The sequence below is a fragment of the Kitasatospora sp. NPDC058190 genome (assembly GCF_042883685.1).
Classification (GTDB): domain Bacteria; phylum Actinomycetota; class Actinomycetes; order Streptomycetales; family Streptomycetaceae; genus Kitasatospora.
Genome location: NZ_JBHVVI010000012.1, coordinates 45520 through 102661, shown reverse-complemented (window position 1 = coordinate 102661; position 57142 = coordinate 45520). Strand labels below are relative to the sequence as shown.

Genomic DNA, 57142 nt, shown 5'->3' with positions numbered 1-57142 from the left:
CGCCGGAGCGGCTGATCTCGCCGCCCACGCCCTTGAAGTCGAAACGGGTGGCGATCTCACGGGAGGTCTGGTTGATCGCGTTGTCGACCTCCTGCCACTCGACCTTCGAGACGATGTCGAAACTGGAGTCGGCCATGGGTGTTGGTCTCCTTGATGCTCTGGCTTCACTGGCACGGCCCGCCCCACTGGGCGTCCGCCGCCCCAGCCTATCCAGCGCCACCCCGGCCCCGCCCGTGACAGCGGCGCGACGCTTCTTGATCGTCGCGTGATCTATCGAGTGGCGGAGCACCCCCCGGGATCAGGTATGGTTTACCAAGTCGAACGGGGCGTGGCCCCGGGAGGCGAAAATCCTGGCTGGTTGCCCGAGCGGCCAAAGGGAGCAGACTGTAAATCTGTCGCGCAAGCTACGCAGGTTCGAACCCTGCACCAGCCACAGGATAGAAAACAGCCCCTGATCTGCGGAAACGCAGATCAGGGGCTGTTTCGTTTGTCCGGGCGCCGGGCGGCAGCAGTTATTGCACATTGCTTGCAATTACGGTTGTCAGGCAGCAGAGTGGGGGGCCGGGGGTGGGAGTCCTTCGACTGAGCTGATCGTCTTCCCAGCCGGCGCCCGCCGGGACAACGGCTCGCCCACCCCCGTCAACCGCCTCTCCCGCCGCGACGGCAGCCGCGTCAAGAGCGCGTCAAAGGCGCTCGTGGCGGCGTCAGGAACGCGTAGGGGCCGGGGGAGCGCCGGGCGCGCGGACCGCAGGATTCGGAGCAACTACCGACTGCGGAGGTCCCGTCCGATGTCCAGCGCCATCTCCACCCCGGCCGTGACGGCCGACGAACCGCCCGATACCGGCGCCGGCGACGAGCGCCACCGGCTCAGCGCGCTCGGCGGACTGGCGGCACTCTCGCTGGATGCCATGGCCTCGGTCGCGTACGGCCCCGAAGCGATCGTGCTGGTGCTGGCCGCCGCCGGTTCGTACGGGCTGGGCTTCACCCTGCCGGTCACGGTGGCGATCGCCGTGCTGCTCGCGGTGCTGGTCGCCTCCTACCGGCAGGTGATCGCGGCCTTCCCGGACGGCGGCGGCTCCTACGCGGTGGCCAAGGCGCACCTGGGCCGCCGGACGGCGCTGACCGCGGCCGCCTCGCTGGTGATCGACTACATCCTGAACGTCGCGGTCTCGGTGACCGCCGGCGTCGCCGCGCTCACCTCCGCCGTCCCCGGCCTGTACGACGACCGGGTCTGGCTCTGCCTGGGCGTGCTCGCCCTGGTCACCGCCGTGAACCTGCGCGGCATCGCCGAGTCGGCGCGCTGGTTCATGGTCCCGACCGCCGTCTTCGTCCTCGCCATCCTGGCGATCATCGTGGCCGGCCTGTTCCGGGACGCCCCGGCCAGCACCGAGGCCGCCGCCGGCCACGCCTCCGTGCTCGCCGAGAACGCCACCACGGTCGGCGCGCTGCTGCTGCTCAAGGCCTTCGCGGCCGGCTGCTCCGCGCTGACCGGCGTCGAGGCGGTGGCGAACGCCGTCCCCTCCTTCCGCACCCCGCGGGTGAAGCGGGCGCAGCACACCGAGGTCGCGCTCGGCGCCCTGCTCGGCGTGATGCTGATCGGCCTGGCCGTGCTGATCGGCCGCTTCCACCTCCAGCCGGTCGAGGGCGTCACCGTGCTCGCCCAGCTCGCCGACGCCTCGCTCGGCCACGGCGCCGGCTTCTACGTCGTCCAGTTCGCCACCGTGGTCCTGCTCGGCCTGGCCGCCAACACCTCCTTCGGCGGCCTGCCGGTGCTGATGGACCTGCTGGCCCGGGACAACCACCTCCCGCACGTGTTCGCGCTGCGCGCCGACCGCCAGGTGTACCGGTACGGCGTGCTGTTCCTGGCCGCGGTGTCGGCCGCGCTGCTGGTCGGCTCCGGGGGTGACGTCAACAGCCTGGTGCCGCTGTTCTCGATCGGCGTCTTCGTCGGCTTCACCATCTGCCAGGTCGGCATGGTCCGGCACTGGCTCCTGAACCGCCCGGCCGGGTGGCGGTGGAAGGCTGCGCTGAACGGCTTCGGCGCGCTGCTGACGGGCGTCGCCACCCTCGTGGTGACCGGCACCAAGTTCACCGAGGGCGCCTGGGGCATCGTGGTGGCCCTGCCGCTGCTGGTGGTGCTCTTCGAGGCGATCCACCGCAGCTACGAGCGGATCGGCGAGCGCCTGGAGCTCGGCCGGGTGCCGGACGCGGTGACCCGCCAGCGCAGCCTGGTGGTGGTCCCGGTGACGGCGATCACCCGGCTCACCCGGGACGGCCTGTCGGCGGCGCTGTCGCTGGGCGACGAGGTGTTCGCGGTCACCGTGGTGCACGAGCCGGCCGACGCCGAGGCGCTGCGCCGGGACTGGGAGCTGTGGCAGCCGGGCGTGCCCCTGCTGGAGATACCGGAGGACCACCGCCGCCTCGGCCTGCCGATCGCCGAGTTCGTCAACAGGCTCGGCGAGGAGCACGCCTACGACCGGCTCACCGTGCTGATCCCCGAGGTCGAGCCCGCCCACTGGTGGCAGCGGGCGCTGCAGAACCGGCGCGGCGCCGTGATCGACCGCGCCCTGCGCCGGCACACCGACGCGGTGGTCTGCCGGCTGCGGATGCGGATGTGACCCGCCTGCCCAGGTAGGTGCAATGAACGGGCCCCGGTGCGACTGCGTTTCGCGCCGGGGCCCGACGCGTGTCCGGTCCCGGTCGGATCACGACGGTCTCGGCCCGATCACGACGGTCTCGGCCCGATTACGACGGTCTCGGACCGGTGAAGCGAGCATCAAGGTCGCGTCAACGACCAGCTTTCACCCGTATGGAGGGCGTCAGGGCCCTCTAACGCGCCCTAGACGGCTGGTTTGCTGCATCTGCCGGTCGTCCGCCGGTGCCGTGCGAGGCCTCCGGCCCGCTTGCGGCATCTCCCGAACCACGCTGGTGGAGCCCATGTCCGATCTCATCTACGTCGGTGTCACGGTCGCCGTGTTCGCCGTCATCGCCCTGATCGCGCGGGGGGTGGAGAAGCTGTGAACGAGCGCAGCGAGCGAACCATCAACAGGGGCGTGTTGCGCGAAGCGCCCGCCGAGCGTAGCGAGGTGGGCGCATGAGCGCCGAGAACATCGCTGGTCTGGTCGTGGCCGTCGCGCTCGTCGGCTACCTCGTCGTGGCGCTGATCTTCCCGGAGAAGTTCTGACATGGGATCCACTCTCGCGGGCTGGATGCAGGCCCTCGCCCTCGTCGGCGCGCTGGCCCTGTGCTACCGCCCCCTTGGCGACTACATCGCCAAGCTCCTCACCACCGCCAAGCACCTCAGAGTCGAGCGCGGCATCTACAAGCTGATCGGCGTCGACGGTGACGCCGATCAGCGTTGGCCGGTGTACCTGCGCTCGGTGCTGGCCTTCTCGGCCGTCTCGGTGCTCTTCCTGTACGGCCTGATCCGCCTCCAGAACTTCCTGCCGCTGAACCTGGGCGTTCCGCAGATGACGGGCCACCAGGCCTGGAACACCGCGATCTCGTTCGTCACCAACACCAACTGGCAGTCCTACAGCGGCGAGTCCGCGATGGGCCACCTGGTGCAGATGGCGGGCCTGGCGGTGCAGAACTTCGTCTCCGCGGCCGTCGGCATCGCCGTCGTCGCCGCGCTGATCCGGGGCTTCAACCGGAACAGGACCGACCGGGTCGGCAACTTCTGGGTGGACCTGGTCCGGATCAACCTGCGCCTGCTGCTGCCGCTCGCGTTCGTGTTCGCGCTGGTCCTGGCCGCCAACGGCGTGATCCAGAACTTCCACGGCTTCCACGAGGTCGCCAACCTGGCCGGCGACGTGCAGAAGATCCCGGGCGGCCCGGTGGCCTCCCAGGAGGTCATCAAGGAACTGGGCACCAACGGCGGCGGCTTCTTCAACGCCAACTCGGCGCACCCCTTCGAGAACCCGACCGGCTTCACCAACTGGCTGGAGATCTTCCTGCTGCTGGTGATCCCGTTCGCGCTGCCGCGCACCTTCGGCAAGATGGTCGGCGACAACCGCCAGGGCTACGCGATCGTCGCCGTGATGGGCCTGTTCTGGGTCGCCTCGGTCGCCCTGCTGACCTTCGCCGAGTCGCAGCACCACGGCACCGCCCTGCAGGCGGCCGGCGCCGCGATGGAGGGCAAGGAGCAGCGCTTCGGCGTCGCCGCCAGCTCGCTGTTCGCCGCTTCGACGACGCTGACCTCGACCGGTGCGGTGAACTCCTTCCACGACTCGTTCACGCCGTTCGGCGGCGGGCTGACGATCTTCAACATGATGCTGGGCGAGATCGCGCCCGGCGGTACCGGCTCCGGTCTGTACGGCATGCTGATCCTGGCGATCGTCGCGGTGTTCGTCGCGGGCCTGATGGTCGGCCGCACCCCCGAGTACCTGGGCAAGAAGCTCGGCGGCCGCGAGATGAAGTTCGCCTCGCTGTACATCCTCACCACCCCGACCATCGTGCTGGTCGGCACCGGTGTGGCGATGGCCCTGCCGGGTGAGCGGGCCGGGATGCTCAACTCGGGCGCCCACGGCTTCTCCGAGGTGCTGTACGCCTTCACCTCGGCGGCCAACAACAACGGTTCGGCGTTCGCCGGCATCACCGTCAACACCGACTGGTACGACACGGCGCTCGGCCTGTGCATGGTGTTCGGTCGCTTCCTGCCGATCGTCTTCGTCCTGGCGCTGGCGGGTTCGCTCGCCCAGCAGCAGCCGGTTCCGGCCACTCCGGGCACCCTGCCCACCCACAAGCCGCTGTTCGTGGGCCTGCTGTCGGGCGTCGTCCTGATCGTCGTCGGCCTCACCTACTTCCCGGCCCTGGCCCTCGGGCCGCTCGCGGAAGGTCTCTCCTGATGTCCACCCCCATGCTCAACCCGGCACCGGCCGACAAGGCCGAGCCCGCCGCGCCGCACAGAGTGGCGAGCGGCCTCCTCGACCCGAAGCTGATCGTCGCGTCCCTGCCGGACGCGGTGAAGAAGCTCGACCCCCGGGTGATGGTCAAGAACCCGGTGATGTTCGTGGTCGAGGTGGGCTCGGTGGTCACCACCGTCTCCGCGATCGCCAGCCCGTCCGTGTTCGCCTGGGCCATCACCGTGTGGCTCTGGCTGACCACGATCTTCGCCAACCTGGCGGAGGCCGTCGCCGAGGGCCGCGGCAAGGCCCAGGCCGACACCCTGCGCAAGACCAAGACCGAGAGCGTCGCCCGCCGGCTCACCGACTGGCCCGCCACCCAGGACGAGGAGGAGGTCCCCGGGACCGCCCTCCGGCTGGGCGACCACGTGGTGGTCGAGGCCGGGCAGATCATCCCCGGTGACGGCGACGTCGTCGAGGGTGTCGCGAGCGTCGACGAGTCGGCGATCACCGGTGAGTCCGCGCCGGTGATCCGTGAGTCCGGCGGTGACCGCAGCGCCGTCACCGGCGGCACCAAGGTGCTGTCCGACCGGATCGTGGTGAAGATCGCCTCGGAGCCCGGCAAGTCGTTCATCGACCGGATGATCGCCCTGGTCGAGGGCGCCGCCCGGCAGAAGACGCCGAACGAGATCGCGCTCAACATCCTGCTCGCCTCGCTGACCATCGTCTTCCTGGTCGCGGTCGTCACGCTCCAGCCGATGGCCACCTACGCGGGCGCCCCGCAGTCGATGATCGTCCTGGTCGCCCTGATCGTGGCGCTCATCCCGACCACCATCGGCGCGCTGCTCTCCGCGATCGGCATCGCGGGTATGGACCGCCTGGTCCAGCGCAACGTGCTGGCGATGTCCGGCCGCGCCGTCGAGGCCGCCGGCGACGTCAACACCCTGCTGCTCGACAAGACCGGCACCATCACCCTGGGCAACCGCCAGGCCGCCGAGTTCCTGCCCGCCCCGGGCGTGGGCACCGACGAACTGGCCAGCGCCGCCCAGCTCTCCTCCCTCGCGGACGAGACGCCGGAGGGCCGCTCGATCGTGGTCCTGGCGAAGACCGAGTACGGTCTGCGGGCCCGCGCCCAGGGCGAGCTGACCCACGCCACCTGGGTTCCGTTCACCGCCCAGACCCGTATGTCGGGTGTGGACCTGGACGAGTCCGACGGTGTCCACCAGGTCCGCAAGGGCGCCGCCGGCGCCGTCACCAACTGGGTGACCGAGAACGGCGGTTCGGTCGGCGGCGAGGTCTCCACCCTGGTCGACGGCATCTCCGCCGCCGGTGGTACGCCGCTGGTGGTGGCGACGAAGATCGGCCCGGCTCCGGCCAGGGTCCTCGGCGTCATCCACCTCAAGGACGTGGTCAAGGAGGGCATGCGGGAGCGCTTCGACGAGCTCCGCCGGATGGGCATCAAGACCATCATGATCACGGGCGACAACCCGCTGACCGCCAAGGCGATCGCGGAGGAGGCCGGCGTGGACGACTTCCTCGCCGAGGCCACGCCCGAGGACAAGATGGCCCTGATCAAGAAGGAGCAGGAGGGCGGCAAGCTGGTCGCGATGACCGGCGACGGCACCAACGACGCCCCCGCGCTCGCCCAGGCCGACGTCGGCGTCGCGATGAACACCGGGACCATGGCGGCCAAGGAGGCCGGCAACATGGTCGACCTGGACTCCAACCCCACCAAGCTGATCGAGATCGTGGAGATCGGCAAGCAGCTGCTGATCACCCGCGGTGCGCTGACCACCTTCTCGATCGCCAACGACGTGGCCAAGTACTTCGCGATCATCCCCGCGATGTTCGCCGGGGTCTACCCGGGCCTGCGCCACCTCAACATCATGGGCCTGCACAGCCCCCAGTCCGCGATCACCTCGGCGATCATCTTCAACGCCCTGGTCATCATCGGCCTCATCCCGCTCGCCCTGCGCGGCGTCCGCTACCGTCCCGCCGACGCCAGCAGCCTGCTGGCCCGGAACATCGGGGTCTACGGCATCGGCGGCCTGATCGTGCCGTTCATCGGCATCAAGCTGATCGACCTGATCGTCCAGTTCATCCCCGGCCTCAACTGACGCGGGGAAGGAGAGAACACCATGTCCAAGCCCCTGCCGACGACCGTCCGCACCCACTTCACCGCGCTGCGCGTGCTGCTGGTGCTCACGGTGATCCTCGGAATCGCCTACCCGCTGCTGGTCACCGGGATCAGCCAGGTCGCGTTCGGCGACAAAGCCAACGGCTCCATCGTGAAGTCCGACGGCAAGGAGATCGGTTCCAGCCTGATCGGCCAGAACTTCAACCTGCCGAAGAAGAACCCGGACGACCCGAAGGAGGAGCCGGTGCCGGACCCGAAGTGGTTCCAGCCCCGGCCCTCCGCCAACAACTACGCCGGTGACAACTCCGGTGCCAGCAACCTCGGCCCGAACAGCGACGACCTGCTCAAGGCCGTCAACGACCGCCGCGCCGCCGTCGCCGCCTTCGACGGCGTCGACCCGGCGAGCGTGCCGGCCGACGCGCTGACCGCCTCGGGCTCCGGCCTCGACCCGCACATCTCGGCGGCCTACGCCAAGGAGCAGGTCAACCGGGTCGCCAAGGAGCGCAACCTGCCGGTCGAGACGGTGGCCAAGCTGGTCGACACGTACACCGAGGGCCGGTCCGCCGGCTTCCTCGGCGACGAGGGCGTCAACGTCGTCCTCCTCAACAAGGCGATCAGCGAGCAGAAGTGACCTCGAAGTGACGTCACGTCAGGTCTGTGGATGACCGGGCCGGCCCGGGCGAGGGAGGATGCCTCCAGCGCCCGGGCCGGCCGCCCCCGTATCCGCACGCGCACGCACCACCCGCCTGTCACCTCCCGATGATGGAAAGAGCAGTGCCCATGGCCCGCGACCTCACCCCCGGCTCCGGCATCCGCGGCGGCCGGCTGAGGGTGTACCTCGGCTCCGCCCCGGGGGTCGGCAAGACCTACCGGATGCTGGACGAGGCCCGGCGCAGACAGGAGCGCGGGGCCGATGTCGTGGTCGGGTACATCGAGTGCCACGGCCGCCGCCACACCGAGGCCATGACCGACGGCCTGGAGGTCCTGCCCCGCGTCCACCGCTCCTACCGCGACGCCGAGTTCGAGGAGATGGACCTCGACCGGGTGCTCGCCCGCCGCCCGGCCGTCGTCCTGGTGGACGAGCTGGCGCACACCAACATCCCCGGCGGCCGCAACGCCAAGCGCTGGCAGGACGTCGAGGAACTGCTCGCCGCCGGGATCGACGTCATCACCACCGTCAACATCCAGCACCTGGAGTCGCTGAACGACGTCGTCCAGAAGATCACCGGCATCCCCCAGCGCGAGACCGTCCCGGACGAGGTGGTCCGTCGGGCCGACCAGCTCGAACTCGTCGACATGGCGCCGCAGGCGCTGCGCCGGCGCATGGCCCATGGCAACGTCTACAAGGCGGAGAAGGTGGACGCCGCGCTCTCCAACTACTTCCGGGTCGGCAATCTCACCGCCCTGCGGGAACTCGCCCTGCTCTGGGTGGCCGGGCGGGTGGACGAGGGCCTGCGCGACTACCGGGCCAGCCACAAGATCGACCGGGTCTGGGAGACCCGCGAGCGCGTCGTGGTCGCCCTCACCGGCGGCCCCGAGGGCGAGACCCTGATCAGACGGGCCGCCCGGATCGCCGTCGCCGCCGGCGGCGAGCTGCTGGCCGTCCACGTCTCCCGCAGCGACGGCCTGGCCGGCGCCTCCTCCGGCGCGCTCGCCCAGCAGCGGCAGCTGGTCGAGTCCCTCGGCGGCAGCTACCACGTGGTGGTCGGCGACGACATCCCCACCGCGCTGCTGGCCTTCGCCCGCGCCCACGACGCCACCCAGCTGGTGCTCGGCACCAGCCGCCGCGGCCGGATCAACCGCTTCCTCACCGGCCCCGGCACCGGGCAGACCACCGTGGACGCCTCCGAGGACATCGACGTCCACATGGTCACCCACGAGTTCACCGGCCGCGGCCGGCTGCCCTCGCTCGGCCGCCGCCACTCCCGGCGCCGCACCGTCGCCGGCTACCTGGCCGGCCTCGTGCTGCCCTGGCTGCTCACCGCCGTGCTCTCCCAGGCGCACGACACCATCAACCTCACCACCGACGCCCTGATCTTCCAGCTCGGCGTGGTCATCGTCGCCCTGCTCGGCGGCGCCATGTCCGCCCTGCTGGCCGCCTTCATCGCCTCGGTGCTGCTGAACTACTACTTCATCCCGCCGGTGCACAGCCTCACCATCGGCGAGACCAACAACATCGTCGCCCTGGTGGTCTTCGCCGCCATCGCGCTCGCCGTCTCCACCGTGGTCGACCACGCGGGCCGACTCACCACCCGGGCCGCCCGCGCCACCGCCGAGGCCGAGACCCTCTCCACCCTGGCGGGCAGCGTGCTGCGCGGCGCCGACGCGCTGCCCGCCCTGCTGGAGAAGTCCCGTACGGCCTTCGGCATGCAGGCCGTCGCGCTGCTCTCCCGCACCGGCGGCGAGGTGCTCGCCCACAGCGAGGCCGAGCACCCGGACGACGGCGACGGGCAGCACGAGACCACCGAGGTCCCGGTCGGCGTCGACGCCCTGCTGGTCCTCACCGGCCGCCGGCTGCCCGCCGCCGACCAGCGGGTGCTCACCGCCTTCGCCGCGCACGTCGCCGCCGCGCTGGAGCGCGACCGGCTGGCCGTGGTCGCCGCCGAGGTCGAGCCGATCAAGGCCGCCGACCGGATGCGCACCGCCCTGCTCGCCGCCGTCAGTCACGACCTGCGCACCCCGCTCGCCGCCGCCCGCGCCTCGGTCGGCTCGCTGCGCAGCCCCGACGTCGAGTTCTCGCCCGAGGACCAGGCCGAACTCCTCGCCACCGCCGACGAGTCACTGGTCAAGCTCACCCGCCTGGTCGACAACCTGCTCGACATGAGCCGCCTCCAAGCCGGCGCGCTCACCCTGCACCTCACCGAGACCCACCTGGACGAGATCCTGCCCAGGGCGCTCGACAGCCTCCCCGACCCGTACGCGCCGATCCAGCCGCTCGACCTGGACAGCGCCCCGCCGGTGCTCGCCGACCCGCCGCTGCTGGAACGCGTCCTCGCCAACGTGATCACCAACGCGTTGCGCCACAACGCCCCCGGCGCGCCCGTCCTGGTCACCGCCAGCCACCACGCCGACCAGGTCGAGATCCGGGTGATCGACCGCGGCCCCGGCATCGCCCCCGAGGACCGCGACCGGGTCTTCCTGCCCTTCCAGCGGCTCGGTGACACCGACAACACCACCGGCGTCGGCCTCGGCCTTGCTCTCTCCCGCGGCCTCGCCGAGGCGATGGGCGGCAGCCTGGAGGTCGAGGACACCCCCGGCGGCGGCACCACCATGCTGCTCACCCTGCCCGCCGCCACCGAGTCAGCCGCCACCGAGCCAGCCGTCCCCGGGGAGGAACCACCGCATGAGTGAGCGAAGTGAACGAATCACCGACAGGTGCGAGGTCCTGATCGTCGACGACGAACCGGCCCTGCTGCGCACCCTGCGGATCAACCTCAGCGCCCGCCAGTACGCCGTGCGCACCGCCGCCAGCGGCGGCGAGGCGCTCGACCGGGCCGCACACTCCGTCCCGGACGCCGTCCTGCTCGACCTCGGCCTGCCCGACGTCGACGGCATGGACGTGCTGCGCGGACTGCGCACCCGCAGCTCGGTGCCGATCATCGTGCTCTCCGGCCGGACCGACGCCGCCGACAAGATCGGCGCCCTGGACGCGGGCGCCGACGACTACCTCACCAAGCCGTTCCTGATGGACGAACTGCTGGCCCGGTTGCGCGCGGTGCTGCGCCGGCCGTTAGGCGGGGTCCCGCTGGGACGGCCGGTGATCGGCGACCACACCGTCGACCTCGCGGCCACCACGGTGACCGGCCCGGGCGGCCCGGTGCGGCTCACCCCGACCGAGTGGCGGATCCTCAGCCTGCTGCTCGCCAACCCCGGCCGGCTGGTGCCCGGGCGGCAGATCCTGCGCGAGGTGTGGGGCCCGGCCCAGGAGGCGCGCGGCAACTACCTGCGGGTCTACCTCGCCGGGCTGCGCCGCAAGTTGGAGCGGGACCCGGCCCGCCCGCGCCATCTGGTCACCGAACCGGGGATCGGGTACCGCTACGTGCCCTGAGAGGGCGTTCGATACCGATTTAGGCTGCCGCAAGCGGTTTCGGGCGGAGGTATTGTCCGGTTCTGTCCGGGCTGGCGGTCAGCCGGGTGGTCATCGAGTTGACCATGGTCCAATGGATCATCGAGCGTGACCGGTCCGGCAGTTCCTCGTAGTCGCGATGGAGCCGCCGGTACCGGGACATGATCCCGAAGGTCTGCTCCACGCGCCAGCGGATCGGCTGGACGACGAAGCCCTTCTGCTCCTTGTCCCGGGCCACGACCTCGACGTCGATGTCGAGTGCGGCGCCGTGCTTGACGACGGCGTTGTTGTAGCCGGCGTCCACCCACGCTTTGGTCACCGTGGGCCACTGGGCGGCGAGGGTGTCCAGGACCTGCTTGCCGCCCGCCGAGTCCTGGACACCGGCAGCGGTGACGATCAGGACCAGGAGCAGGCCGAGGGTGTCGGTGGCGATGTGGCGCTTGCGGCCCTTGACCCGCTTGCCGCCGTCGTAGCCCTGACTGTCGGCCGGGGCGTTCGGCGAGGCCTTCACCGACTGGGCGTCGATGATCGCGGCGCTCGGCAGGATCCGGCGGCCCTTCTTCGCCCGCAGCTGGTCACGGAGTGTGTCGTGGATCCGCTCGGTGGTGCCGTCGCGTTCCCACTCCTTGAAGTAGCCGTAGACGGTGGTGTGGGGCGGGAAGTCGTGCGGCAGGTAGCGCCACGCGATGCCGGTCCGCGCGACGTAGAGGATCGCGTTGACCACCTCGCGCAGCCCGGTCGTGGGCTCACGTCCTTCGGCGCGGGTGCGTCGCCACTCCAGCAGCATGGGCTCGATGAGCTCCCACTGATCGTCCTTCAGGTCCGAGGGGTACCGGCGTCGTTCCGTCACAGTTGATCAATATCGCGGACACGGACCCGGCCGCCACGAGATCCTGGAACCGAGTCCGTGCCGGGTGATCGAAAGCCGGACAGTTGGGGGGAATCCCCTATCGAACGCCCTCTGAGGGCGTCAACGAGCCGTCAAGGGCGGCTCGGCGGGCGACAGGAGAGTGTCAAGGCCGGTCGGCGGCGGTGTTCCGTGGGCGTAGCGTCAGTGCTGGAACGAGCGGGCCCTGCTCCGTGTGGGGGAAGCCCGGGGCCGCTCTCCAGCCGCCGCCAAGGCGGCCAGCAGGTGGGGGAGGGGCGCGCGACGCACGTCGCGCGCCCCTTTGATTTCGCCGCTACGCGACGTCCGGGGGTGCGTGCTCTCCCCGGGTACGGGCCTCAGTCGTCCGCGCCGTCGGACTGCCGGGGCAGCGCCAGCGCCACGGTGTCCGCGAACTCCCGCACCGCGCTGGTCCGGCTGACCACGCGGCCGCTGTGCACCACCAGCCGGCTGTGCCCGCCCGCGAGCGCCCCGGCCAGGCTGTCCCCGCGCACCGCCAGCAGCTCCGCCGGGAAGCCCGCGTCCACCCGGACCGGCGGCAGCCCGAGCGCCGCCCGGGCCTGGTTCGCCACCGCGTCGTACGCCGTGTCCGGGTCCAACTCCCCGCCCGCGGCGAGCAGATAGGCCGACTCCAGTGGATCGGCCCGGCCGACCGGGTTGGACGGGTCCCGCAGTGCGCCGCTGCCCGCCGCCAGCGGCACCCCGGCCGAGGCCAACTCCCGTACCAGGCCCGGCCGCAGTCCGGTCACCCGGCCCTCCAGCCCGGTGCACCCGCCGTTCTGCGGCAGGCAGACCACCCGCACCCCGCTGGTCGCCAGCACGGTGGAGGCGCCCCGGGCCAGCGCCCCGCACGGCCCGAGCGACACCCGCGGCCGAAGTGGGGCCAACGCGCCGGCCAGGCGGGCCAGTTGGGCCGCGTCGGCGGCGGTGGTGTGCAGGTCCACCGGGCAGTCCGCCTCCCGGGCGGCCTCCAGCAGCAGTTGCACGTACCCGGCCGGGTCCGGGTCCAGCTCCGGGCAGCCGCCGGCCGCGGTGGCGCCGAGCTTGAGCGCCTCGCGCAGCTGTGCCCGCCCGTCCGCGCCGGTCCGGCCGGTGAGCAGTCGGGGCATCGCCACCGCCTGGAGCTCGGCGAGGCCCCGCAGCGCCTGCCGGGCGGTGAGCACCGCCTCCAGCCGGCGCAGCCCGTGCACGTCGCCGATCCGGACGTGGGTGCGCTGGGCGGTTGCGCCGTAGCCGAGCGAGGTGAGCGCGGCCTCGGTGATCCGGCGGGTGAGGTCGGTGGGGGTCTCCGGCGGCGGGGCGGGCAGGGCGGCGGAGAAGGCGGCGTCGTAGTGGGCGTGCGCCTCGGCGGGGGCGGGGAGCAGCAGGTAGCCCTTGAGGTCGATCCGGGCGCCGGTGGTGACGATGGGCGCGCCGGGCAGGGCGGGCAGCGGGCCGAGGCTGCCGGCGGTGCCGACGGCCTGGATCCGGTCGCCGCTGATCCGGACGTCCACCATCCGTCCGTCGGCCAGTCGGGCGTTGGCGAGCAGCAGGACCGGGCCGTGCCCGAGCGGGTTGGCCGCCGGGCCGGGCCCGGAGTGCGGCCCGTCGGCGGCTGCGCTGTCCATCGCCGGCTCCTTCTCGCGCTGCCCAGTGGGGACCAGTGGGACCGGTGGGACCGGTGGGACCGGTGGGGCCGGTCGGGATCGGCTCCGTGGGGATCGGCCGGTGTCCCGGTCAATGAGGGTCGAGCCTATGGCGCGCGGGGGCGGGGCGCCGGGAGGCGGGCAATAGTCGTATCGGGTCGGGGCGCACGGCTCGCGGGCCCGTCGAACGCCCTGCCTTGGATCGGTCGCCCGTCCACCTCGCCGACCTGCGGTCTTCGCCTCGGGATACGGATTTCACCTCTGGGCGCGGAACGTGTAATCTCTTCCTCGTTCGCCCCTATAGCTCAGTCGGTAGAGCGTCTCCATGGTAAGGAGAAGGTCTGCGGTTCGATTCCGCATGGGGGCTCTGGTGAGAAGCAGTCAGCTCCGGCTGTTCTGCGGATCACTGTGGCGGTGTAGCTCAGTTGGTAGAGCAAGCGGCTCATAATCGCTGTGTCACCGGTTCAAGTCCGGTCACCGCTACCCCGCGTAGTCGGTCGGGAGATCGCACTCCCGGTCGGCTACTCTTGTTGTGTTCTTATTCGCTGTCCAAGGAAGGCACTCCCGTGGCTGCCACCGACGTCCGCCCGAAGATCACGCTGGCCTGCGTGGAGTGCAAGGAGCGGAACTACATCACCAAGAAGAACCGGCGTAACGACCCGGACCGTCTTGAGATGAAGAAGCACTGCCCCCGCTGCAACTCGCACACCGCGCACCGCGAGACCCGCTGACCCTGTCACAGGGCGTCGGGCCTGTGTGAATTCAGGTCTTCTGCTCCGGGCCGCATCCCTCAACGGGGGTGCGGCCCGGAGTTTTTTCGTATCCACCCGCGTTTCGAGGAGCTGCCATGGCGCTCGACCCCTCCTTCATCGGACGTAGCTACCCGCCCACCGAGCCGTACGAGGTCGGCCGGGAGAAGATCCGCGAGTTCGCGATCGCGATCGGGGACGCCAACCCCGCGTACACCGACGCGGAGGCGGCGAAGGCCTTCGGCCACCGGGACGTGATCGCCCCGCCGACCTTCCCGTTCGTGATCACCTACCGCGCGGCCGGCCAGGTGGTCGAGGACCCGGACCTGGGCCTGGACTACAGCCGGGTGGTGCACGGCGACCAGAAGTTCGTCTACACCCGCCCGGTGCAGGCCGGCGACCGGCTGACGGTCGCGATCACCATCGACAACATCAAGTCGCTGGCGGGCAACGACGTGCTCACCGTGCGCGGCGAGGTGGCGGACGAGAGCGGCGAGCACGTGGTGACGTCGATCATGACGCTGGTGGCCCGGGCCGCCGACGAGGCGGGGGAGTGAGTGGCATGACGGTCAACTACGACGAGGTCGAGGTCGGCACCGAGCTCCCGGCGCAGTCCTTCCCGGTGACCCGCGCCACGCTGGTGCAGTACGCGGGTGCCTCCGGCGACTTCAACCCGATCCACTGGAACGAGAAGTTCGCGCTGGAGGTCGGCCTGCCGGACGTCATCGCGCACGGCATGTTCACCATGGCCGAGGCGATCCGGGTGGTCACCGACTGGGCCGGCGACCCGGCCGCGGTGGTCGAGTACGGCGTCCGCTTCGTCCGTCCGGTGCCGGTGCCGAACGACGGGGTCGGCGCGGTGGTCGAGGTCTCCGCCAAGGTCGCCAAGAAGCTGGACGACCGCAAGGTGCAGGTCGACCTGCTGGCCACCACCGGCGGGCAGAAGGTGCTCGGGATGTCCAAGGCGGTCGTCCGGCTCGCCTGAGCCGCGGCCCCTTCGCTGACCGGGGCTGCCGCTGATCGGCCGCCCCGGAGGCCCGCTCGACGGGCCTCCGGGGCGGTTTTCGTCCTTCCGGAGGCCGCCGAGCCCGCCAGGGCCCGGGGGCTCCGGCCACGGGGGCGGCGGGCCGGCCGCCCCCGCACCCGTACGCTGGTGGGCGTGCTGGTAGAAAACGACGCCCCCCTCGCCCCGCTGACCACGCTCCGGCTCGGCGGCCCGGCCCGCCGCCTGGTGACCGCCCGCACCGACGACGAGGTGATCGCCGCCGTCCGCGAGGCCGACGCGGCCGGCGAGCCGCTGCTGGTCCTGGGCGGCGGCTCCAACCTGGTGATCGGCGACGCCGGCTTTCCCGGCACGGTGCTGCGGATCGCCACCACCGGTTTCGCCCTGGACGGCGCGGTGCTGGAGCTGGCGGCCGGCGAGGTGTGGTCGGAGGCGGTCACCCGTGCGGTGCGCGAGCACGGCCTGGCCGGCGTCGAGTTCCTGGCCGGCATCCCCGGTTCGGCCGGCGCGACCCCGGTGCAGAACGTCGGCGCGTACGGCCAGGAGGTCGCCCAGACGATCACCGAGGTGGTCGCGTACGACCGCGTCGACGACCGGGTGGCCACCCTGACGAACGCCGAGTGCGCGTTCTCCTACCGCCACAGCCGCTTCAAGGCGGAGCCGGACCGCTACGTGGTGCTGCGGGTGCGGTTCGCCCTGACGGACCACGCGGGCCTCTCCAGCCCGGTCAAGTACGCCGAGGTGGCCAAGCACTTCGGCGTCGAGCAGGGCGAGCGGGTGCCGCTGGGGCAGGCGTACGAGGCGGTGCTGAAGCTGCGCTCCGGCAAGGGCATGGTGCTGGACCCGGCGGACCACGACACCTGGTCGGCCGGCTCCTTCTTCACCAACCCGGTGCTCACGGCCGCGCAGTACGAGTCCTTCCGCACCCGCCCGGGCGCCGAGAACGCCCCCGCCTACCCGGCCCCGGAGGGCTGCACCAAGACCTCGGCGGCCTGGCTGATCGACAAGGCGGGCTTCGGCAAGGGCTACGGCAGTGGCCCGGCGACCCTCTCCACCAAGCACACCCTGGCGCTCACCAACCGCGGCTCGGCCACCGCCGAGGACCTGCTGGCGCTGGCCCGGGAGATCCGGGACGGGGTCAGGGAGGTCTTCGGGGTGGAGCTCGTGAACGAGCCGGTGATGGTGGGCGTCGAGCTCTAAGCGGCGCCGCGCCCGTCCACCAGCCAGGCGTCGATGTCCGCCAGCAGTTCCTTGCGGACGGCCTCCGGCGCGCACGAGCCGCGCACCGACTGCCGCGCCAGCTCGGCGAGCTCGGCGTCGCTGAAGCCCAGCACGTCGCGGACCAGGTCGTACTGGGCGGCGAGCCGGCTGCCGAACAGCAGCGGGTCGTCCGCGCCGAGCGCCAGCGGCACCCCGGCGTCGAACAGCTTGCGCAGCGGGACGTCCTCGGGGCGCTCGTAGACGCCGAGCGAGACGTTGGAGGACGGGCAGACCTCGCAGGTGACCTGGCGGTCCGCGAGCCGGGCCATCAGCCGCGGGTCCTCGGCGGCCCGCACGCCGTGGCCGATCCGGCCTGCGCCCAGGTCGTCCAGGCAGTCCCGCACGGACTCCGGCCCGGCCAGCTCACCGCCGTGCGGGGCGGCCAGCAGCCCGCCCTTGCGGGCGATCGCGAAGGCCCGGTCGAAGTCCCGGGCCAGGCCGCGGCGCTCGTCGTTGGAGAGGCCGAAGCCGACCACGCCGTGGTCGGCGTACCGGACGGCGAGCCGGGCCAGCGTCCGGGCGTCCATCGGGGACTTCATCCGGTTGGCCGCGACCAGCACCCGGATGCCCACCCCGGTGGCCCCGGCGGCGTGCTCCACCGCGTCCAGGATCAGCTCCAGCGCGGGGATCAGCCCGCCCAGCCGGGGCGCGTAGGAGGTCGGGTCGACCTGGATCTCCAGCCAGCGGGAGCCGTCCCGCTTCTCGTCCTCGGCCGTCTCCAGGACCAGCCGGCGGATGTCCGATTCGTCCCGGAGCACCGAGCGGGCGGTGTCGTAGAGGCGCTGGAAGCGGAACCAGCCGCGTTCGTCGGTGGCCCGCAGTCGGGGCGGTTCGCCGGAGCTGAGCGCCTCCGGCAGCCGGACGCCGTGCTTGTCGGCCAGCTCGAGCAGGGTGGCGGGCCGCATCGAGCCGGTGAAGTGCAGGTGCAGGTGGGCCTTCGGGAGGCCCCTGACGTCTCGCGGGTTCAACAGGCGTTCCATTCGCCGATACTGCCGTATGCGGCCCCCAAACGGGAACCGCCCCCTTTCCGTCCCCCGAAGGGGTGAAAGAGGGCGGTGTGCCGGGTGAATCCCGAACGTCCAGTTGACGTGGGACGTCAGTCGCGGGCCTCGCCGAGCAGCTTCTGGATCCGGCTGATGCCCTCGACCAGGTCCTCGTCGCCGAGCGCGTAGGAGAACCGCAGGTAGCCGGGAGTGCCGAAGGCCTCACCCGGGACGGCGGCGACCTCGACCTCGTCCAGGATCAGGCTCGCCAGCTCGCCGGAGGTCTGCGGGCGCCGGCCGCGGATCTCCTTGCCCAGCAGGCCCTTGACCGACGGGTAGGCGTAGAAGGCGCCCTCGGGCTCGGGGCAGACGACGCCCTCGATCTCGTTGAGCATCCGCACGATGGTCTTGCGGCGGCGGTCGAAGGCGGTGCGCATCTCGTGCACCGCGGACAGGTCGCCGGAGACGGCGGCGATCGCGGCGCGCTGGGCGACGTTGGAGACGTTCGAGGTGGCGTGCGACTGCAGGTTGGTCGCGGCCTTGATCACGTCCTGGGGGCCGATCACCCAGCCCACCCGCCAGCCGGTCATCGCGTAGGTCTTGGCGACACCGTTGACCACGATGCACTTGTCGGCCAGCTCGGGCAGCATGGCCGGCAGCGAGGTGAACTCCGCGTCGCCGTAGACCAGGTGCTCGTAGATCTCGTCGGTGAGCACCCACAGGCCGTGCTCCAGCGCCCAGCGGCCGATCGCCTCGGCCTCGGCCCGGGTGTACACCGCGCCGGTCGGGTTGGACGGCGAGACGAAGAGCACCACCTTGGTGTTCTCGGTGCGGGCGGCCTCCAGCTGCTCGACCGAGACCTTGTAGCCGGTGGTCTCGTCGGCGACGACCTCCACCGGGACACCGCCGGCCAGCTGGATCGACTCCGGGTAGGTGGTCCAGTACGGGGCCGGGACGATGACCTCGTCGCCCGGGTCCAGGATCGCCGCGAAGGCCTCGTAGATCGCCTGCTTGCCGCCGTTGGTGACCAGCACCTGGGACGCGTCCACCCGGTAGCCGGAGTCGCGCAGCGTCTTCGCGGCGACCGCGGCCTTCAGCTCGGGCAGGCCACCCGCCGGGGTGTAACGGTGGTTCTTCGGGTCGCGGCAGGCCTCGACGGCCGCCTCGACGATGTAGTCCGGCGTGGGGAAGTCGGGCTCGCCGGCACCGAAGCCGATCACCGGGCGGCCGGCGGCCTTGAGGGCCTTGGCCTTGGCGTCCACGGCGAGGGTCGCGGACTCGGCGATCGCGCCGATCCGGGCGGAGACCCGGCGGTCGGCGGGGCGGATGGACTGGTCGGGCTGCGGGGTGGAAGCGCTCATGCCTGCATCGTCGCAGAACCGGGACGGACCGGGCATCGCGGTTTCAGTATCCGTACGGCTCCGTCCGCATCACGGCTCCCGCCGATCCGCCGGTGATCGCCGCGCCGGGCCGGACATCTGCCGGGCGGCCGGTGGCCCCGGAAGAAGAGGTTCGACCAAACACCCCTCGACCACGTACACTCGCTCCTCGACGGCCACCGAAAAAGACCGGAGCTTTCACCGCCTGTGCAGACAGCGGGGGGAGATACGGTAGGTTGGTCGCCATCAGGAGCCGCGAGGCTCTGTAGGGCAATAGCTCAATTGGTAGAGCACCGGTCTCCAAAACCGGCGGTTGGGGGTTCGAGTCCCTCTTGCCCTGCTGCTTGATCCGTTATCAGCCCGTTCGCTCCACAGAGCGAGCGGGCTTGATGCGGAGAGGGCACCGATCAGCACCGCTTAAGCCGACCGCTCGTGCCTCAAACGGGTACGCAGGTGATGTTCGGCCGGACCCGGATTCAGGTGAGGACGAGTGACGGAGACCACGGGCTCCACCGCAACGCCTGAGAGCGGCAACCCCGAGGGGGCCGACGGCGCTGCCGAGACCACGTCTGCCGAGGGCGACAAGAAGTCCGGCAAGAAGAAGTCCGGCAAGCGGGCCAAGAAGGGCCTGTTCGCGCGGATGGGCCTGTTCTACCGGCAGATCATCGCCGAGCTGCGCAAGGTCGTCTGGCCCTCCCGGAACGAGCTGACCAACTACACCACTGTCGTGGTGACCTTCGTCGTGGTCGTGATGGGCTTCGTCGCCGGCCTGGACTACGGCCTCTCCAAGCTGAGCCTTCTGGTCTTCGGCTGACCGGCCGCCCCACCTTCGAAACGACCTCCCGACCCGGGCCGAATTTCTCGGCCCGGGTCGAGCTGTCGGCGGCGGACGTACGCGCGCGTACCGTGGACTCGGTACTGTTGAAGTCTCCGAGACCTCTCCTGGCGCCCGCGCGAGCGGCCGCGCGCCGGTCCGGTTTCGGAGCGCGCCACCTTCACCATCTCCAGGAAAGAAGCAGCCACCGTGTCTGAGTCCCCCCTGTACGACGCCGACGAGACCGTCCGCGAGGCGGATGTCGCCGCCGAGCTGGACGCGGCCGAGCTGGCTGACGACGCCGAGACCGCCGAGCAGATCGTGGACGCCTCGGACAGCGACGAGGACGAGGTCGAGGCCTACGACGAGGCCGAGGCCGGCGAGCCCGCCGAGGAGGCCGCGCTGCACGTGGAGGTCGCCGCGGCGGAGGACGGCACCGAGGAGCTCGCCGCCGACGAGGACGTCGTCGAGGAGTCCGTCGAGGACGCCGCCGAGGTCGACCCGGTCGCCAAGTTCCGCGAGGACCTGCGCTTCATGCCGGGTGAGTGGTACGTGATCCACACCTACGCCGGCTACGAGAACCGGGTGAAGCAGAACCTGGAGCAGCGCGCCGTCTCGCTGAACGTCGAGGAGTACATCTTCCAGGCCGAGGTGCCGCAGGAGGAGGTCGTCCAGATCAAGAACGGCGACCGCAAGACCATCCGCCAGAACAAGCTCCCCGGCTACGTCCTGGTGCGCATGGACCTCACCCCCGAGTCCTGGGGCGTCGTGCGCAACACCCCCGGTGTCACCGGCTTCGTCGGCAACGCCTACGACCCGTACCCGCTGACCCTGGACGAGGTCGTCAAGATGCTCGCCCCGGACGTCGAGCGCCAGGCCGCCAAGGAGGCCGGCAAGCCCTCGCCGGTCAAGCCGACCGAGATCCAGGTGCTGGACTTCGAGGTCGGCGACTCGGTCACCGTCACCGACGGCCCGTTCGCGACCCTGCAGGCGACCATCAACGAGATCAACCCCGACTCGAAGAAGGTCAAGGGCCTGGTCGAGATCTTCGGCCGGGAGACCCCGGTCGAGCTCTCCTTCGACCAGATCCAGAAGAACTAGTCATACGGTCTTCGGATTCGGGGCAGGGCCGAGGGCCCTGCCCCGAATCCGTTTTGGTCCAGCGGCGCGGACGCGTTAGCCTGGTCCGATGTGTGTGCTGGCGGCCGGGTGTCGCCCCGGTTCCGCACGCACCAGCAATCACCTCTCGGAAGGACCCGGAGAGACATGCCTCCCAAGAAGAAGAAGATCACGGGGCTTATCAAGCTCCAGATCAACGCCGGTGCGGCCAACCCGGCGCCGCCGGTCGGCCCCGCGCTGGGCCAGCACGGCGTCAACATCATGGAGTTCTGCAAGGCCTACAACGCTGCGACCGAGTCGCAGCGCGGCATGATCGTGCCGGTGGAGATCACGGTCTACGAGGACCGTTCCTTCACCTTCATCACGAAGACGCCGCCGGCCGCGCGCCTCATCCTGAAGGCCGCCGGTATCGAGAAGGGCTCCAGCGAGCCGCACAAGACCAAGGTCGCCAAGCTCACCAGCGCCCAGGTCCGCGAGATCGCCACCACCAAGATGCCCGACCTGAACGCCAACGACCTGGACGCGGCGGAGAAGATCATCGCCGGCACCGCCCGGTCGATGGGCATCACGGTCGAGGGCTGATTCCTCTTCTCGTCCCCCTGTGGTAGGGCCTGCGCAGGCCCGTTGACTACCACAACTCCAATCACCATTCAGGAGCAGCAGTGAAGCGCAGCAAGGCTCTGAAGGCCGCGGACGCTCAGGTCGACCGCGAGCGCCTTTACGCCCCCCTCGAGGCCGTCCGCCTCGCCAAGGCGACCAGCACCACCAAGTTCGACGGCACCGTCGAGGTCGCCATGCGTCTGGGCGTCGACCCGCGCAAGGCCGACCAGATGGTCCGCAGCACCGTGATCCTCCCGCACGGCACCGGTAAGACCGCTCGGGTCCTGGTCTTCGCGACCGGCGAGCGTGCCGAGGCCGCGCGTGCTGCGGGTGCCGACATCGTCGGCTCCGACGAGCTCATCGACGAGGTCGCCAAGGGCCGCCTCGACTTCGACGCCGTCGTCGCCACCCCGGACCTCATGGGCAAGGTCGGTCGCCTGGGCCGCGTGCTCGGCCCCCGTGGTCTGATGCCGAACCCGAAGACCGGCACCGTGACCCCGGACACCGCCAAGGCTGTGAACGAGATCAAGGGCGGCAAGATCGAGTTCCGCGTCGACAAGCACTCGAACCTGCACTTCATCATCGGTAAGGCCTCCTTCACCGACGAGCAGCTGGTCGAGAACTACGCCGCCGCGCTGGACGAGGTGCTCCGCGCCAAGCCGTCCGCCGCCAAGGGCCGCTACATCAAGAAGACCGCGTTCTCGACCACCATGGGCCCCGGCATCCAGGTGGACCCGAACCGCACCCGCAACCTCCTCGTCGAGGAGGACCCGGCCGCGGTCTGAGCCCCAGTGCTCTAGAGCAGTCCGCACGGCGGGCCCGTACCCCCTTCACCGGGGGGTGCGGGCCCGCCGTCGTTCGTCGGTGCGGAAGGTGCCGCCGAAGGGCCCCGGGAAGGGCCGCCGAAACGGTTGCCGGATCGGGACACGGGCGGATGGGAACGTATGCCCGAAGCGTCGTACGCTCTGCCGGTCAGATCATGTGGAGAACCTGTGACCGCAGGAGTGTGCCGTGCCGCCCGCCCTTCGCCCCGCCGCGCTCGCGGCGGCCCTGCTGCTGCTCGGCGCCGTCACCGGTTGCAGCGTCCTGGCCGCCCCCGGCACCCGCGTCCCCGGTGGGCCGGCGCCGGTGCCGCCCAAGCAGGTGGTGCTCACGGCCGCCCAGGCGCTGGACGACACCGGCGGCGCCCGGATCGACGTGGTGCGGGAGAGCGCGTCCGGCAAGCGCACCGCGAGCGGCACGCTGGCCTGGGGCGACCGGGACGAGGCCGCGCTGACCGTCACCGACGAACTGGGCACCGGTCAGCTGACCCTCCGGGACGGCGCGATCGACCTCGCCTACCAGGGCGGCGTGGCCAAGCACGCGGACCGCGCCACCGCCGAGTCGCTCGACCCGAAGGCCGGGGCCGCCCCGGCCGACTACGCGGGCGGCTGGACCACCGACCTGGTCACCAACCCGGGCAGCCGGGCGTACGCGATGGCCCAGACCGACCGGCTCGGCTCGCTCGGCGGCGAGCAGCTCGCCGGACTGACCGTCGCGCACTACCAGGGCTCCGCGCCGGTGGCCGACTACTTCGGCGCGGACCGGGAGTTGAGCCCGCAGCAGCTCGCCGTGGTGGTCGACTGGTACCGCCGGCAAGGGGTGGCGGAGATCGGCTACGACGTCTGGGTCGGCCCCGGCCAGCGGTTGTTGAGGTTGCGTGAGACGGCTCGGGGGAGCGCCGGAACCACCGTGACCACGACGGACGTCTCAGCCTCCGGCACGGGGGACACGACGGCCGCCGCAACCGGGTGACGGGAGAGGGGATATCCGGTGCGGAAGGGATCCGGCGATCCGTTAGAGTCCGCGTGAGAAGAAGCTGAGGATCGGCTCTTCCGAAGAACCTACGGGGGTACCTCCATGCGCGCTGTGCGCCTCGCCTCGACCGTCGCCACCGCCGCCGTCCTGCTGGCCGCTCTCACCGCCTGCGGCAGCAAGGGCGGCAGCGACGCCAAGAGCACCGACGCCAAGAGTGCCTCCGCGCAGGACCCGGGCTCGCTCGCGGGCGCGCTGACCGGAGACCCGAAGGCCGCGCTGGCCGCCTCCGCCCTGGTGATGCAGAAGGCCGGCAACGGCAAGGTCGCCATGACCTCCCTGGACACCTCCAACCTCGGTGGCGGCGGCACCGCCGACTGGAAGGACCCGGCCAAGGTTTCCGTGGACCTGGCCGCCGACATGGAGGGCAAGAAGCTCAAGGTCCGGGTGGTCGGGACGGACGCGTACGTCGGCGGCGACGACGCCGGCGCCCCGGCCCTGGGCGGCAAGCACTGGGTCAAGGTGCCCGCCTCGGAGAAGATCGGCGGTGCCTTCCTGGTGATGGGCCAGATGATGAACCCGGTCGCCCAGCTCACCGTCGCCGCCCAGAGCGGCAAGCTGAGCAAGGTCGGCCAGGAGACCGTGGACGGCGTCCAGACCACCCACCTGCGGTCGGTCGAGGACACCTCGGTCCTGGTGGCCGGGATGACCGCGCTCTCGCCGGAGCAGCGCCAGTCCGTCCAGAAGCTGCTGGAGGAGGACGGCAAGACCCTCACCATCGACTTCTGGCTGAACGGCAAGCAGGAGCTCGTGAAGTACCAGGAGTTCGGCGACACGAACGGCGAGTCGAAGGCCGTCACCGTCAAGTACTCCGACCTGGGCAAGGGCGACAAGATCGAGGCGCCCGCCGCCGGCGACCTCGGCCCCGAGGCCGACCTGCTCAAGCTGTTCGGCTGAGCCGGTCCCGCACCCGCTCGATCCGCACCGACCACCGGCTACCGCCCCGGGCGCACCGCGCGCCCGGGGGTTCTCAAGGGGGGAACCAATGGCTGGAACCCGCAAGGCCGCCGTCGCCGTCGTCCTCGCCGCCCTGGCGCTGACCGCGACCGCGTGCAACAACAACGACGACAGCAAGAACGCCGCCCCGGCGGCCCCGGCCGCGCCGAGCTCGGCCGCCGCCGCGGCCACCTCGTCCGCCGCCGCCACCCCGGCCAAGGTGAGCCCGGCGGTCTACCTGGAGCAGGTCACCCAGAAGACCAGCGCCGCCAAGTCGGCCAAGGTCACCGAGACGATCACGATCGGCCAGGTCACCATGAAGGGTCAGGGGGCGATGGGCTGGTCCGACGGCCTGGAGGCCGACCTGACCATGGACCTGACGGGCTCCCCGATGGCCAAGGTCCTGGAGCCGATGACCGGTGGGCCGAAGGTGCACTACCTGTACACCAAGGACGCGATGTACATGGGCCTGGGCGGCCAGATGGTCCAGAGCGGCGGCGGCCCGCGCTGGTTGCGCTACAGCAAGGAGGAGATGTCCAAGGCCTCCGGCGGCTCGACCGACCAGCTGCAGAGCGCGGACCCGGTCCAGGGCGTCCGGACGCTGATCGCCAGCGGCAAGGTCACCGAGGTCGGCCAGGAGACGGTGGACGGCAAGGCCGCCACCCACTACTCCGGCGAGCTCGCCGCCGCCGACCTGATCAAGGCGAGCGGCCTGGGCGTGACCCAGGAGCAGGTCGACCGGATCAAGCAGAACCTGGACAAGGCCGGTGTCACCAGCGAGCAGGTCGACGTCTGGGTCGACGCCGACCAGCTGGTGGTCAAGCGGACGGAGCAGGCCGACACCAAGGCCGGACAGATGAACGTCTCCGTGAGCTACTCGGACTACGGCACGCCGGTCATCGCCTCCACCCCGGCTGATTTCCTCACCCTCGCCGACCTGGCGAAGCTCAGCGAAGGCGGCTCCGGCAGCTGATCCCGGTCCCCGTTCCGGCGCTCGACTCGTCCGACCGGTGGACGGGTCGGGGCCGGAGGAGCCGGGCCCGGGGGGCGGCTCCGGCCCGGCCCGGTCCGGATGGCAAGGTGGCCCGGGTGAGAGAGGAACGGACGATGGCGGGACGGCAGCGGTTGGCGGCGCTGGCCGCGGTCGCCGTGCTCGCGAGCGGGCTGACCGGCTGCGGCGGGGGCGACGACGCCGCCGGCACGCCGTCCGGCAGTCCGACGTCCACCAGTGCCCCGTCGACCAGCGCGACCCCGACCGGTCCGGCCAAGCCGACCGACCGGTCGCCGCACGGCGTGCTGCTCTCCGCCGAGCTGGCCGCGCAGACCGCCCGCCGGGCCAAGGCCAGCTACCGGCTGGGCGCCGACGCCGGCTCCGGCTCGTTGTTCTGGGCGCCCAAGACGGCGCTGCAGATCAAGCGCTCCACCCCGGCCGAGGCCGAGCAGCTGATCGTCGTGGACACCGTCGCCTACCAGGGCGGCGACGCCGCGACCGCGGCCCGCAACGGCGGCAAGCACTGGGAGCGCTTCACCGTCCCGCCCGGACCGGACGGTCACAAGGAGGTCCCGTACGCGGGGCTGATCGACCAGCTGAATCCGGTCGAGGCGCTGGCCGCGGCCACCGCCGACGGGGTGGACCCGATCTTCGTCGGCGAGGAGAAGTACGAGGACTCGACCGTCGAGCACTACCGGGTGACCACCACCGCCGAGAAGTACGCCGCCGCCCAGACCCAGCTGAGCCAGGCCCGCCGGGACGGCCTGCGGGCGGCCCTGGCGCCCGGCGGCTCGCTCTCGCTCACCGTGGACCTCTGGCTCAACGACAAGGACCAGCTGGTCCGGCTGCAGCGCACCGGCACCGGGGACAGCGGCCGGGCGGACGACTCGGTGCTCTACTCGGACTTCGCCGGGCCGCTGCTCTCGGCCCAGGCCCCGGCCGAGACGGACACCGTGGACACCGGGGTCCGGACGGTCTCCCCGCTGGCCCGCTGAGCCGGCCCCGGGCCTTCACCCGCCCGGGGGCTCCGGGGGCGATTTGCACCGTACGAACGGTCCGGTTATTGTTGCCGAAGCCAAAGACCGCTGGTTGTCGCCGAGCGCCCGTGAGGGAGTCGGTGGCCGAAGGATCTGCGCCTAGCGCAGGCAGCCCGCGCAGGTGTGTCTGGAGCTTCGATTTCCGGGTCCGCGTTCGCGTGGGTCGCCCGTCGAGGTCGTTTCGAGCCCCGTGCGCCTGCGCACCGGGGCTCATTGCGTTTCCGCAGGAGCTTTCCTTCCGTCCGGTCGGTTCGAGGTGTGAATGGTCGACTTCACGGTCGGCCGGACTTCGACATCACGGAAGGAGGCGTAAGCCTATGGCCAGGCCCGACAAGGCTGCTGCCGTCGCCGAGATCACGGACAAGTTCCGTGGCTCCTCCGCGGCGCTGCTGACCGAGTACCGCGGTCTCTCGGTGAAGCAGGTCAAGACCCTGCGTCGCTCGCTCGGCGACAACGCCGAGTACGCCGTGGTGAAGAACACGCTGACCAAGATCGCGGCCAACGAGGCCGGGATCTCCGAGCTGGACGACCTGTTCAACGGTCCGACGGCTGTCGCCTTCGTCACCGGTGACCCGGTGGAGTCGGCGAAGGCTCTGCGTGACTTCGCCAAGGAGAACCCCGCTCTCATCATCAAGGGCGGTGTCCTTGACGGCAAGGCGCTGTCCGCCGATGAGATCAAGAAGCTCGCGGACCTCGAGTCCCGCGAGGTGCTGCTCGCCAAGCTGGCGGGTGCCCTGAAGGCCAAGCAGTCCCAGGCTGCCGCGCTCTTCCAGGCCCTGCCGTCGAAGCTCGTCCGCACCGTGGACGCGCTGCGCGACAAGGTCGAGCAGGGCGGTGCCGGTACGCCGGCTCCCGCCGCCGAGGACGAGGCCGCGGAGTAATTCCGCAGGCTCACGCCTCGCTGCGGGCCCGTACGCCCGCCAACCCGTACATCCGGCACCACCTGCCGATTTAGTGGAAGGACGCCAATCATGGCGAAGCTGACCCAGGACGAGCTGCTCGCGCAGTTCGAGGAGCTCACCCTCATCGAGCTCGCTGCCTTCGTGAAGGCCTTCGAGGAGAAGTTCGACGTCACCGCTGCCGCCCCGGTCGCCGTTGCCGCCGCCGGCGTTGCCGGTGCCCCGGTCGAGGCCGCTGAGGAGCAGGACGAGTTCGACGTCATCCTCGAGTCCGCCGGCGACAAGAAGATCCAGGTCATCAAGGAGGTGCGCACCCTGACCTCCCTCGGCCTGAAGGAGGCCAAGGACCTCGTTGACACCGCTGGTGCCAAGGTCCTGGAGAAGGTTGCCAAGGACGTTGCCGAGAAGGCCAAGGCCGCCCTCGAGGGTGCCGGCGCCAAGGTCACCGTCAAGTGACTTCTCGCCCCCTCTGAGGGGGCCTGAGGCCGGGCCGATCACCCTTGCGGGTGGTCGGCCCGGCCTTTCCGCGTTTCCGGAGGCCGTCCCGAACCACCGGTGTGGCCGAACGCCCACTCGGCACTGTCGGCGCCGAGGAGTATGGTGATCACCGTCATCGGCTGTGGCCCCCACCACGGCTTCTGTAACGCCGGAGGGCTCCGGGCCGATGAACGGGTCGAGGTCCGCACCGCCGGCGGGCCCTTGACGAACCCGGCGCGGCGCGCGATTCTCAAGGCGCGAGTCCGCCCGGTTGGTTTGCGGCTGGATGCATAACCAGCGGCTCCGGCGGGAAATGACTCCACGTGAGTTAGAGCAGTACCCGGTGGGCGCACGCGTCCGCCGGCTACCGGGAGGAGTCTCCGATTCGGTCTCCGAATCAGAGCTGGACAGCAGTGTGGCCTTTGGCTACACTGTCCCTTTGCGCTGCCTGTTAGCTTCTCCGTGACTCGTCGCCCGGAGTTTGCGTTGCCCTGAAGGGGTCTGGCACCGCCTCCGCAAAGCGGCTCTGACCTGGGGTTTCGACTCCGGCAGAGGCCGGTGGTGGGAGGCGGCACCTAGGCTCAAGCAGGCCCGGCTGGTACGCGCGTAGTGAGCTCCGAGCCCTCGGAAGGACCCCCCTCTTGGCCGCGCCGCGCAACGCCTCGAACAATTCCGCCGCATCCACCGCCCCGCTCCGCGTCTCCTTCGCGAAGATCAAGGAGCCCCTCGAGGTCCCGAACCTCCTGGCCCTGCAGACCGAGAGCTTTGACTGGCTGCTCGGCAACGCGGCCTGGAAGACCCGGGTCGAGGAGGCGCTGGAGTCCGGTCAGGACGTCCCCACCAAGTCCGGTCTGGAGGAGATCTTCGAGGAGATCTCCCCGATCGAGGACTTCAGCGGGTCGATGTCCCTGACCTTCCGCGACCACCGTTTCGAGCCGCCGAAGAACTCCATTGACGAGTGCAAGGACCGCGACTTCACGTACGCGGCTCCGCTCTTCGTCACGGCCGAGTTCACCAACAACGAGACCGGTGAGATCAAGTCTCAGACGGTCTTCATGGGCGATTTCCCGCTCATGACCCACAAGGGCACGTTCGTGATCAACGGCACCGAGCGTGTCGTCGTGTCGCAGCTGGTCCGCTCCCCGGGTGTGTACTTCGACTCCACCCTGGACAAGGTGTCCGACAAGGACATCTACTCCTGCAAGGTCATCCCCTCGCGTGGTGCCTGGCTGGAGATGGAGATCGACAAGCGCGACATGGTCGGCGTCCGCATCGACCGTAAGCGCAAGCAGTCCGTCACCGTGCTGCTCAAGGCTCTCGGCTGGACCAACGAGATGATTCTCGAGGAGTTCGGCGAGTACGAGTCGATGCGCAACACCCTGGAGAAGGACCACACCCAGGGCCAGGACGACGCGCTGCTGGACATCTACCGCAAGCTGCGTCCGGGCGAGCCGCCGACGCGCGAGGCCGCGCAGACGCTTCTGGAGAACCTGTACTTCAACCCGAAGCGCTACGACCTCGCGAAGGTCGGCCGGTACAAGCTCAACCGCAAGCTGGGCAACGCCGAGTCGCTGGACTCCGGCGTGCTCACCGAGCCCGACATCATCGGTGCGATCAAGTACCTGGTGAAGCTGCACGCCGGTGAGACCGAGTGGCGCGACGAGACCGGCCGCGACATCGTGGTCGAGGTCGACGACATCGACCACTTCGGCAACCGCCGCCTGCGCAACGTCGGCGAGCTCATCCAGAACCAGGTCCGTACGGGTCTCGCCCGCATGGAGCGCGTCGTGCGCGAGCGCATGACCACCCAGGACGTCGAGGCGATCACGCCGCAGACCCTGATCAACATCCGGCCGGTCGTCGCCTCCATCAAGGAGTTCTTCGGCACCAGCCAGCTGTCGCAGTTCATGGACCAGACGAACCCGCTGTCGGGCCTGACCCACAAGCGTCGTCTGTCCGCCCTCGGTCCCGGTGGTCTCTCCCGTGAGCGCGCCGGCTTCGAGGTCCGTGACGTGCACCCCTCGCACTACGGCCGCATGTGTCCGATCGAGACCCCGGAAGGCCCGAACATCGGTCTGATCGGGTCGCTGGCCTCGTACGGCCGGGTCAACGCCTTCGGCTTCATCGAGACCCCGTACCGCAAGGTCGACGAGACCGGCCTCGTGACGGACCAGGTGGACTACCTGACCGCCGACGAGGAGGACCGCTACGTCATCGCCCAGGCGAACGCTCCGCTGACCGCGGACAACCACTTCGCCGAGCCGCGCGTCCTGGTCCGCCGCCGTGGCGGCGAGATCGACTACGTGCCGGGCTCCGAGGTCGACTACATGGACGTCTCGCCGCGCCAGATGGTGTCGGTCGCGACCGCCATGATCCCCTTCCTCGAGCACGACGACGCCAACCGCGCGCTCATGGGCTCGAACATGATGCGCCAGGCGGTGCCGCTGCTGAAGAGCGAGGCCCCGCTGGTCGGTACCGGCATGGAGTACCGCTGTGCCGTCGACGCCGCCGACGTGATCACCGCCGAGAAGGCCGGTGTGGTCCAGGAGGTCTCGGCCGACTACGTCACCGTGGCCAACGACGACGGCACGTACACCACGTACCGCGCCGCCAAGTTCACCCGCTCCAACCAGGGCACCTCCTTCAACCAGAAGGTGCTCGTGGACGAGGGTGCCCGGGTCGAGTCCGGCCAGGTGCTGGCCGACGGCCCCTGCACCGACGCGGGCGAGATGGCCCTCGGCAAGAACCTGCTCGTGGCGTTCATGTCGTGGGAGGGTCACAACTACGAGGACGCGATCATCCTGTCGCAGCGCCTCGTGCAGGACGACGTCCTCTCCTCGATCCACATCGAGGAGCACGAGGTCGACGCCCGTGACACCAAGCTCGGCCCCGAGGAGATCACCCGGGACATCCCGAACGTCTCCGAGGAGGTCCTCGCCGACCTCGACGAGCGCGGCATCATCCGGATCGGCGCCGACGTCGTCACCGGTGACATCCTCGTCGGCAAGGTCACCCCGAAGGGTGAGACCGAGCTGACCCCCGAGGAGCGCCTGCTCCGCGCGATCTTCGGTGAGAAGGCCCGTGAGGTCCGCGACACCTCGCTGAAGGTCCCGCACGGTGAGTCCGGCAAGGTCATCGGCGTCCGCGTCTTCGACCGCGAGGAGGGCGACGAGCTTCCCCCGGGCGTGAACCAGCTGGTCCGCGTCTACGTGGCCCAGAAGCGCAAGATCACCAACGGTGACAAGCTCGCCGGCCGCCACGGCAACAAGGGTGTCATCTCCAAGATCCTCCCGGTCGAGGACATGCCCTTCCTCGAGGACGGCACCCCGGTCGACATCATCCTCAACCCGCTGGGTGTCCCGTCCCGAATGAACCCGGGACAGGTCCTGGAGATCCACCTCGGGTGGCTCGCCAAGCAGGGCTGGGACGTCTCCGGTCTCGCCGACGAGTGGGCCAAGCGCCTGCAGGCGATCGGCGCCGACCAGGTCACCGGTGGCACCAACCTCGCCACCCCGGTCTTCGACGGCGCCCGCGAGGACGAGATCACCGGTCTGCTGGACAACACCACCCTCACCCGTGACGGTGAGCGCCTGGTGAACTCCACCGGCAAGGCCCGCCTGTTCGACGGCCGCTCCGGCGAGCCGTTCCCGATGCCGATCTCGGTCGGCTACATGTACATCCTCAAGCTGCACCACCTGGTCGACGACAAGCTGCACGCCCGTTCGACCGGTCCGTACTCGATGATCACCCAGCAGCCGCTCGGTGGTAAGGCGCAGTTCGGTGGTCAGCGCTTCGGTGAGATGGAGGTGTGGGCCCTGGAGGCGTACGGCGCCGCGTACGCACTGCAGGAGCTGCTCACCATCAAGTCCGACGACGTCCTCGGCCGAGTCAAGGTCTACGAGGCCATCGTCAAGGGCGAGAACATCCCCGAGCCCGGCATTCCCGAGTCCTTCAAGGTTCTCATCAAGGAAATGCAGTCGCTCTGCCTCAACGTGGAGGTGCTGTCCTCGGACGGCCAGTCCATCGAGATGCGGGACTCCGACGAGGACGTGTTCCGCGCCGCCGAGGAGCTCGGCATCGACCTGTCCCGGCGCGAGCCGAGCAGCGTCGAAGAGGTCTGACGGAGGTCGGGCCGGCTGCCCCGAGCCGCCGGCCCGCCCCCAGGCCCCCCTCAGACCACAGATAAGACTCTCGAATTACGAAAGAGGGCTTGACGACCAGTGCTTGACGTCAACTTCTTCGACGAGCTCCGCATCGGCCTGGCCACCGCCGACGACATCCGCCAGTGGTCGCACGGCGAGGTCAAGAAGCCGGAGACCATCAACTACCGCACCCTGAAGCCCGAAAAGGACGGCCTCTTCTGCGAGAAGATCTTCGGCCCCACCCGGGACTGGGAGTGCTACTGCGGCAAGTACAAGCGCGTCCGCTTCAAGGGCATCATCTGTGAGCGCTGCGGCGTCGAGGTGACCCGCGCCAAGGTGCGCCGCGAGCGGATGGGCCACATCGAGCTGGCCGCCCCGGTGACCCACATCTGGTACTTCAAGGGTGTGCCGTCCCGCCTCGGCTACCTGCTCGACCTGGCGCCGAAGGACCTCGAGAAGGTCATCTACTTCGCCGCCTACATGATCACCTGGGTCGACGACGAGCGCCGCCAGCGCGACCTGCCGTCCCTGGAGGCGCACGTCTCGGTCGAGCGTCAGCAGATCGAGAACCGTCGCGACGCCGACCTCGAGGCCCGCGCCAAGAAGGCCGAAACCGACCTGGCCGAGCTGGAGGCCGAGGGCGCCAAGGCCGACGTGCGCCGCAAGGTGCGCGAGAGCGCCGAGCGCGAGATGAAGCAGCTGCGCGACCGCGCGCAGCGCGAGCTCGACCGCCTCGACGAGGTGTGGGCCCGCTTCAAGAACCTCAAGGTCCAGGACCTCGAGGGCGACGAGCTGCTCTACCGCGAGCTGCGCGACCGCTTCGGCACCTACTTCTCCGGCTCGATGGGCGCGGCGGCCCTCAAGGACCGCCTGGAGACCTTCGACCTGGCCGAAGAGGCCGAGCGCCTGCGCGAGATCATCCGCACCGGCAAGGGCCAGAAGAAGACCCGTGCGCTGAAGCGCCTCAAGGTCGTCTCCGCGTTCCTGCAGACCAGCAACAAGCCCAACGGCATGGTGCTGGACTGCGTCCCGGTCATCCCGCCGGACCTGCGTCCGATGGTGCAGCTGGACGGTGGCCGCTTCGCGACCTCCGACCTGAACGACCTGTACCGCCGCGTGATCAACCGCAACAACCGCCTGAAGCGCCTGCTCGACCTCGGTGCCCCCGAGATCATCGTGAACAACGAGAAGCGCATGCTCCAGGAGGCCGTCGACGCGCTGTTCGACAACGGCCGCCGCGGCCGTCCGGTCACCGGTCCGGGCAACCGCCCGCTGAAGTCCCTCAGCGACATGCTGAAGGGCAAGCAGGGTCGTTTCCGCCAGAACCTGCTCGGCAAGCGAGTCGACTACTCGGCCCGTTCGGTCATCGTCGTCGGCCCGCAGCTCAAGCTGCACCAGTGCGGTCTGCCGAAGGCCATGGCGCTGGAGCTCTTCAAGCCGTTCGTGATGAAGCGCCTGGTCGACCTGAACCACGCGCAGAACATCAAGTCGGCCAAGCGCATGGTCGAGCGTGCCCGCCCGGTCGTGTGGGACGTGCTCGAAGAGGTCATCGCCGAGCACCCGGTCCTGCTGAACCGTGCGCCCACCCTGCACCGCCTCGGCATCCAGGCCTTCGAGCCGCAGCTGGTCGAGGGCAAGGCCATCCAGATCCACCCGCTCGTCTGCACCGCGTTCAACGCGGACTTCGACGGTGACCAGATGGCCGTCCACCTGCCGCTCTCCGCGGAGGCGCAGGCCGAGGCCCGCATCCTGATGCTGTCCTCGAACAACATCCTGAAGCCGGCCGACGGTCGCCCCGTCACCATGCCGACCCAGGACATGGTGCTCGGTCTGTTCTTCCTGACCTCGGACCGCGACAACGTGAAGGGCGCCGGCCGCACCTTCTCGTCGACCGCCGAGGCGATCATGGCCTTCGACGCCCGCGAGCTGGACGTCCAGGCCCCGATCGAGCTGCGCCTCGGCGCCGGCACCGTCCCGCCGCGCGGCTGGACCGCTCCGGTGGACGAGGACGGCCAGCAGACCTGGTTCGAGGGCGAGCCCTTCCGCCTGACCACCACCCTGGGCCGCGCGCTCTTCAACGAGCTGCTGCCCGAGGACTACCCGTTCGTCGACTACGAGGTGGGCAAGAAGCAGCTCTCCGCGATCGTCAACGACCTGGCGGAGCGCTACCCCAAGGTCGTCGTCGCGGCGACCCTGGACAACCTGAAGGCGGCCGGCTTCCACTGGTCGACCCGCTCGGGTGTCACCGTCTCGATCTCGGACGTCATCGTCCCGCCGAGCAAGCCCCAGATCCTGGAGGGCTTCGAGGCGAAGGCGGAGAAGGTCCAGAAGCAGTACGAGCGCGGTCTGATCACCAACGACGAGCGCAAGCAGGAGCTCGTCGGCATCTGGACCCAGGCGACCAACGAGGTCGCGGACGCCATGGCCGCGAACTTCCCGAAGACGAACCCCATCTTCATGATGGTCGACTCGGGTGCTCGTGGAAACATGATGCAGATGCGCCAGATCGCCGGTATGCGTGGTCTGGTGTCGAACGCCAAGAACGAGACCATCCCGCGACCCATCAAGGCGTCGTTCCGTGAGGGTCTCACCGTGCTGGAGTACTTCATCTCCACCCACGGTGCCCGTAAGGGTCTGGCCGACACCGCCCTCCGTACCGCCGACTCCGGTTACCTCACCCGTCGTCTGGTCGACGTCTCCCAGGACGTCATCATTCGCGAGGAGGACTGCGGCACCGAGCGCGGCCTGAAGCTGTCGATCGGTTCCGTGGGCGCCGACGGCGTGCTGCGCAAGGCCGACGACGTCGAGACCAGCGTGTACGCCCGCATGCTCGCCGAGGACATCACCGTCGACGGCAAGCTGCTGGCCACCGCCAACACCGACCTCGGTGACGTGCTGATCGACGAGCTGATCCGCCACGGCATCGCCGAGGTCAAGGTCCGCTCGATCCTGACCTGTGAGTCGGCCGTCGGCACCTGTGCCTTCTGCTACGGCCGTTCGCTGGCCACCGGCAAGCTGGTCGACATCGGTGAGGCGGTCGGCATCATCGCCGCCCAGTCCATCGGTGAGCCCGGCACCCAGCTGACCATGCGTACCTTCCACACCGGTGGTGTGGCCGGTGACGACATCACCCAGGGTCTGCCGCGTGTCGTCGAGCTCTTCGAGGCCCGTACCCCCAAGGGTGTGGCCCCGATCTCGGAGGCCACCGGCCGGGCGCGGATCGAGGACACCGAGAAGACCCGCAAGATCGTCATCACGCCGGACGACGGCACCGACGAGATCGCCTACCCGGTCTCTAAGCGTGTGAAGCTGCTGGTCAGCGAGGGCGAGGCGGTCGAGGTCGGCCAGAAGCTGACCATGGGTGCCACCAACCCGCACGACGTCCTGCGCATCATGGGCCAGCGTGCCGTCCAGGTCCACCTGGTCGCCGAGGTCCAGAAGGTCTACAACTCGCAGGGTGTGTCGATCCACGACAAGCACATCGAGATCATCATCCGGCAGATGCTCCGCCGCGTGACGATCATCGAGTCGGGCGACGCCGAGCTGCTCCCGGGCGAGCTCGTCGAGCGCGGCCGCTTCGAGACCGAGAACCGTCGTGTGGTCTCCGAGGGCGGTCACCCCGCCTCCGGCCGTCCGCAGCTGATGGGTATCACCAAGGCCTCGCTGGCCACCGAGTCCTGGCTGTCGGCCGCCTCCTTCCAGGAGACGACCCGGGTCCTCACCGACGCGGCGATCCACGCCAAGTCGGACCCGCTGCTGGGCCTCAAGGAGAACGTCATCCTCGGTAAGCTCATCCCGGCCGGTACGGGTCTGCCCCGCTACCGCAACATCCGGGTCGAGCCGACCGAGGAGGCCAAGGCCGCGATGTACTCGGCCGTCGGCTACGACGACTACGACCTGTCGCCCTTCGGCGCCGGCTCCGGCCAGGCGGTTCCGCTGGACGACTACGACTACGGCCCGTACACCGGCTGAGTCACGCGTCACTGATCGCAGGGCGGTCACCCCTCACGGGGTGGCCGCCCTGCGGCGTTTCCGGTTACCGGGCGTGCTCAGCAGGCCTGCCCGGCGGGCGGGTTCAGCGCGCGCCGGTGGCCGCCGCCGCGCGCCAGTCCTCCAGACGGCGGATCCGGGTGTGGGTGTCGGGGTGGGTGGAGAGCAGCCGCTGACCGAGGCCCGGGCGGACGGCCCGGCCGCCGTTCTCCCGCGCGGCAATCGCCAGGGCCTGCTCCTCGTCCCGCAGGAAGCCGTGGAAGACCTCGATCATGGCGTCGGCGAAGCCGAGCTCGGCAGCCTGGATGTCCGCCCGCAGCTCGGAGCGGCGGCCGACCGCGGCGAGCAGGTACGGCGTGACCAGGACCAGTAGCAGCGGCGGGAAGGAGAGGGCCACGGCCACCACCAGGACCACCGCGACGACCCCGACCACGAGGGCGCCGAGCAGCGAGAAGATCGAGGCGATCTGGAACGCGATGACCGCCGCGAACCGGAAGACCACCCAGGCGATCCGGGCCGGCATCGAGTACCAGTAGCCGAGCAGGGTCGCCCAGGCGTGACCGCCGCGGTGGTGGCCGAGCTCATGCGCGAGCACGGCGGCCAGCTGGGCGTCGGGGAGGGTCTCCAGCGCGTACCGGGTCACGCCGACGATGTGTCCGGCGGCGGCGGTGGCGTTGATCGCCTTGTGGTCCTCGATCCACAGGTCGTACGACTCCGGGCTCACCCCCGCCTTGGCGGTCACCTGGTGCCAGATCGGCTCCAGCCGGGTCAGCTCGGAGTGCAGCGCGGGGCGCATCCGGAAGAGGTAGCGGGCGAGGAGCTTCTCCGTCGGGCGGTGGAAGACCAGGGCGCCGGAGGCGACCCAGACGCCGATCAGCAGCCAGTTGAGCGGCTCGGGGAGGAACAGCGAGACCAGCGTGACGACCAGCAGGCTGCAGAGGAAGTGCGGGAGCTGGAACAGCAGCTGACCGATCGTGGTGGCGTCGGCGCCGCGCTGGCGGGCGGCCATGTGGATCCGGCCGGTGTGCGGGTCGATGTCGACCGTGGGGTCGAGTACGGGCGGCTGCGGCGGTGCGGGCGGCGGGGCGAAGCCCTGGGCGGGGACGCGGGGCGGCTGCTGCGGGGGCTGGTGCGGGGGCGGGGGCGGGGGCGCGTACTGCGGCGGGACGGTGGTGGGGTGCTGCGGGGCCGCGGTGGGGTACTGCGGCGGGGGTGCGGTGGGGTACTGAGGAGCCGGGGCCGGGTACTGCGGCGGGGCCGCGGTCGGGTACTCCGGTGCGGTGGTGGGGTACTGCGGCGGGGCCGCGGCCGGGGGCTGGGGAGCGCCGTGCGGGTGCTGCGGCGGGACGGTCGGGTACGGCGGCGGGGACGTCGGGTACTGCGGCGGCGGAGCGTCCGGATAGGTCGGTTCGGTCATGACGGAGTCCTTGGGACGGGACGCGCGCGGCAGCGGCGTCCGTACGGCGGTGGACGGGTGCGGACGGGTGTGGACGGGTGTGCGGAACCGGGTCAGCCCGGCAGCAGGGCGGTCACCGGCGGGAACGGACCGGCGCCCACGGGTTCCTCGGGTTCACCGGGGGAGCGGCGGGTTCGCTCCCTTGTCGAGCCGGGGCGTCCCCGGCGCGCCGGGCCGGGCGCGCAGGATGGCCTCGAACGCGGCCTTGGCGTCCTGGCGCGGGCCCTCCAGTTCGAAGTCCTCCAGGGCGTCCTGGTCGAGCAGTCGCTGGATCACCGAGAGCTGCCCCTGGACCAGCTCCTGCTGCTCGTCCTTCAGGTAGCCGAGCGCCCGCGGCAGGTCCTCCGGGTGGGCGGCGACCTGGAGGGCCCAGGCGGCCACCCCGCCCTGCTCCAGGTGGTACTGGTAGAACTTCGCCTTCGCGGCCAGGACCTCGTTCGCCTCCTGGACCTGCCGGAGGGCGTGCGGATGGGCCTGGGTGTCGAAGTGGTACCCGCGCAGCCGCTCCTTCTGGTCGCGGGCGGCCTGGTCGATGTCGAGCTGGACGGCGCAGCCCACCCGCAGGCCCTCGGCCTCGGCGACCGGGTACTCGTCCAGCGCCTGCTGGACGGCGAGTTCGGCCTCGCCGCTCTGGTCGGTGGTGAGGGTGCGGGTGACCGCGCGCATCCGCTGCCGGATGCGGGGGACGAGCACGGCCGGGACGTCACCGATCCGGCTGGTCACCACCAGCTCCGGGACCGTGACCTGCCAGTCGATCTCCACCACGGCCTCGAAGGCGCCGACGTCGTCCCGGCCGGGCAACCGCTCCACCATTTGCAGGTGGTGCAGGCCGAGGTCGATCTCGTACGCGGCCTGGTAGCCGCGGCCGACCAGATCGCTGAAGCCGGGGCGGTGCGGCGGGAGGAAGACCTGGTGCTCGCCGGAGGGCGAGGTCAGTACCAGCGCGGAGTCGGCGCGGGCGGCCGGCCGCTTGGGCAGGCCGAGCGAGCGGCCCAACGGGTGGACCTTCAGAACCGGGTCACTGAGGTCCCCGGTGGGGACGTCGGGGCGGTGTCGTGCCGACATGCGCGGATGCTCCAGGATCGGGACGGGTCGGGTGGGCTTCGGCTTCAGCCGCTGGACGGGGACGGCGCGGGCGCCAGGGTGGCCGGGCCGCCGTCGCGGACGGTGCGGACGAGGTGGTCGAGCCGCTGGCGGTCGCGCTCGGTGACCGCCAGGTCGTCGAACAGCTCGGTGAGTCGGGCGTCCGTCTCGGGCTGGTCGGTGGCGCCGATCAGCCAGCCGCGCAGCACGCCCAGGGCGACGGTGCCGTAGAGGCGGTCGGTGAGGGCCGTACGCCACAGGAGGGCCAGCAGGGAGCGGACCGGCGGCGGCTCCTCGGGGGCCGAGAGCACCGTGACGCTGACCACGCCCCCCGGTTCGGGGCGCGGGCTCCGGGCGTACCAGTCGAGCAGCAGCGGCCGGCCCACGACGGTGTCCTCGGTGCGCTGCGCGGCGGTCAGGAAGGTGGCCAGGGCGAGCTGCCGCAGGCCGGCCGGGCCGGAGAGCCAGCGGACCAGGGCGCGCAGGGCCTCCTCGGCCTCGGGGGAGAGCAGCAGCAGTTCGGCGGCCTCGACCAGGCCGAGTGCCTGGTAGCGGTTGGGCTGGTCGACGGCCGGGGCCTGGGTGCCGAGCCGGAGCTTGGCGGCGAGCTGGTCGAGTTCCGCGGCGGTGAGCCGGTCGGCGGCCAGCGCGAAGGCCTCCAGCGCCTGGGCGGGGAGCAGCGGGCCGAGCAGGGCGTAGCAGCGGATGGCGGTCCAGCGGCGGTGGGCGTTGTCGTCGGCCGCCCAGCTGCGCAGGATGCGCGGGACGGCGCCGGTGCCCGCGTGGTACGCGAGGGCGAGGCTGTTGGCGGCCTGGACGCACAGCCGGAAGTCCTTGGCGCCGGACCACGGGCCGAGCAGTGCGCTCATCGTGGCGGAGAGGTCGACGGAGGCGAGCAGGGCGGTGGCGGAGGCCACCCGGGTGCGGACCAGGGCGCGGGAGTCGGTGGCCAGCGCGTTCAGCCAGCCGGTGATCGCGGGGCGGGCGGAGGGGTGGCTCGCCCAGACCTCGCGCAGCAGCGTGTGCGAGGTGCGGGGGTCGAGGAAGGAGGCCATCCGCTGCGGGACCGGGCCCCACGGGGTCTGTTCGGTCTCCTCGGTGAGTTCGGCCCGGGAGAGGGTCATCCGGTCCTCGATCGAGCTGCCGAAGGGCGGGATGCCGTCCGGCTCGCCGGCGGTGCGGATGGTCTCCAGGCGGCGGAAGAGCTTGTCGGCGCCCTCGGCGGCGAGGGTGTAGGGGGCGTGGTCGAAGACGGCCAGGGACAGCAGGAACGCCTTCTCGCGGAGCGGGAGTTCGGGGTCGCCGAACCAGCGGCCGACCTGTTCCTGGACGACGCTGCCGCCGAACTCGTCGAGGTCCGGGAGGTTGTCCGTCTCGGGCGAGTACCGGGACAGCTCGACCGCGAACTCGGCCAGTTCCCGGACCGGCCGAGGGTGCTTCAGGAACGCCCGGGTCGGGCTGAGGGCGAGCAGCGCTTGGATCTGCGCTGCCGAGGTGTTTCCCAGCAAGGCGCGGAGATGGTTGCTCAGTACGTCCAGGGGGTTGGGGGGCTGCCAGTCGACGGTGGGCAACTCGCGCATCGCGTGGGAACGGACGGTGGTGATGACCAGGTAGCTGTCCTGCTTGGTGAGGGTCTCACGGAGGCGGTCGAGGTCGGATCGGCGCAGCGGGCGGGTGCGGGACGTGGCGTAGTCGGCGAGCAGGTAGCCCTCGGCCTGTTCGGCGCCGGTGAGCAGCGCGGCGGGGGAGACGTCGGGGTCGAGGTTGCGGATCCGGCGGGCTCCCAGATTGGCGAGCAGCGCCAGTCCGGCGTAGCGGCGGCCGGTGTCGGCCCGGCCGGTGAGGATGAGGACCCGCTGTTCGCGTAGCCGGTCGATGGCCTGCTGGTAGGTCGGTCCGTACTGGAAGACCGCGGCCAGGGCGGTGAGTTCCTCCGCCGGGACCTCGCCCGAGGCGTGCAGCGGCGCGCCGAAGGCGGAGCCGAGCTGGTAGACGGTGGTCTTGTGGCCGGTGACGACGTCGCCGTGGACCTGCCCGCCGGAGACGGTGTGCTGGTCGCCGCCGACGAGGTCGCCGCCGAAGCGGGGGTTGCCGCCGGCGAAGAGGAAGCCGTGGCCGGCGAAGGCGTCCGGGACGTGCTCCAGCAGTTCCTGGGCGGCCTCCCAGGCGTTCTGGGGTTCCTCGGGCGGGGCCTCCTGGAGCTCGGCGCCGTCCTGGTCCGGGTCGGGCGGCTGTGGGGAGGCCTCCTGCTCGGGGGTGGCGGTCATCGGTCACCGCCGACGGTGTTGCCGGTGTTGACGTCGCCGTGGACCTCGCCGCCGGAGACGACGTGCTGGTCGCCGCCGATCAGGCTGCCGCCGAAGGACGGTGAGCCGCCGAGGAACTGGAAGGTGGCGGGGGTCCGGCTCTGGGCCGGGGCGGCGGCGGGGGCCGGAGCCGGGCCGGCCGAAGGGGCGGCGGATGGGGCGGCGGCCGCGATGGGAATGCCCTGGGGGGCCGGAGGGGCGGCGACCGGCGTCGGCGCCGGTTCGCCGTACAGCCAGGCGGGGAAGTCGCCCTCCTTGCCCTGGACGGTGATCCGGTGGAAGGCGCCCGTCGGCAGCCCGCCGTGGCCGTGCCGGACGATGCCCTGGTAGACCGCGTCGGAGACGCTGAGCACGCACGGGCCGTCCCGGTGCTTCAGCGCCTCCCGCAGGGCCGTCGAGTCGAGCAGCCGGAAGGCCTGGTTGAGGTCCCAGCCGACCGCTCCGCCGAGCGCTCCGCCCAGCTCCTGGACGGCGACCTCGCCGGCGGCGAGCACGATCCGCAGCCGCACCCGGGCGCTGTCGGCGGCGAGGCGGTTGTTGGCGTACAGCAGGGTGGGGGTCTCGTTGATCAGGGCGTGCAGCAGTTTGGGTTTGGGGACGGTGGGGCTGATCAGGGCCATCACCGAGTCGCCGCGGTCCTCCAAGCGCTGTTCGGCGGGTTCGATGCCGGCGCTGCGCAGCGTCTCGTGCAGGACGGAGTAGAGCATCCGGCGCATGAAGGCCTGCTCGACGTCGTCCCGTCGGCCGAACTGCTCGATGTCCAGCAGCAGGATGGTGTGGTTCACCGGCTCGGTCATGGTCACCTCTCGGTTCGTCATCGGGCCTCAGCCTGCCCGGTGCCGGCGCGGTGGCGTGAGCGCGGGTGAGGCATTCGTTCTGTGACGGTGTGCACAGAACCTCTGTACGGATCAACGGAGTTGACCGGGCCTCCGAAGCAGGTCGGGGCGCGCGATGACCAGCGAGCGGCGGCTGGTGGCGACGATGCCGCGGTCCCGCAGGGACTTGAGCAAGCGGGCGACGGCCTCCCGGGAGGCACCCACCGAGCCGGCCAGCTCCTGCTGGCTGAGCGGGACCGAGATGACGACGCCCTCGTCCGTCCGGCGCCCGTGGGTGCGGGCCAGTTCCAGCAGGAGGTCGGCGAGGCGCTCGCTGACGCTGAGCGAGGCGAACTTCAGCCGGTGGTGGTCGGCCGCGCGCAGCCGGTCGGTGGAGAGTGCCAGCAGTTGCATCGAGGCCGCGGGGGTGCGTTGCAGGTAGCCGGTGAAGGTGGCCCGGTCGACGGCGGCGGCCTCGACCTGCTCCAGCGCGGTGACGGTGGCCGCCCGGGGCCGTCCGCTGAGGGCGGCGGACTCGCCGACGATGTCGCCCGGTCCGCGCAGCGCGAGCAGTGCCTCGTACCCGTTCTCGGCGGCGGCGGTCACCTTCAGCCAGCCGTGCAGGACGAGCAGGACGTGGTCGGAGGGTTCGCCCTCGCGCAGCGCGGTGGACCGCGCGGGGTAGCTGAGCCGGCGGCCGAGGGCGAGCAGTGCGGTGCGGTCGGCGTGGTCCAGCCTGGCCAGGAAGGGTACGCGGTCGTCGAGGCCGTGGCCGGTCGCGGGACCGGGTCCGCCGGACGGCGTGTTGGCCATGGCTGATCAGCCCTCGTTGTGTTCGCCTCGGCGGGGGTGGGCGCGGGTGGTTGAGCGCGGGCAAACAAGCTACTCGCGAACCGGCCGCGCCGTCGGCGATTCCGCGAATTCCGTTCCTTGAGAGATCGGTGAATGAATCTCAGGGATTTGCCCATCGCGGGGCAAAGGTCCTCGTCTGACCCGGCTTGGAGGGCCGGTGCGAGGTAGACGCTTCGCGGCCACCGGCGGGACCAGGTCCCGTCTTGCGGTCGGCTCCACGTCCGTTTCGCGTCTCCGGGCCACTCCCGGCGACGTGGCGCTTCACGAGGGAAGCGAGGTTGCGTGCGGCGTTCTCATCGCGGTCGATGACCAGCCCGCAGTGTTCGCGGCTGAACGTACGTACCCGCAGTGGCAGCCTGGGTTTCACCGCCTGGCAGTGGGAGCACGTCTTGGAGCTGGGGAACCAGCGGTCGGCGACGTTGAGCCGGCCGCCGTTCCACGCGGTCTTGTAGGCGAGTTGGCGGCGGATCTCGCCGAACCCGGCGTCGGACACGGCCCGGGCGAGATTGCGGTTCCTCACCATCCCGGCGACGTTGAGGTCCTCGACCACGATCGTGCCGTACTCGCGGGCGAGTTCGGTGGTGAGCTTGTGGATGCCGTCGCGGCGCAGGTCGGCGATGCGGTGGTGGACCTTGTTGCGCTGCTCGTTGGCGCGCAGCCATCGCTTCGAGGGCTGGCGGCCGGTGCGGTGGTCGGGCCCCATGCGCCGGGAGACGGCGCGGGACAGGCGCCGGAGTTTCTTCTGGGCGTGGTCGTAGTGTTTCGGATTCCCGGCCGGGGGCCGGCCGTCGGAGAACACCGCGAGGGTCTTGACGCCGAGATCGACGCCGATCACCACGTCCGGCCGCCTCGGCGTGGGGCCGCTCCGCTCGACCTCGACCGAGAACGCGACGTACCAACGCCCGGTGTCCAGGTACCCATCGGCTCCATGTCCTCCCCCTCGCGGGGGAGCCGTGGGAACCGCTCCGGCGGGGGAGGTGGCGGAGGGGCCGCTGCGGGAGGCTTCTCGGTGTCGGGATGACGGGGCTTGAGAAGGGGCCGGAAATGAAGCGAGTGCTGGGCGCGATGGCGATCACGGCCGGGGTGCTGGTCGGGATGTCGGGTTGTCTGCCGATCGGGGACGACCAGGAGCACCGGACGGTCAGCTACGGGGTGGCCGAGCAGGTCAAGGAGCTGGTGGTCGAGGGGCAGAACGGCGGCGTGGTGGTGACCGGCGGCGGCGACGCGGTGCACGTGGTCGAGGACCAGAGCTACAAGGGGGACGCGCCGAAGAGCACCCACGAGGTGAAGGACGGCGTGCTCCGGCTGACGTACGACTGCGACTCCTGCGGGATCGGCTACACCGTGCGGGTGCCGGCCGGGACCAAGGTGCGGGTCAAGGAGGGCAACGGCGGCATCAAGCTGTCCGGGCTGGCCGCCGAGGTCGACGCCGACGTGACGAACGGCGGGGTCGAGGCCGGCGGGCTGACCTCCCCGCAGGTGCGGCTGAGCGCCGTGAACGGAGGGGTGCGGGCCGACTTCGCCGGCGCGCCGTCGAAGGTGGAGGCGAAGACCTCGAACGGCGGGGTGAAGCTGAAGGTGCCGTCCGGGGAGACGTACACGGTGGACGCGCGGGCCACGACGGGCGGGACGGACGTGAGCATCCCCTCCCAGCCGGGCGCGGCGCACAGCATCACCGCGCGGGCGGAGACCGGCGGTGTGACGGTCAGCGGTGCCTGACCGGGCGGTGCCGGAGGTTCTGCCGGTAGGGCATGATCTTCTCCGCGGGGGCGGGGCCCCCGGGTACGGGGGAGGTACGAGGGTGGAGCGCGTGGCGCGCTGGCGGACATGGACGACCGGGCTGAGCCCGTACGTGCTGGACACCTTCCTGGCGGTCTGCTCGGCGGCGGTGTCGGTCTGGTCGGTCTACAACGACGACACGGACTGGCCCTGGTGGGTCTACCTGCTGGCGGTGTCCACCGCGCTGTACCTGCCCTGGCGGCGCCGGGTCTCGCTGGCCGTTCTGATCGTCGGCAGTGTGCCGTCGCTGGTGCTGTCGGTGGTGGCGCACTCGGCGAACCCGCAGGTGCCGCTGTACGCGGTGATCGGGATGTACACGGTGGCGGAGCGCTTCCCCGACCGGCAGCGCTGGCCGGTGCTGGCGGTGGTGGTGGTCGCCAACGTGATCGGCACCCACTCGCCGAACGGCGCGCTGTTCAGCGTGCTCACCTCGGGCGGTTCCTTCGTCTTCGGCGCCCTGGTGCGCACCCAGCGGGAGTTGGCCCGGATCCAGGCGGAGCGGGCGCGGGAGGCCGGCGAGCGGGCGGCCAGCGAGTCGGCGCGGGCGGTCGCCGAGGAGCGGGCCCGGATCGCCCGGGAGATGCACGACATCCTGGCGCACGCCGTGTCGTTGATGGTGATCCAGGCCGAGGCCGGACCGCTGGTGGTGCACAACAAGCCGGAGCGGGCGATCCGCGCCTTCGACACCATCGCCGATTCGGGCCGTGACGCGATGGTCCAACTCCGGCGCGTGCTCGGGGTGTTGAAGGATCCGGAGGCGGGGCGGGAGCTGGCGCCGCAGCCCCGGCTGGCCGAACTCGCCGACGTGGCCGAGCGGGTGCGCGGGGCCGGCCTGGAGGTGGAGTTCGAACTCGCGGACGGGCTGGGCGCGGTGCCCGCCGACGTGGAGGCGGCGGCGTACCGGATCGTGCAGGAGGCGCTGACCAACACCGTCAAGCACTCCGGGGCCGACCGGGCCGCCATCCGGGTGCGGCGCACCGGTGACGTGCTGGAGGTCGTGGTATCCGACAACGGGCGCGGCGTGCCGCTGAGGGCCGACCGTACGGTGGCCGGCTGGTCCGGCGGGCGCGGGCTGGTCGGCATCCGCGAGCGGGCGGCGGCCTGCGGCGGCCGGGCCGAGGCCGGTCCGGGGCCGGAGGGCAAGGGGTTCCTGGTGAGTGTCCGGCTGCCGCTGGGGCCGACGGGCGTGGTGGAGAGGGTGGGCGGATGACGTCGATACGGGTGGTGGTCGCGGACGACCAGGAGCTGGTGCGGGCCGGGTTCGGGATGATCCTGGACGCGCAGCCGGACATCGAGGTGGTGGCCGAGGCGTGCGACGGCGCCGAGGCGGTCGAGGCGGTGCGCGCCCACAACCCGGACGTGCTGCTGCTGGACGTCCGGATGCCGGTGATGGACGGGCTGGAGGCGGCCCGCCGGGTGTGCGCCGAGTTCCCGTCCACCAAGGTGATCATGCTGACCACCTTCGACATCGACGACTACGTCTTCGACGCGCTGTACGCGGGCGCCAGCGGCTTCCTGCTCAAGGACGTCCGCCGGGACGACCTGGCGCACGGGGTGCGGATGGTCGCCTCGGGGGAGGCGCTGCTCGCGCCCTCGGTGACCAAGCGGCTGATCGGCGAGTTCGCCGCCCGCCGTCCGGGGACGCCGGACCGGGCGGTGCGGCCGCCGTCCAAGCTGCTGGAGCAGCTGACCCTGCGCGAGCAGGAGACGCTGCGGCTGATCGCGCGCGGGCTGTCCAACGCGGAGATCGCGGCCGAACTGGTGGTCAGCGAGCACACCGTGAAGACGCACGTCAGCAACGTGCTGAGCAAGCTCGGGCTGCGCGACCGGGTGCACGCGGTGGTGTTCGCGTACGAGGCCGGGGCGGTGGTGGCGGGGGAGTCCTGACGTCCGGCGGGGGAGGTCCGAGCGGCTTTCCGGCAGCGCGGTCCTGACCGGCTCCCCCCAGCGGGGGAGGCCGGGAGTTCGCCGGTGCGGGCGATCCGCGACGAGGGCCCCGGCCGGGAGGCTCTGGGGTGTCGCAACGGATCACGGACACCACGGGAGAACCTCGCATGAACGCCCTCCGGAACAGCCGCCTCACCTGCTACGCCGCCGTCGGCGCCCCCGCGCTGATGGCCCTCTACGGCGGCATCCGCCTGGTGCCCGGCTCCCGCGCCCCGGGCCTCGGCTGGACCGCCGGGCACACCGCGATGTTCGCGGGCCTGCTGCTGTTCGCCCCGGTCCTCCTCGCCCTGCGCCGGCTGCTCGCCCCGCGCGGCACCACGGTCGGGCGGCTGGCCGCGAACACCGCGCTGGGAACGGCGCTCATCGGCCTGGCGGCCTCGCTGACACAGATCGGGATCGACCTCTACGTCGGCCTGGCCTCGGCCACCAAGGACGAGCAGGCGCGCCTCTTCGAGCGGGTCCAGGACGTCCCCGGGGTGCTGCCGGCCGTCTACAAGGTCGGCCCGCTGCTCTTCTACGTCGGCCTGCTGGCCCTGCTGGTCGCCGCCTCGGTGGGCGCGGCCCGGACGCTGCGCTGGTGGAGCCCGGTGCTGATGCTGCTCGGCACCGTCGCCTCGGCCGCCGACCTGGCCTTCATCCCGCTCGCCGCCGCCTGCTACCTCGGCGCGCTCTCCCCGCTCACCCGCCCGGCCCCCGCGCTCCGCGCGGCGCTGGCCTGACGGGGCGGCTATATCGGTGGCCGGGGGCGGTGCGGCGGCCGTACCGTCCCGGGTATGAACGCCAAGCGCCCTCTGATCGCCGTGCTCACCGGCGCGGGCATCTCGACCGACTCCGGCATCCCCGACTACCGCGGCCCGCAGGGGCTGTGGCAGAAGGACCCGTCGGCGCAGGAGCTGGTCACCATCGGGCCGTACCGGGGCGACCCGGAGGTGCGGCGGCGGTCCTGGCTGATGCGCCGCGACGCCGGCGCGCTGGCCGCCGAGCCGAACGCCGGGCACCGCGCGCTGGTGGACCTGGAACGTTCCGGCCTGCCGGTGCGGGTGCTCACCCAGAACGTGGACGGGCTGCACCAGCGGGCCGGCCTGCCCGCCCGCAAGGTGCTCGAACTGCACGGCACCGCCCGGGAGGTGCAGTGCCTGCGCTGTCGGGTGGTCGGGACGATGGAGGAGGCGCTGGCGCGGGTCGAGGCGGGCGAGCCGGACCCGGCCTGCCGGGACTGCGGCGGCATCCTCAGGCCGCGCACGGTGATGTTCGGGGAGAACCTGGACCCGGTGGTGCTCCAGCAGGCCGACGCGATCGCCAAGGCCTGCGACATCTTCGTCGCGGTGGGCACCAGCCTCCAGGTCCACCCGGCGGCCGCGCTGCCGCAGATCGCGGTGGAGGGCGGTGCCCGGCTGATCGTCATGAACGGCGAGCCGACCCCCTTCGACGAGGCCGCGGCCGAGGTGATCCGGGAGCCGATCTCCCAGGCGCTGCCCGAGCTGGTGCGGCGGCTGGTCACGGAACGGGCGTGAGGGCGGGCGGCCGTGAAGGGTCTCGTGACGGACGTACCGCATGCGTACGATGATCCTTCCGGCTTCCCCTCACGGCCTGGAGTGAACGACCGATGACGACGACGGCGAAGTTCGACCCCTGGTCGGCGGCTTTCGTGGCCCACCCGTACGACGCGTACGCCGAGCTGCGCGAGCACGCGCCGGTGACGTACTTCGAGCCGACGAACCAGTGGCTCGTCTCCCGCCACGAGGACGTCAGCGCCCTGCTGCGCGACCGGCGGCTCGGCCGCACCTACACCCACCGCTTCAGCCACCAGGAGTTCGGCCGCCCCGAGCCCGACCCGGCGCACGAGCCCTTCCACACCCTCAACGACCACGGGCTGCTGGACCTGGAGGCGCCCGACCACACCCGGATCCGCCGCCTGGTCTCCAAGGCGTTCACCCCGCGCATGGTCGAGGGGCTGCGGCCGACCGTCCAGCGCCTCGCCGGCGAACTGGTCGACGGGCTGCGCGCGGCCGGCGGCGGCGACCTGATCGCCACCGTCGCCGAGCCGCTGCCGGTCGCCGTGATCGCCGAGATGCTCGGCGTCCCGGAGGGCGACCGGCACCTGCTGCGCCCCTGGTCAGCCGACATCACCGGGATGTTCGAACTCAACCCGAGCGAGGAGACCGCCCGCCGGGCCGTCGCCGCGAGCACCGAGTTCTCCGACTACCTGCGCACCCTGATCCGCGAGCGCCGTACCGCCCCCGGCACCGACCTGATCAGCGCGCTGATCCAGGCCCAGGAGGGCTCCGACGCGCTCAGCGAGCAGGAGATGGTCTCCACCTGCGTGCTGCTGCTCAACGCCGGCCACGAGGCGACCGTCAACACCACCGGCAACGGCTGGTGGGCGTTGTTCCGCAACCCCGGGGAACTCGCCCGGCTGCGCGGCTCGGTGGACGAACTGCTGCCCACCGCCGTCGAGGAACTGATGCGCTGGGACACCCCGCTGCAGATGTTCGAGCGCTGGGTGCTGGAGGACATCGAGGTCCGCGGCGTCACCATCCCGCGCGGTGCCGAGACCGCCCTCCTCTTCGGCTCCGCCAACCGCGACCCCGAGCGCTTCGCCGACCCCGACCGGCTCGACCTCGCCCGCACCGACAACCCGCACATCACCTTCGGCGCCGGAATCCACTTCTGTCTCGGCGCCCCGCTTGCCAGACTGGAGCTCACCGAGTCCTACGGCACCCTGCTGCGCCGGGCCCCGGGCCTGCGGCTGGTCCGCGAGCCCGAGTGGAACCCGGGCTATGTGATCCGAGGGCTCAAGGAGCTGCTGGTCGAGGTGTGACGAAGAGGGGGGAGCTGCCGTGGGCAAGGCGACGGGGGCACTGCTGGGGCTGGCGATCGGGGACGCGATCGGCCGGGTGACCGAGTTCAAGAGCGTCGAGACGATCGCGAACGACTGGCCCGACTGGCGGCAACTGCCGCTGCCGGAGCGGGCGCTGGTCACCGACGACACCCAGATGACCCTCGCCCTCGGTCGCGGCCTGCGCACCGCCCTGAAGCGCGGGCCGCTCACGCCCCTGCGGCTGGAGCGGCCCGTCCGCGAGGAGTTCGTCGACTGGTGGCGCTCCCCGGAGAACAACCGCGCCCCCGGCATGACCTGCCTGCGCGCCTGCGAGCGGCTCAGCCACGACGAGTACCGCTGGCAGCAGGCGAGCGACGTCGGCTCCAAGGGGTGCGGCGCCAACATGCGGGTCGCCCCGATCGGGCTGATCCGCGACCTGGACGCCCGGCAGCTCTCCGGCGCCGCCCAGCTGCAGTCCGCGCTCACCCACGGCCACCCGACCGCGCTCGCCGCCAGCGACCTCACCGCCTTTGCCGTCCGCAAGCTGGCCGAGGGCCTCCCGCCGGCCGGACTGCCCGCGGTGCTGCGGGCGTACGCGCTGGCGAGCCGCGAGCGGTACGACGAGTTCTGGCTGGGCAACCTCGCCGACCGCTGGTACGGCAGCTCCCCGCAGGCCGTCATCGCCCGCGGCTGGGACGACTGCCTGAAGTCGCTCGACGACCTCGACGCCGCGCTCGCCGCGCACGACCTCGACGCCGACCCCTGCCTGATCACCGGCGAGGGCTGGATCGCCGAGGAGGCCTTCGTCACCGGCCTGCTCTGCTTCCTGCTGCTGCCCGAAGACCCGGTCGCCGCCGTCCGCCGCGCCGCCTACAGCTCCGGCGACTCCGACTCCCTCGCCTGCCTGACCGGAGCCTTCGCGGGCGCCCACCACGGCGAGTCGGTCTGGCCGCAGGAGTGGGTCGAGCGGATCGAGTACCGGGACGAACTGCTGGAGCTCGGGGCACTCTGGGACTGAGCGGTCGTGGATGAAATACGCGACCGCATCCAGCGGGGCGACTACGTGTCCGGCCAGAAGAGCACTGCGACCGAGCTTGAACGCGAGTTCGGCGTGACTCGGGTCACCACGCAGAAGGCGCTGACGGCGCTGAGGAAGGCTGAACTGATCCGCACCCGGTACGGCATGGGCTCGTACGTGAACGCCCCGGAACCTGGAGCCCCGAGGCGAAGTAGCCCAGCCCAGGCGGACCCGGACGGGCTCGATTCGGCTTAGCTCTCCATGAGGCGCAGGAACCGCAGAGGCGCCGTGATCCCTTCGGCTTCGAGCTGAGCCAGGAACCTCCGCAGTTCCTCGGGTGCGTACGCGCTGCGGTCGACGTCCATGGTGCCGATGCGTTCATCCAGTTCCAGCGCGTGGGCAAGATCCTTGACGTCGGCGCCCGTCAGTTCACAGAGCTGAGTAAGCGCGTCCATGAACGTCGCCTTCGTGGCCAGAAAGGCCGTTCGTGCGGCTTCGTTCAATTCCTCTTGTGCGATGGTCACTCAGCCAGTGTGGCACGTCCTCTCCGGGCCTTCCGGACGGCCCGGAGAGGGGTCATTCAGAGGCCGTTAGGCGACACCCGCCATGATCGGGCCCACGTCGATGCCAGGGCACGGTGCGGCGGGCTTGCAGTCGTTCCCACCGTTGCAGGTGGCGGCGCACATGGCGCCCCACACATCGTTGTCGACCGGGTGCCCGGCGGTCTCCAGCGCGGCCACGGTGCGCCGCACCTCGTCCGGGGTGCCGTAGTTCTCCGCCGGCTCGTGGTGGATGAACCGCCCGTCGGTCAGCGCGCCCATGAACGACACGTACTTGCGGGTCCGCAGCACGGCAGCGTGCCACACCTCGTCCATGTCCACGGTGAGCGCGTAGACGGCCGTCGGGTCGTCCGCGATCAGGGTCGCCCAGTCGCCCCACGCACTGACCAGCTTGCCGATGTACTCCGGCGAGAAACCGGGGTTGTGCTTCTTCACGTCGCTCGCGATGTTGGCCGCGTACTCGGCGAACTCGCCGTGCAGCAGCTCGGACCCGCGCGAGCGGATGACGCTGTCGGACATACTGCTGTTCCCTCCTGAGGGATGGCATCCGGCGGTCGAGCCGGATGGCGCGCCGAAAGCTGGCCAGAGCTAACGGTGCGCGGCTCCCCGGGGACATGCGACTGTCCCCGGGGATGCCCGCCTACTCGGCGGCACGGGGTCCCGCCCATCCACGACGGGGGATGCGCGTACGGACAGGACCACCGTTTCCGTACTGGGACGTCCGCCCACCTTTGGCTTCCGGGGCGGAAGTACGGGAGTTGGCGCCCGTCCCGACCGGAGTCTTGTTGCGACGTCCGAGCGGGACGGGAGTCTGTAGGTGTTACTCGGGGTTCGACGGCAGTCCCAGGCGACGCCGGTCAAGCGCCGTGCGAAGTTCCAGATGCCGAGGGGCCACCTGGGCACGTTCGTCGCGAATGATCTGGCGGCGCGGTGGGCTGAACATCGTTACCGGCCACATGAATTGGAGCCTGAGGCCCCAAAGCGTCTGGACGGCGACTACCGGGTGACTGATCCGGTGGAGTCACAGTCGACACCGGGACCGAGCAGTCACGCGGCAACCGGCGCGGCGACGTTCCGAGAGCGCTTCCGGCCGCAGACCTGAACGGCGGGTTCGTCCGGGTGCGTCCGCTGGTAGTCCGACGGCAGCAGGTACCCGAACCGACGACACTCGCACTGCCACGTGGTGATGCCGTCCGGTCCCGGCGGGTCGGGGTGGATCGGCTCACCGCACAGGCACCTGTCGCGCCCTCTCGCCGAGCCTTGAGCCGGTTTGTGCTTCGCCATTGCCGCTCCTCTGTGTCCACGGAGGGCTTGATGGTGTCTTGGAAGGTCGGTCCATTGCGACGCCACCGAGGCGTCTCTTCGGCGTCCTGACAAGGCGTCATTTCGGTGTCGTTCAGGAGGGGCCCGTCCTATGGTGGGGGTCATGACGACGCCGAACGAGACCCTGAGGGCCGTACGCCTTGGACTTCGCCTCAGCCAAGACGAGTTCGCGAAGCACCTGAGGGCAGTTGGGGCTGCACAGGGAGAACCCAATGACGCCAGTAAGCGCCTCGTGCAGCGCTGGGAGTCAGGGGAGGTCAGGTTTCCCCGCCCGGTGTACGTTCGAGCCCTTGAGGCTGTCACCAAGCTGCCCGTGGACCGCCTCGGCTTCGAGTCACCACAGCTACCGCCAAGGGTCAGCGCAGACGGTACGGGAGGCCATGACATGACAAGCGATGAATCGCGTGTGCCCGTGCAGGCTGCGCCCGCTCCTTCAGGTGAGGACTACTCCGGGGTGTGGATCAGCCACTACGAGTTTTTCAGCAGTAGCCGAGAGAACACGTTCACCGGCCTGCACCACGTCGTGCTGACCCAGAACGGGAATCGGATCACCGGTCGGTCCCTCCCCGGGGCGTCGTCCAATCCTGACTCACCGCTGTCGTTCGACCTCACTGTCGATCGGAACATCGTGACGGGCTCATGGGTGGAACAGACCGCACAGGACGGCTACTACCAGGGAGCGAGGTACCACGGCGCCATTCAGTTGCTGGTCGATCCAACTGGGCGGCGCATGGCCGGTAAGTGGGTTGGCTTCGGCAAGGAATTCGACGTCAACACTGGGCCTTGGGAGTTGCGCCTGTTGGACAAGTCCACGGCTGACGATGTCTTGAGTCGCTACAGCGTGCCGCCGGAGTCATAACGCGCCTCGACACAAGCGCGGAGAGCCCCTGTACCGACCACACCCAACATGGGCAGGACGGGCACGGGGGCTCTTGATTTCCGTAGTGCTCGGGACAGCTGGGCGAATCCCTCGCAGGATGCGGGATCCGGGAGACCCACGAGGAGACCGGCATCGAGATCGAGATCACCGGGATCGTCGGTACCTACACGAACCCGGGTGGACGCGCTCCCCATGGTCGCGAGCATCCGCAAGCGGCTCAATGACTGGCGGAGCGGACCGATTCCCATCGTCCGGTAGCCGCGGCGGAACCCGGAGGCGGGGTGCCGCGTCGAAGGGCCATGACGAACAGCAGCACCGGAACCCGTCGTCGCACGCCCCGCCGCCCGGCGGCGCTGCTCCTCGCCGCCGCGCTCGCCGCGCCGCTGATCGCCGGCTGCGGCAGCACCGGGGCCGCGACCGGCACGGAGGTGAGAGCCTCCGCGCCGGACGGCGGGGCCGCGGTCGATCCGACCCAGGTGGCGGCCACCGCGAAGGCCACCGACGCCTTCGGGCTCGATCTCCTGCACACCCTCACCGCCAAGCCGGACGACGCCGGACGCAACCTCGTGGTCTGCCCGTCCGGCCTGGCCGCCGTGCTCGCCATGCTGCTCCCCGGCGCTCGGGGCGCGACCGCCGACGAGCTCGCCAAGGCCCTGCACACCGACCTCGACCCGAAGCAGTACGCCCTCGCCACCGGCGCCCTGAACCGACCCGTGCCGACCACCGACGGGCTCACCCTGCGCCAGAGCGACGAGGTCTGGACGCAGCAGGGCTTCCCGGTGGAGCCCGACTACCTGGCCGGCCTCGCGGCAGCCTTCGACGCCGGAGTGCACACCACCGACTTCAAGAAGGACCCGGACGGCAGCCGCAAGGCGATCAACGCGGCCGTGGAGAAGGCCACCGAGGGGCGGATCAAGGACCTCTTCGCGGCGAAGGCGATCAACCCGGACACCCGGGTGGTCCTCACCGACGCGCTCTACCTCAAGGCGAAGTGGGCCTCCGAGTTCAAGCCCGCGCACACCGAGGACCGCCCGTTCCACAAGCTCGACGGCGCCACCCCGTCCGTCCCCAGCATGAGCCAGACCGGCGAGTTCAAGTACGCCGACGGCTCCGGCGGGATCGTCGGCGAGCCCTGGCAGGCCGTCGAACTCCCCTACAAGGACGGCAACCTGGCCATGGACCTGATCGTCCCGGCACAGGGCGGCTTCGCCGCCTTCACCAAGGGCCTGGACCAGCCCGAGCTGGACCGGATCCTCGGCGCCCTCGCCGAGCAGCCCGTCGACCTGCAGCTGCCGCGCTTCCACTTCGACACGTCCAACGAGCTCACCCCCGCGCTGCGCTCGCTCGGCGTCCACTCGGCCTTCGACAACGCCGACCTCAGCGGCATCGCCAAGGAGCCGCTCGTCGTCAGCACGGTGGTGCAGAAGGCCACCGTGCAGGTCGACGAGGAGGGCACCGTCGCGGCGGCCGGCAGCGGCGTCGGGGTCGGCGCCGCGGCGGCGCCCGCCCCGCGCCAGCCCGCCCAGCTGCACATCGACCGGCCGTTCCTGTTCCTGATCCGGGACACCTCCGGCGGGCGGCCGCTGTTCCTCGGCCAGGTCACCGACCCGCAGGCCAAGTAGGGCCGTTCACCAGGCCGGGTACCGCCCGCCGAGCGCCGGGTGGTGAGGGTCGCGGCTGCCGAACAGCACCAGCAGGTCGTCCGCGACCGTCAGCAGTTCGGCCCGCCCCTCGACCGCCCCGGCCCAGTCGGCGGGCAGCGCCGAGGCGCCGTACGCGGCCCCGACCAGGTTGCCGCAGACCGCGCCGGTGGAGTCGCTGTCCCCGGAGTGGTTCACCGACAGCAGCAGCGCGGTGCGCACCGGGTCGGGGTCGAGGGTGGCCGCCAGCAGCGAGTACACCGCGATGGCCAGGCACTCCTCGGCGATCCAGCCCAGCCCGACCCGCTCCACCGTGTCCGCCGAGGGCTCGGCCTCCTGGGCGAGCCGCACCGCCCGGGCCAGCGCCTGGACGGTCTCCTTGGACTTCGGCAGCTCGCGGATCTGCTCGACCGTCTCGCCGACCGCCGCCCACGGCTCCGCGCCGGCCGCCAGCCGCTCGACCAGCGCCGCGAAGGCGCCCGCCGCGAGGTAGCCGGTCGGGTGTCCGTGGGTGAGCTGGGCGCACTGCACGGCCAGTCCGAAGGACTGCTCGACTCCCAAGCGGGCCAGCCCGAACGGCGCCGAGCGCATCACCGTGCCGCAGCCCTTGGACCCGGGGTTGATCGGCCCCGGGCGCCCGATCGCGGACGGCGCCTCGAACACCGGGTGCTCGGACGTCCCGCTCAGGCACGCGTTGCCCGGCGCCCGCCGCGCGTACAGGAAGGGCCGGCCCAGCAGCCAGCCGTCGTACGGCCGGGGCTGCGGTTCGGTGTCCGGCTTGCCCTGGTACTGGGTGCGCAGCCAGCGCCGGTAGGCGCCGTGCACGGCCTCCGGAACCGAGCCGCCGCCGCCCGTCCAACCGCGGACGAAGCCGCGGATCAGGCCTTCGGCGGTGAACAGCGTCATCTGGGTGTCGTCGGTGACCTCCACCGGACCGCCGCTCCCGGACGGCAGCGCGGTCACGCCCTGCGGCCCGAACCGGTCCTGGATCTGGTGGAGTTGCTGGAACTCCACCGGCCAGCCCAGCGCATCGCCGATCGCGCCGCCGAGCAGCGCTCCGCGCACCCGGTCGCGGTACCCCGCTTCGGCCGCCGACTCCGTCACGTCGTATCCCCCTCGTTCGTGGCGGGATACGTTCTACCAGGCGGGCCGTCAGTTGTGGATCTCGCCCCGCCCGTGCAGCGCGGCGCGGTCGGCGGCGGCGCGTCCGGCCGCCCAGCCCTCGCCGTCGCTGACCCGCACCCGCTGCGAGACCAGCTTCGGGAACAGCCGGCCCACCTCCTCGTCCACCTTCGCCGAGCGGGCGGCCAGCGCGGGCAGCAGCCGCTCGTCCGGCAGCAGCTGCTCCTCGGTGCCGTCCTCGCGCAGGTGGCGGCCGGCCGCGGCGGCGCTGGTGGTCCGCTCGGTGGCGGTGGTCAGCCGCTCGCGGATCCGCGCCGCGTACGCGACCAGGAAGGACTGCCGGAACGCCTTGCTGCGGGAGTCCTTGCCGGAGCCGGCCTTGTTGAGCGCGTGGGTGGCCTGCACCAGCAGCGAGGTGTAGAGCAGCTCGACGCCGTCCAGGTCGCCGTCGAAGCCGATCACGGTGCAGAAGCCGTACTCCTTCGCCCACACCACCCGGCACCGGTTCGCCGCCGCGACCGCGTCCAGCAGCATCGTCTTGGGGCCCTCGTACGGGTTGTCCACGCCGATCCGCAGCGCCGCCGGGGTGTCCCGGTCGGCACCGGCGGCGGCCAGCAGGGCCTCGTCGATGCTGTGCTGGGCCATCAGCTGCTGGGCCTTGGCGGTCAGCGCCTCGGCCTCCTCCGGGTACTCGGTGGACTCGGCCTTGGCCAGCAGCGCCCGGATCCGCGCCAGCATCCGAGGCTCCCCGGTCACCGGCCCGGTGGCGTGCCGCGTCCGTACGGACTGCCCGGGCACCGGGCCGACCGGGGCGATCGGGGGCAGCCGGCCCCAGCTGCGCAGCAGCTCCAGGACGGCGGTGGCGAGCGCGAAGCGGTCCAGCCGGTGCCGGTGGGCGAAGGCGCCGAGGTACTGCTCGTCGGCCGGCCACCAGACCTCGGTCTCCAGCTCGCGAAGCTGCTCCTGCCAGCGCCGGTCCAGGCCCGCGGCGGGGTGGCGGCGGCCCTCGGCGGCGATCAGGTCCACCGCGAGCGCCAGGTGGACGGGCTTCAGCCGGCGCCGCACCACCCGCACCAGGTCGGCCGGGCGCCAGCCCGCCGACCAGCAGCGGCCCACGGCGGTGTCCACGTACCCCAGCAGCGCCCGACTGACCGCCGGCCACTGCCCGGCCGAGGCGGCCAGCAACGAGGCCCCGGTGTCCAGCGCGAGGTCCAGCCCCTCGTCCGGGGCGGTGAGCACCGACCGCACCGCCTGCTCCAGCAGCGGCCCGGCGTTCCCGCCCTGTTGCGCGCGCTTGCCCACGGTGTGTCCCTGCTCTCCTCGACGATGCCTCGACGGCCCGGCCTCTCCGGCCCATGATGCCGGAGTGGCCGAGCCGAACGCCTGGACGGCCAGGCGGACAGGCCTCAGCGCTCGATCGCCTTGGCCAGGATCTCCGGGGTGCGCTCCAGCAGCCGGGCGGCCGCCAGCCGGATGCCCAGGGTGGCGATCAGGCCGCCGTAGAGCGGGCCGACCAGCAGCACCGGCCAGGTCGGCCCGTCCGAGGTCAGCGCCCAGAGCAGGTAGCCGCCGACCGGCAGGGCGAGCAGCGCGACGCCGAACATCGAGCCGAACTGGTTGAGCAGGATCAGTCCGCCCTGCCCCGGGGCCGCGTTGCGCATCGGGTTGCTGTCGGCCGGCATGGTGTACGGCGCGAGCACGCTGAACACCGAGCCGAGCGCGACGCCGCAGCCGAGCATCGCCAGCGCG

The 57142-nt window shown here is 71.2% G+C and carries 49 protein-coding genes, 4 tRNA genes and 1 pseudogene (1 of these 54 cut by a window edge); 38 read left to right on the top strand and 16 right to left on the bottom strand.

What is annotated here, in order from left to right; translation table 11 throughout:
- Nucleotides 1–136, bottom strand: partial view of a YajQ family cyclic di-GMP-binding protein gene (locus ACFVWU_RS08320; RefSeq protein WP_380608344.1) — the 5' portion only. It extends 353 nt beyond the left edge of the window; 136 of the gene's 489 nt are visible here — the first part of the coding sequence; the start codon lies at nucleotides 134–136; the stop codon falls past the left edge of the window.
- Between the two features lie 216 nt (nucleotides 137–352).
- Here ACFVWU_RS08320 and ACFVWU_RS08315 point away from each other — a divergent pair.
- The 8 genes from ACFVWU_RS08315 to ACFVWU_RS08280 all read left to right on the top strand — a co-directional run bounded on the left by ACFVWU_RS08315 (nucleotide 353) and on the right by ACFVWU_RS08280 (nucleotide 11029).
- A tRNA-Tyr gene (locus ACFVWU_RS08315) sits at nucleotides 353–433 on the top strand.
- A 355-nt stretch (nucleotides 434–788) separates the two neighbouring features.
- Nucleotides 789–2618, top strand: coding sequence for an APC family permease (locus tag ACFVWU_RS08310; protein WP_387617046.1), 1830 nt, complete (start codon nucleotides 789–791; stop codon nucleotides 2616–2618).
- A gap of 476 nt (nucleotides 2619–3094) precedes the next feature.
- Complete coding sequence (kdpF, locus tag ACFVWU_RS08305) at nucleotides 3095–3184, top strand: K(+)-transporting ATPase subunit F (protein ID WP_045693083.1); 90 nt, start codon at nucleotides 3095–3097, stop codon at nucleotides 3182–3184.
- A 1-nt stretch (nucleotide 3185) separates the two neighbouring features.
- The gene (gene kdpA, locus ACFVWU_RS08300; protein WP_387617043.1) at nucleotides 3186–4847 is read left to right on the top strand and encodes a potassium-transporting ATPase subunit KdpA; all 1662 of its coding nucleotides are present in this window, start codon (nucleotides 3186–3188) and stop codon (nucleotides 4845–4847) included.
- Nucleotides 4847–6961: a potassium-transporting ATPase subunit KdpB gene (kdpB, locus tag ACFVWU_RS08295; RefSeq protein ID WP_387617041.1), complete on the top strand. Its 2115-nt coding sequence runs from the start codon at nucleotides 4847–4849 to the stop codon at nucleotides 6959–6961. Before kdpA ends, kdpB begins: the two co-directional genes overlap by 1 nt.
- A 21-nt stretch (nucleotides 6962–6982) precedes the next feature.
- The gene (kdpC, locus tag ACFVWU_RS08290; protein ID WP_387617039.1) at nucleotides 6983–7612 is read left to right on the top strand and encodes a K(+)-transporting ATPase subunit C; all 630 of its coding nucleotides are present in this window, start codon (nucleotides 6983–6985) and stop codon (nucleotides 7610–7612) included.
- Between the two features lie 149 nt (nucleotides 7613–7761).
- Complete coding sequence (locus tag ACFVWU_RS08285) at nucleotides 7762–10332, top strand: ATP-binding protein (RefSeq protein ID WP_387617037.1); 2571 nt, start codon at nucleotides 7762–7764, stop codon at nucleotides 10330–10332.
- Nucleotides 10325–11029, top strand: a complete 705-nt coding sequence (locus ACFVWU_RS08280; protein ID WP_387617035.1) for a response regulator — start codon at nucleotides 10325–10327, stop codon at nucleotides 11027–11029. Before ACFVWU_RS08285 ends, ACFVWU_RS08280 begins: the two co-directional genes overlap by 8 nt.
- A gap of 19 nt (nucleotides 11030–11048) precedes the next feature.
- On the opposite strand, the gene ACFVWU_RS08275 is transcribed toward ACFVWU_RS08280, so the two are convergent.
- Both ACFVWU_RS08275 and ACFVWU_RS08270 read right to left on the bottom strand, forming a co-directional pair.
- Entirely contained in the window at nucleotides 11049–11897 is an 849-nt protein-coding gene (locus tag ACFVWU_RS08275) for an IS5 family transposase (protein WP_387617033.1), read from the bottom strand.
- A gap of 374 nt (nucleotides 11898–12271) precedes the next feature.
- Nucleotides 12272–13540 (bottom strand): hydrolase, encoded by a 1269-nt coding sequence (locus ACFVWU_RS08270; RefSeq protein WP_387617031.1) that lies wholly within the window; start codon nucleotides 13538–13540, stop codon nucleotides 12272–12274.
- Nucleotides 13541–13852: 312 nt separating this feature from the next.
- Here ACFVWU_RS08270 and ACFVWU_RS08265 point away from each other — a divergent pair.
- The 6 genes from ACFVWU_RS08265 (at nucleotide 13853) to ACFVWU_RS08240 (ending at nucleotide 16510) form a co-directional block, all read left to right on the top strand.
- Nucleotides 13853–13925 (top strand) — tRNA-Thr (locus ACFVWU_RS08265).
- 43 nt (nucleotides 13926–13968) lie between these two features.
- Nucleotides 13969–14041 (top strand) — tRNA-Met (locus ACFVWU_RS08260).
- An 83-nt stretch (nucleotides 14042–14124) separates the two neighbouring features.
- Nucleotides 14125–14289, top strand: coding sequence for a 50S ribosomal protein L33 (gene rpmG, locus ACFVWU_RS08255; RefSeq protein WP_006604855.1), 165 nt, complete (start codon nucleotides 14125–14127; stop codon nucleotides 14287–14289).
- A 116-nt stretch (nucleotides 14290–14405) separates the two neighbouring features.
- A complete protein-coding gene (locus tag ACFVWU_RS08250; RefSeq protein WP_380608312.1) occupies nucleotides 14406–14864 on the top strand; it encodes a MaoC family dehydratase N-terminal domain-containing protein in 459 nt (152 codons plus the stop codon).
- 5 nt (nucleotides 14865–14869) lie between these two features.
- On the top strand, nucleotides 14870–15292 hold the full coding sequence (locus tag ACFVWU_RS08245; protein WP_380608311.1) for a MaoC family dehydratase: 423 nt from the start codon (nucleotides 14870–14872) through the stop codon (nucleotides 15290–15292).
- A 174-nt stretch (nucleotides 15293–15466) separates the two neighbouring features.
- Nucleotides 15467–16510 (top strand): UDP-N-acetylmuramate dehydrogenase, encoded by a 1044-nt coding sequence (locus ACFVWU_RS08240; RefSeq protein WP_387617028.1) that lies wholly within the window; start codon nucleotides 15467–15469, stop codon nucleotides 16508–16510.
- On the opposite strand, the gene ACFVWU_RS08235 is transcribed toward ACFVWU_RS08240, so the two are convergent.
- A complete protein-coding gene (locus tag ACFVWU_RS08235; protein WP_387617026.1) occupies nucleotides 16507–17550 on the bottom strand; it encodes an adenosine deaminase in 1044 nt (347 codons plus the stop codon). The genes ACFVWU_RS08240 and ACFVWU_RS08235 overlap by 4 nt on opposite strands.
- Nucleotides 17551–17666: 116 nt before the next feature.
- Nucleotides 17667–18914, bottom strand: coding sequence for a pyridoxal phosphate-dependent aminotransferase (locus ACFVWU_RS08230; protein WP_387617024.1), 1248 nt, complete (start codon nucleotides 18912–18914; stop codon nucleotides 17667–17669).
- A gap of 285 nt (nucleotides 18915–19199) precedes the next feature.
- Between ACFVWU_RS08230 and ACFVWU_RS08225 the strand changes: the two genes are divergently transcribed.
- The 13 genes from ACFVWU_RS08225 to ACFVWU_RS08165 all read left to right on the top strand — a co-directional run bounded on the left by ACFVWU_RS08225 (nucleotide 19200) and on the right by ACFVWU_RS08165 (nucleotide 35773).
- A tRNA-Trp gene (locus tag ACFVWU_RS08225) sits at nucleotides 19200–19272 on the top strand.
- 150 nt (nucleotides 19273–19422) lie between these two features.
- A complete protein-coding gene (secE, locus tag ACFVWU_RS08220) occupies nucleotides 19423–19746 on the top strand; it encodes a preprotein translocase subunit SecE (RefSeq protein WP_387617022.1) in 324 nt (107 codons plus the stop codon).
- 210 nt (nucleotides 19747–19956) lie between these two features.
- The gene (gene nusG, locus ACFVWU_RS08215) at nucleotides 19957–20847 is read left to right on the top strand and encodes a transcription termination/antitermination protein NusG (protein ID WP_387617020.1); all 891 of its coding nucleotides are present in this window, start codon (nucleotides 19957–19959) and stop codon (nucleotides 20845–20847) included.
- Nucleotides 20848–21012: 165 nt separating this feature from the next.
- Nucleotides 21013–21447, top strand: a complete 435-nt coding sequence (gene rplK, locus ACFVWU_RS08210) for a 50S ribosomal protein L11 (protein ID WP_387617018.1) — start codon at nucleotides 21013–21015, stop codon at nucleotides 21445–21447.
- An 80-nt stretch (nucleotides 21448–21527) separates the two neighbouring features.
- Entirely contained in the window at nucleotides 21528–22250 is a 723-nt protein-coding gene (rplA, locus tag ACFVWU_RS08205; protein ID WP_387617016.1) for a 50S ribosomal protein L1, read from the top strand.
- Between the two features lie 226 nt (nucleotides 22251–22476).
- The gene (locus tag ACFVWU_RS08200; RefSeq protein WP_387617014.1) at nucleotides 22477–23259 is read left to right on the top strand and encodes a hypothetical protein; all 783 of its coding nucleotides are present in this window, start codon (nucleotides 22477–22479) and stop codon (nucleotides 23257–23259) included.
- 105 nt (nucleotides 23260–23364) lie between these two features.
- Nucleotides 23365–24216 (top strand): hypothetical protein, encoded by an 852-nt coding sequence (locus ACFVWU_RS08195; RefSeq protein WP_387617012.1) that lies wholly within the window; start codon nucleotides 23365–23367, stop codon nucleotides 24214–24216.
- 88 nt (nucleotides 24217–24304) lie between these two features.
- Nucleotides 24305–25228, top strand: a complete 924-nt coding sequence (locus tag ACFVWU_RS08190; protein WP_387617010.1) for a hypothetical protein — start codon at nucleotides 24305–24307, stop codon at nucleotides 25226–25228.
- 134 nt (nucleotides 25229–25362) lie between these two features.
- Complete coding sequence (locus ACFVWU_RS08185) at nucleotides 25363–26241, top strand: hypothetical protein (protein WP_387617008.1); 879 nt, start codon at nucleotides 25363–25365, stop codon at nucleotides 26239–26241.
- A 359-nt stretch (nucleotides 26242–26600) separates the two neighbouring features.
- Entirely contained in the window at nucleotides 26601–27164 is a 564-nt protein-coding gene (rplJ, locus tag ACFVWU_RS08180) for a 50S ribosomal protein L10 (protein ID WP_030290437.1), read from the top strand.
- 90 nt (nucleotides 27165–27254) lie between these two features.
- Nucleotides 27255–27638: a 50S ribosomal protein L7/L12 gene (rplL, locus tag ACFVWU_RS08175; protein ID WP_387617006.1), complete on the top strand. Its 384-nt coding sequence runs from the start codon at nucleotides 27255–27257 to the stop codon at nucleotides 27636–27638.
- 662 nt (nucleotides 27639–28300) lie between these two features.
- On the top strand, nucleotides 28301–31780 hold the full coding sequence (gene rpoB, locus ACFVWU_RS08170) for a DNA-directed RNA polymerase subunit beta (protein WP_387617004.1): 3480 nt from the start codon (nucleotides 28301–28303) through the stop codon (nucleotides 31778–31780).
- A gap of 99 nt (nucleotides 31781–31879) precedes the next feature.
- Entirely contained in the window at nucleotides 31880–35773 is a 3894-nt protein-coding gene (locus ACFVWU_RS08165) for a DNA-directed RNA polymerase subunit beta' (protein WP_387617002.1), read from the top strand.
- 103 nt (nucleotides 35774–35876) lie between these two features.
- Here ACFVWU_RS08165 and ACFVWU_RS08160 read toward each other — a convergent pair whose 3' ends face one another.
- From ACFVWU_RS08160 to ACFVWU_RS08135, 6 genes are all read right to left on the bottom strand, one after another.
- Nucleotides 35877–37208: a M48 family metalloprotease gene (locus tag ACFVWU_RS08160; RefSeq protein WP_387617000.1), complete on the bottom strand. Its 1332-nt coding sequence runs from the start codon at nucleotides 37206–37208 to the stop codon at nucleotides 35877–35879.
- Between the two features lie 153 nt (nucleotides 37209–37361).
- Nucleotides 37362–38312 carry a hypothetical protein gene (locus tag ACFVWU_RS08155; RefSeq protein ID WP_387616998.1) on the bottom strand — a complete coding sequence of 317 codons (951 nt, stop codon included), beginning with the start codon at nucleotides 38310–38312 and terminating at the stop codon, nucleotides 37362–37364.
- A 44-nt stretch (nucleotides 38313–38356) separates the two neighbouring features.
- Nucleotides 38357–40597, bottom strand: a complete 2241-nt coding sequence (locus tag ACFVWU_RS08150) for a hypothetical protein (RefSeq protein WP_387616996.1) — start codon at nucleotides 40595–40597, stop codon at nucleotides 38357–38359.
- On the bottom strand, nucleotides 40594–41454 hold the full coding sequence (locus ACFVWU_RS08145) for a hypothetical protein (protein ID WP_387616994.1): 861 nt from the start codon (nucleotides 41452–41454) through the stop codon (nucleotides 40594–40596). The genes ACFVWU_RS08150 and ACFVWU_RS08145 overlap by 4 nt, the downstream gene beginning before the upstream one ends.
- Before the next feature lie 90 nt (nucleotides 41455–41544).
- Nucleotides 41545–42264: a Crp/Fnr family transcriptional regulator gene (locus ACFVWU_RS08140; protein WP_387616992.1), complete on the bottom strand. Its 720-nt coding sequence runs from the start codon at nucleotides 42262–42264 to the stop codon at nucleotides 41545–41547.
- 139 nt (nucleotides 42265–42403) lie between these two features.
- Nucleotides 42404–43216 carry an RNA-guided endonuclease TnpB family protein gene (locus tag ACFVWU_RS08135; RefSeq protein ID WP_387617093.1) on the bottom strand — a complete coding sequence of 271 codons (813 nt, stop codon included), beginning with the start codon at nucleotides 43214–43216 and terminating at the stop codon, nucleotides 42404–42406.
- A gap of 131 nt (nucleotides 43217–43347) precedes the next feature.
- Here ACFVWU_RS08135 and ACFVWU_RS08130 point away from each other — a divergent pair, with 131 nt between their 5' ends.
- From ACFVWU_RS08130 to ACFVWU_RS08095, 8 genes are all read left to right on the top strand, one after another.
- Entirely contained in the window at nucleotides 43348–44022 is a 675-nt protein-coding gene (locus ACFVWU_RS08130) for a DUF4097 family beta strand repeat-containing protein (RefSeq protein ID WP_387616990.1), read from the top strand.
- A gap of 82 nt (nucleotides 44023–44104) precedes the next feature.
- The gene (locus ACFVWU_RS08125) at nucleotides 44105–45292 is read left to right on the top strand and encodes a sensor histidine kinase (RefSeq protein ID WP_387616988.1); all 1188 of its coding nucleotides are present in this window, start codon (nucleotides 44105–44107) and stop codon (nucleotides 45290–45292) included.
- A complete protein-coding gene (locus ACFVWU_RS08120) occupies nucleotides 45289–45969 on the top strand; it encodes a response regulator (RefSeq protein ID WP_387616986.1) in 681 nt (226 codons plus the stop codon). Before ACFVWU_RS08125 ends, ACFVWU_RS08120 begins: the two co-directional genes overlap by 4 nt.
- Before the next feature lie 167 nt (nucleotides 45970–46136).
- Nucleotides 46137–46748, top strand: coding sequence for a hypothetical protein (locus tag ACFVWU_RS08115; protein ID WP_387616984.1), 612 nt, complete (start codon nucleotides 46137–46139; stop codon nucleotides 46746–46748).
- Between the two features lie 54 nt (nucleotides 46749–46802).
- On the top strand, nucleotides 46803–47543 hold the full coding sequence (locus ACFVWU_RS08110; protein ID WP_387616982.1) for an NAD-dependent deacetylase: 741 nt from the start codon (nucleotides 46803–46805) through the stop codon (nucleotides 47541–47543).
- 92 nt (nucleotides 47544–47635) lie between these two features.
- The gene (locus tag ACFVWU_RS08105; RefSeq protein ID WP_387616980.1) at nucleotides 47636–48850 is read left to right on the top strand and encodes a cytochrome P450; all 1215 of its coding nucleotides are present in this window, start codon (nucleotides 47636–47638) and stop codon (nucleotides 48848–48850) included.
- 19 nt (nucleotides 48851–48869) lie between these two features.
- Complete coding sequence (locus ACFVWU_RS08100) at nucleotides 48870–49868, top strand: ADP-ribosylglycohydrolase family protein (RefSeq protein ID WP_387616978.1); 999 nt, start codon at nucleotides 48870–48872, stop codon at nucleotides 49866–49868.
- A gap of 6 nt (nucleotides 49869–49874) precedes the next feature.
- Nucleotides 49875–50123, top strand: coding sequence for a GntR family transcriptional regulator (locus ACFVWU_RS08095; RefSeq protein WP_387616976.1), 249 nt, complete (start codon nucleotides 49875–49877; stop codon nucleotides 50121–50123).
- Here the strand turns inward: ACFVWU_RS08095 and ACFVWU_RS08090 are convergent.
- A complete protein-coding gene (locus ACFVWU_RS08090; protein WP_387616974.1) occupies nucleotides 50120–50392 on the bottom strand; it encodes a hypothetical protein in 273 nt (90 codons plus the stop codon). The genes ACFVWU_RS08095 and ACFVWU_RS08090 overlap by 4 nt on opposite strands.
- A 66-nt stretch (nucleotides 50393–50458) precedes the next feature.
- Complete coding sequence (locus tag ACFVWU_RS08085) at nucleotides 50459–50947, bottom strand: hypothetical protein (protein WP_387616972.1); 489 nt, start codon at nucleotides 50945–50947, stop codon at nucleotides 50459–50461.
- Between the two features lie 895 nt (nucleotides 50948–51842).
- Here ACFVWU_RS08085 and ACFVWU_RS08080 point away from each other — a divergent pair.
- The 3 genes from ACFVWU_RS08080 to ACFVWU_RS08070 all read left to right on the top strand — a co-directional run bounded on the left by ACFVWU_RS08080 (nucleotide 51843) and on the right by ACFVWU_RS08070 (nucleotide 54253).
- On the top strand, nucleotides 51843–52610 hold the full coding sequence (locus ACFVWU_RS08080) for a helix-turn-helix domain-containing protein (protein ID WP_387616970.1): 768 nt from the start codon (nucleotides 51843–51845) through the stop codon (nucleotides 52608–52610).
- Between the two features lie 98 nt (nucleotides 52611–52708).
- Nucleotides 52709–52855, top strand: coding sequence for an NUDIX domain-containing protein (locus ACFVWU_RS08075; protein ID WP_387617091.1), 147 nt, complete (start codon nucleotides 52709–52711; stop codon nucleotides 52853–52855).
- 75 nt (nucleotides 52856–52930) lie between these two features.
- Nucleotides 52931–54253, top strand: coding sequence for a serpin family protein (locus tag ACFVWU_RS08070; RefSeq protein WP_387616968.1), 1323 nt, complete (start codon nucleotides 52931–52933; stop codon nucleotides 54251–54253).
- A 6-nt stretch (nucleotides 54254–54259) separates the two neighbouring features.
- On the opposite strand, the gene ACFVWU_RS08065 is transcribed toward ACFVWU_RS08070, so the two are convergent.
- The 3 genes and pseudogenes from ACFVWU_RS08065 to ACFVWU_RS08055 form a co-directional block, all read right to left on the bottom strand.
- The gene (locus tag ACFVWU_RS08065; RefSeq protein WP_387616966.1) at nucleotides 54260–55375 is read right to left on the bottom strand and encodes an ADP-ribosylglycohydrolase family protein; all 1116 of its coding nucleotides are present in this window, start codon (nucleotides 55373–55375) and stop codon (nucleotides 54260–54262) included.
- Between the two features lie 48 nt (nucleotides 55376–55423).
- Nucleotides 55424–56695, bottom strand: a complete 1272-nt coding sequence (locus ACFVWU_RS08060) for a DUF2786 domain-containing protein (protein ID WP_387616964.1) — start codon at nucleotides 56693–56695, stop codon at nucleotides 55424–55426.
- A gap of 104 nt (nucleotides 56696–56799) precedes the next feature.
- A pseudogene (locus tag ACFVWU_RS08055) lies at nucleotides 56800–57142 on the bottom strand (transporter); the annotation flags it as partial.

What these genes read in the sequence shown, in the direction of transcription:
- kdpC (WP_387617039.1), top strand. Translation starts at nt 6,983, where the DNA reads ATGTCCAAGCCCCTGCCGACGACCGTCCGCACCCACTTCACCGCGCTG.
- ACFVWU_RS08110 (WP_387616982.1), top strand. Translation starts at nt 46,803, where the DNA reads ATGAACGCCAAGCGCCCTCTGATCGCCGTGCTCACCGGCGCGGGCATC.
- kdpA (WP_387617043.1), top strand. Translation starts at nt 3,186, where the DNA reads ATGGGATCCACTCTCGCGGGCTGGATGCAGGCCCTCGCCCTCGTCGGC.
- ACFVWU_RS08230 (WP_387617024.1), bottom strand. Translation starts at nt 18,914, where the DNA reads ATGAGCGCTTCCACCCCGCAGCCCGACCAGTCCATCCGCCCCGCCGAC.
- ACFVWU_RS08250 (WP_380608312.1), top strand. Translation starts at nt 14,406, where the DNA reads ATGGCGCTCGACCCCTCCTTCATCGGACGTAGCTACCCGCCCACCGAG.
- ACFVWU_RS08150 (WP_387616996.1), bottom strand. Translation starts at nt 40,597, where the DNA reads ATGACCGCCACCCCCGAGCAGGAGGCCTCCCCACAGCCGCCCGACCCG.
- ACFVWU_RS08130 (WP_387616990.1), top strand. Translation starts at nt 43,348, where the DNA reads ATGAAGCGAGTGCTGGGCGCGATGGCGATCACGGCCGGGGTGCTGGTC.
- ACFVWU_RS08235 (WP_387617026.1), bottom strand. Translation starts at nt 17,550, where the DNA reads ATGGAACGCCTGTTGAACCCGCGAGACGTCAGGGGCCTCCCGAAGGCC.
- ACFVWU_RS08280 (WP_387617035.1), top strand. Translation starts at nt 10,325, where the DNA reads ATGAGTGAGCGAAGTGAACGAATCACCGACAGGTGCGAGGTCCTGATC.
- kdpB (WP_387617041.1), top strand. Translation starts at nt 4,847, where the DNA reads ATGTCCACCCCCATGCTCAACCCGGCACCGGCCGACAAGGCCGAGCCC.
- ACFVWU_RS08080 (WP_387616970.1), top strand. Translation starts at nt 51,843, where the DNA reads ATGGTGGGGGTCATGACGACGCCGAACGAGACCCTGAGGGCCGTACGC.
- ACFVWU_RS08160 (WP_387617000.1), bottom strand. Translation starts at nt 37,208, where the DNA reads ATGACCGAACCGACCTATCCGGACGCTCCGCCGCCGCAGTACCCGACG.
- kdpF (WP_045693083.1), top strand. Translation starts at nt 3,095, where the DNA reads ATGAGCGCCGAGAACATCGCTGGTCTGGTCGTGGCCGTCGCGCTCGTC.
- rplK (WP_387617018.1), top strand. Translation starts at nt 21,013, where the DNA reads ATGCCTCCCAAGAAGAAGAAGATCACGGGGCTTATCAAGCTCCAGATC.
- ACFVWU_RS08270 (WP_387617031.1), bottom strand. Translation starts at nt 13,540, where the DNA reads ATGGACAGCGCAGCCGCCGACGGGCCGCACTCCGGGCCCGGCCCGGCG.
- rplJ (WP_030290437.1), top strand. Translation starts at nt 26,601, where the DNA reads ATGGCCAGGCCCGACAAGGCTGCTGCCGTCGCCGAGATCACGGACAAG.
- ACFVWU_RS08155 (WP_387616998.1), bottom strand. Translation starts at nt 38,312, where the DNA reads ATGTCGGCACGACACCGCCCCGACGTCCCCACCGGGGACCTCAGTGAC.
- ACFVWU_RS08115 (WP_387616984.1), top strand. Translation starts at nt 46,137, where the DNA reads ATGAACGCCCTCCGGAACAGCCGCCTCACCTGCTACGCCGCCGTCGGC.
- ACFVWU_RS08145 (WP_387616994.1), bottom strand. Translation starts at nt 41,454, where the DNA reads ATGACGAACCGAGAGGTGACCATGACCGAGCCGGTGAACCACACCATC.
- ACFVWU_RS08195 (WP_387617012.1), top strand. Translation starts at nt 23,365, where the DNA reads ATGCGCGCTGTGCGCCTCGCCTCGACCGTCGCCACCGCCGCCGTCCTG.
- ACFVWU_RS08140 (WP_387616992.1), bottom strand. Translation starts at nt 42,264, where the DNA reads ATGGCCAACACGCCGTCCGGCGGACCCGGTCCCGCGACCGGCCACGGC.
- ACFVWU_RS08245 (WP_380608311.1), top strand. Translation starts at nt 14,870, where the DNA reads ATGACGGTCAACTACGACGAGGTCGAGGTCGGCACCGAGCTCCCGGCG.
- ACFVWU_RS08070 (WP_387616968.1), top strand. Translation starts at nt 52,931, where the DNA reads ATGACGAACAGCAGCACCGGAACCCGTCGTCGCACGCCCCGCCGCCCG.
- ACFVWU_RS08285 (WP_387617037.1), top strand. Translation starts at nt 7,762, where the DNA reads ATGGCCCGCGACCTCACCCCCGGCTCCGGCATCCGCGGCGGCCGGCTG.
- rplL (WP_387617006.1), top strand. Translation starts at nt 27,255, where the DNA reads ATGGCGAAGCTGACCCAGGACGAGCTGCTCGCGCAGTTCGAGGAGCTC.
- ACFVWU_RS08310 (WP_387617046.1), top strand. Translation starts at nt 789, where the DNA reads ATGTCCAGCGCCATCTCCACCCCGGCCGTGACGGCCGACGAACCGCCC.
- ACFVWU_RS08185 (WP_387617008.1), top strand. Translation starts at nt 25,363, where the DNA reads ATGGCGGGACGGCAGCGGTTGGCGGCGCTGGCCGCGGTCGCCGTGCTC.
- ACFVWU_RS08105 (WP_387616980.1), top strand. Translation starts at nt 47,636, where the DNA reads ATGACGACGACGGCGAAGTTCGACCCCTGGTCGGCGGCTTTCGTGGCC.
- ACFVWU_RS08190 (WP_387617010.1), top strand. Translation starts at nt 24,305, where the DNA reads ATGGCTGGAACCCGCAAGGCCGCCGTCGCCGTCGTCCTCGCCGCCCTG.
- ACFVWU_RS08120 (WP_387616986.1), top strand. Translation starts at nt 45,289, where the DNA reads ATGACGTCGATACGGGTGGTGGTCGCGGACGACCAGGAGCTGGTGCGG.
- ACFVWU_RS08085 (WP_387616972.1), bottom strand. Translation starts at nt 50,947, where the DNA reads ATGTCCGACAGCGTCATCCGCTCGCGCGGGTCCGAGCTGCTGCACGGC.